The following is a 57,181-nucleotide window of genomic DNA, read 5'->3' as shown; positions in this document are numbered from 1 at the left end:
ACGTCCTGCACCTGTCCTCCAGCGACGCGCTGCCGCTGATCCGCGCGGCCCGCGCCGAAGGCGTCCGGATCACCGTGGAGACCTGCCCGCACTACCTCACCCTCACCGCCGAGGAGGTCCCGGACGGCGCCAGCGAGTTCAAGTGCTGCCCGCCCATCCGCGAGGCCGCCAACCAGGACCTGCTCTGGGAGGCGCTGGCCGACGGCACCATCGACTGCGTCGTCACCGACCACTCGCCCTCCACCACCGACCTCAAGACCGCCGACTTCGCCACCGCCTGGGGCGGCATCTCCGGTCTCCAGCTCAGCCTGTCCGCCGTATGGACCGAGGCACGCGCGCGTGGTCACGGCCTGGAGGACGTCGTGCGCTGGATGTCCACGCGGACCGCCGCCCTCGTCGGCCTGGACGCCTCCAAGGGCGCCATCGCCCCCGGCCGCGACGCCGACTTCGCCGTCCTCGCCCCCGACGAGACCTTCACCGTCGACCCGGCGGGCCTCCAGCACCGCAACCGGGTCACCGCGTATGCCGGCAAGACCCTGTACGGCGTCGTGAAGTCCACCTGGCTGCGCGGTGAACGCATCGCCTGCGACGGCGAGTTCACCGAGCCGAAGGGCACCCTGCTCGCCCGCCCCCAGTAAGCCACCCCCGCACCCGCAACCGGCCGACTCCAGAAAGGACCCCCTGATCACCGTGACGGCGATACCCAGCTTCACCGGCGACGCGAACCCCTACGGAGGCGGCGACCCGTACGCGGACTACCGCACCGCCGACTTCCCCTTCACCCAGTACGCCAACCTCGCCGACCGGCAGCTCGGCGCCGGGGTCATCGCCGCCAACGACGAGTTCTTCGCCCAGCGGGAGAACCTGCTGGTGCCCGAGCCGGCCGAGTTCGACCCCGAGCACTTCGGGCACAAGGGCAAAATCATGGACGGCTGGGAGACCCGCCGCCGGCGTGGTGCCTCCGCCGAGCACCCGTGGCCGACCGCCGAGGACCACGACTGGGCGCTGGTCCGCCTCGGCGCGCCCGGCGTGATCCGCGGCATCGTCGTCGACACCGCCCACTTCCGCGGCAACTACCCGCAGGCGGTCTCGGTCCAGGCCGCGTCCGTCCCCGGCTCGCCCTCCCCGCAGGAGCTGCTGGGCGAGGACGTGAAGTGGACGACCGTCGTCCCGCGCACCCCGGTCGGCGGCCACGCGGCGAACGGTTTCGCCGTATCGGCGGAACAGCGCTTCACGCACCTGCGCGTCAACCAGCACCCCGACGGAGGCATCGCGCGCCTGCGCGTGTACGGCGAGGTCGTCCCCGACCCCGAGTGGCTCGCGGTCCTCGGCACCTTCGACGTGGTCGCCCTGGAGAACGGCGGCCGGGTCGAGGACGCCTCCAACCTCTTCTACTCGCCGGCCACCAACACCATCCAGCCGGGCCGCTCCCGCAAGATGGACGACGGCTGGGAGACCCGCCGCCGCCGTGACCAGGGCAACGACTGGATCCGCTACCAGCTGGCCGCCCAGTCGCAGATCCGCGCGATCGAGATCGACACGGCCTACCTCAAGGGCAACAGCGCCGGCTGGGCGTCGGTCTTTGTCCGGGACGGCGAGAACGGCGACTGGACCGAGATCCTTCCGCGCACCCGCCTGCAGCCCGACACCAACCACCGCTTCGTCCTCGCGGCCCCGGCCGTCGGCACGCACGCGCGGATCGACATCTTCCCCGACGGCGGCATCTCCCGCCTGCGCCTGTACGGCTCCCTGACCGACCAGGGCGCGGCCGCCCTCGCCGCCCGCCACCAGGAACTGGGCGGCTGACCCACCCCGTACGCGCGCGGGGCGCCCCGGCCTGGACAGCACCGGGCGCCCCGCGTGTCACCCGTACGGACCCGCATCCCGCCGGCCGGAACTTACGGGTCGGTCTCCCTCGTTCTTCCCCACGTGACCCTTCAGCAAGAGATCGTCGGCAACGCCATGCAGATGGCGGTCGTCAACCTGCACCCCGGCCAGACCGTGTACTGCGAGGCCGGAAAGTTCCTCTTCAAGACGACGAACGTGACCATGGAGACCCGCCTGTCCGGCCCGTCGGGCAACGGCGGCCAGCAGCAGAGCGGCTCAGGCGGCGGCATGGGCGGCATGCTGCGCCAGGCCATGGGCACCGCCATGCAGGTCGGCCAGCGCATGCTGGCGGGCGAGTCGCTGGCGTTCCAGTACTTCACCTCTCAGGGCGGTGAGGGCACGGTCGGCTTCGCGGGCGTGCTCCCGGGCGAGATGCGGGCCCTGGAACTCGACGGCACACGCGCGTGGTTCGCCGAGAAGGACGCCTTCGTGGCCGCCGAGTCCACTGTCGACTTCGGCATCGCCTTCGCCGGCGGCCGCACCGGTATGAGCGGCGGCGAGGGCTTCATCCTGGAGAAGTTCACCGGGCACGGCACGGTGATCATCGCCGGCGCGGGCAACTTCATCGACCTCAACCCGGCGGACTTCGGCGGCCGCATCGAGGTGGACACCGGCTGCGTGGTCGCCTTCGAGGAGGGCATCCAGTACGGCGTCCAGCGCATCGGCGGCCTCAACCGCCAGGGGATCATGAACGCGGTGTTCGGCGGCGAGGGCCTGTCCCTGGCCACCCTGGAGGGCAACGGCCGGGTGATCCTGCAGTCCCTCACCATCGAGAGCCTCGCCAACGCCCTGAAGAAGGCCCAGGGCGGCGACAAGCAGGGCCCGACCGGCGGACTGTTCTCCACACACGCGGGCTGACCGATGAGTTCCGGGTGCGGGCGGGGTCTGAGCTGATGACCGAAGGACAGGATCCCGCACCCGGAAGAAGGAACCCGCCATGGGCAAGCTCGTCTCCACCGTCTTCGTCACCCTCGACGGCGTCCACCAGGCACCCGGCGGCCCCCAGGAGGACCCCAGCGGCGGCTTCGACCAGGGCGGCTGGAGCTTTCCGCTCGGTGACGAGGACTTCGGCCGCTTCGTCACCGAGGTCTTCGACCACGCCGGCGCCTTCCTGCTCGGCCGCCGTACGTACGACATCTTCGCCTCCTACTGGCCCAAGGTGACCGACCCGGCCAACCTCATCGCCGCCAAGCTCAACGCACTCCCGAAGTACGTCGTCTCTTCCACCCTCGGGACGCCCGAGTGGTCCGGCACCACCGTGATCGGCGGCGACCTCGCCAAGGAGGTGCAGGCTCTGAAGGAGAGCACGGACGGCGAACTCCAGGTCCACGGCAGCGGCGCCCTGGTCCGCTCCCTGATCGACCTCCGGCTCCTCGACACCCTGCACCTGCTCACCTTCCCGGTCGTGCTCGGCGCCGGTCGCCGCCTGTTCCCGGACGGCACGGTCCCCACCCGCTTCCGGCACACCGGCGGCCGCGTCACCGGCGCGGGCGTCTCCATCCAGACCTACGACCTCGCGGGCGACCCCGAGTACGGGTCGTACGAACTCCCCGAAGACGCCTGAGACGTCTGAACTCCTTATCCGCTGGCCGAAGACCGTCCCCGCCGGTACGGTGATCGCGCCCCGTGCGAGCCACCGACGTCTCCGCACCCCTCGGAGACCGGGAGAGCCGCCCGCATGTCCTCGATCGCCGTACCGGGCGCCGCCGTAGCGCCCCGCCGCGCCTGGCGCACCGACCTGCCCGTCCTGCTCGTCGCGGTCTGCTGGGGCGCCAGCTACCTCGCGGCCAAGGACATCACCACGGCCCGTACCGTCCTGGCCGTCCTGGTGCTGCGGTTCGCGCTGGCCGTGCCCGCCCTCGCCGTCGCCGGACACCGTGGCCTGCGCTCCCTCACCGGAGCCCAGTGGCGCGGCGCGGCCCTGCTCGGGCTGATCCTCAGCGGGATCTTCCTGCTGGAGACCTACGGGGTGGTGCACACCTCGGCCACCAACGCCGGCCTGATCATCAGCCTCACCATGATCTTCACCCCGCTCGCCGAGGCCGCCGTCACCCGGACCCGGCCCACCCCGGCCTTCCTCGGTGCCGCACTGCTGTCGGTGCTCGGCGTGGTCCTGCTCACTCAGGGCGGCGGCTTCACCCGGCCCTCGTCCGGCGACCTGCTGATGCTGCTCGCCGCGCTCGCCCGCACCGTGCACGTCCTCGCCATGTCCCGGATCAGGGCCGTCCAGGACGCGGACACGCTGCCGCTCACCACCGTCCAACTCGGCGCGTCCGTCGCCGTCTTCGCCCTGCTGTCGGCAGCCTCGGGCGGCCCGGCGCCCTGGGCCGTCGCGGCGGACCTCGGCGCGCGGGCCTGGGCCGGGCTGCTCTTCCTCGCCGTGCTGTGCACGGTGTTCGCCTTCTTCGTGCAGATGTGGGCCGTCCGCCGTACGTCCCCCTCCCGGGTCGGACTGCTGCTCGGCACCGAACCGCTGTGGGCCGCCGCGGCCGGGATCGCGCTGGGCGGGGAACGGCTCGGCGCACTCGGCCTCGCGGGTGGTGTGCTGGTGCTTGTGGGGACCGCGTGGGGACGCAGGGCGGCAGGTTAATTTCCCGAAAACTCATCGGACTTGAAGGGAAAATCTTCAACTTTGTCGTTGACATGCCAACGTCTACGCGCGTCATCATGAGGGCATGAGATTCCCCCCACGCGCAACTCGCATCGGCGCCGCAGCCGCGCTCCTGTCCGCCCTCCTCGTGGGCGGCACCGTCACCGCCACCACGGCGGACGCCGCGGCCGACTCGGTCGGCAGCATCTGCTACAGCGCCCTGCCGTCGCAGGCCCACGACACCCTGGACCTGATCGCCCAGGGCGGCCCGTACCCGTACTCGCAGGACGGCACCGTCTTCACGAACAAGGAAGGCGTCCTGCCCAGCCAGTCGTCCGGCTACTACCACGAGTACACGGTGATCACCCCCGGCGCGCCCACGCGCGGCGCCCGCCGCATCGTCACCGGTGAGCAGTCCCAGGAGGACTACTACACCTCCGACCACTACGCCACGTTCAACCTGGTCGACTTCGGCTGCTGAACCGGTCGGCGGGATCAGAGGGAACAGCGCGACACATGTGACACACAAGCCCCACCCTGCGGCCGTCTCATCCCCACGAAAGGCGGTCGCAGGCAGGGCAGCAGCTCCGCGTCACGAGCGGGCCGCCGGGATCCGTCCCGGCGGCCCGCTGTCGTCCGTGGGCCGGCCGGAGGGGGCCGGGCGGCCCTGAGCCCCGCCGGCGTGTCGCCGAAAGTCCATGGGGCGGCGACTTTGGTAGCCGATGCCGCGCAGGATGCGCCCGGCGCCCCGCGCCCTGCGTAGATTGGTCGACCGTGACAGAGAACCGGCCGGGCCACACCATGGCGAGCGGGGCGGGCCCCCGCCGGTGGATGCTGCCCTCGGCCCTGCTGCACGGGCTCGACCCGGACTCCGGCCCCGACCGCCGCCGGCCCCGGCGCACCGCACGGGACTGGGTCGTCGACACCTGCTGCTTCCTGCTGGCCGTGCTCCTGTTCCTGGTGGCGACCGACGCCCTGACCCGGCAGTCGGACGTTCCCCAGGGCGTCGTCGTCGCGGACATCGTGCTCGGCGCCCTGTCCTGCGGCGCCGTCTGGCTGCGCCGCCGCTGGCCGGTCGGGCTCGCCGTCGCGATGGTCGTCGTCGGCTTCGTGTCCTCCACCGCGGGCGGCGCGAGCATGGTGGCCCTGTTCACCCTGGCCGTGCACCGGCCCTTCCGCTACGTCGCCTGGATCGGCGGGGCGAACCTCGCCCTCGTACCCCTCTACTACTGGCTGCGCCCGGACCACGACCTGCCCTACGCGGGATCCGTCGTGTTCGCCGTGCTGCTCTCCGTCTCCGTCATCGGCTGGGGCATGTTCGTGCGCTCCAAGCGGCTGCTGATGCTGAGCCTGCGCGACCGGGCCCGCCGCGCGGAGAGCGAGGCACGGCTGCGCGCCGAGCAGGCGCAGCGGCTCGCCCGCGAGGCCATCGCCCGCGAGATGCACGACGTCCTCGCCCACCGGCTCACGCTGCTCAGCGTGCACGCCGGCGCCCTGGAGTTCCGGCCGGACGCGCCGCGCGAGGAGGTCGCCCGGGCCGCCGGGGTGATCCGGGAGAGTGCCCACGAGGCGCTCCAGGATCTGCGGGAGATCATCGGCGTGCTGCGGGCCGGGGAGTCCGAGGACGCGGCCGGCGAGCGGCGCCAGCCGACCCTGGCCGCGCTGGACGCCCTTGTCGCCGAGTGCCGCGAGGCGGGCATGAAGGTCGCCCTGGACCACCGCGTCGCCGATCCGGCCGCCGTCCCCGCCTCCGTCGGCCGCACCGCCTACCGCATCGCCCAGGAGGCCCTGACCAACGCCCGCAAGCACGCCCCCGGCGCCGAGGTCACCCTGGCCCTCACCGGCACCCCCGGCGACGGCCTCACCCTCACGGTCACCAATCCGCCGCCCACCACCGAGCCCACGCCCGTGCCCGGCTCGGGCCAGGGCCTGATCGGCCTCACCGAACGCGCGACCCTCACCGGCGGCCGCCTGGAACACGGTTCCACGGCCGACGGCGGATTCGAGGTACGGGCATGGCTGCCGTGGGGACAGACCGGACCGACGCCCTGACCACGTCGCCGTACGCCGATACGCCCCCCACGTGCCACCCGCACCGTGATTACGTAAGGCCCATGAAGCCGATCAGACTCCTCCTCGTCGACGACGACCCGCTGGTCCGGGCCGGACTGGCCCTGATGATCGGCGGAGCCGAGGACATCGAGATCGTCGGGGAGGCCGCGGACGGCGCCCAGGCCCAGGAACTCGTCGCCCGCACCCGGCCGGACGTCGTCCTCATGGACATCCGGATGCCCTCGGTGGACGGCCTCACCGCGACCGAACGGCTGCGCGCCCGGCCCGACGCCCCGCAGGTCGTGGTGCTCACCACCTTCCACGCCGACGAGCAGGTGCTGCACGCCCTGCGCGCGGGCGCCGCCGGGTTCGTGCTGAAGGACACCCCGCCCGCCGAGATCGTCGACGCCGTACGGCGGGTCGCGGCCGGCGACCCCGTGCTGTCGCCCGCCGTCACAAGGCAGTTGATGCGGCATGCGGCCGGCAGCGCCGCCGACGCCCGCCAGGCACGCGCGCGTGAACGGCTCGCCGTCCTCAACGACCGCGAGCGCGAGGTCGCCGTCGCCGTCGGCCGCGGCCTCGCCAACGCCGCGATCGCCGCGGAGCTGTACATGAGCGTGGCCACCGTCAAGACACATGTCTCCCGCATCCTCGCCAAGCTCGCCCTCGACAACCGCGTACAGATCGCGCTGCTGGCGTACGACGCCGGACTCCTCGACGACGACGGGCACTGACCGCGCGCCGGACGTCGTCGGTGCATGGGGTGCTGCTGCCCTCCGGCCACGAGACCACGGTCAACCTCATCGGCAACGGCGGGCGTCCTGGCCCTGCTCGACCATCCCGACCATCCCGACCAACTCGCCGTGCTGCGCGCCGACGTGAGCCTTCTGGACGGCGGCCTCCTGATGAGAGGCGTACGCACCCTCCCGGTCCGCCGGCAGCCCCGACGCCGACACCGACAAGTCCGCGCACCCGGCCCGGGCCACCGACACCGGGCCATGCCCTCAGCCACCGGCTGTGTCAGCACCGAGAGTCGGCATCATGCCGACAATTGGGCACCGGCCCCACGCCGGACGCTGCCCGGCCTGTGCTGTGGTCGTGGTGCGGCTCCTCACTCAGTCACCGGCGGGGCGGCACCGGAAGGGGGCGTCCTTCCGCTGCCCGCTGCTGCCATCGCCGTCGGCCCCGCGCCGGAGCTTCCCGGCCCATGGCCCGCGGCTCTGCTCAGCCGCAGGACGCCCGCCGCCCGGCTCAGCGGCGGAACCCCCGGCGGACCCGCGCGGCCCCCGCACGCCCGCGGCCCCGCTCAGCCACCCGGCGTCCGTGCTCGGTCCGGGATTTCCGTGAGGGGTACGGGGCGGTGTTCGTGCCGGGAGAGTTCGCAGGCCTCGGCCACCCGCAGGGCTTGCAGGGCCTCATGGCCGTCGCACGGGTTGGGACGCTCACCGAGCACCACGTCCACGAAGGCGTTCAGTTCGGCCTCGTACGCGGGGCCGAACCGCTCCAGGAAGCCTGTCCACGGCTTGTCCGCGGGCGGCGGCCCGGTCGGCTCGGTGGACGCGAGCGGCGTACGGTCGTCCAGGCCCACCACGACCGTGTCCCGCTCCCCGGCCAGCTCCATGCGCACGTCGTACCCGGCGCCGTTCAGCCGCGTCGCCGTGGCCGTGGCCAGCGTGCCGTCGTCCAGGGCGAGCAGCACCGCGCCCGTGTCGACGTCGCCGGCCGCACGGAACATCGCGGGCCCGCCGTCCGACCCGGCGGCGTACACGGCGGCCACCTCACGGCCCGTCACCCACCGCAGCACGTCGAAGTCGTGGATCAGCGTGTCCCGGAACAGCCCGCCGGACAGCGGCAGCCAGTCGGCCGGGGGAGGGGACTGGTCGCAGGTCATCGCGCGCACCGTGTGCAGCCGGCCGAGCCGCCCCGCGCGGACCGCCTCGCGGGCGCCCGCGTACCCCGCGTCGAAGCGCCGCTGGAACCCCATCTGCAGCACCGTCCCGGCCGTCTCCACCTCGGCGAGCGCCTGCAGGGTGCCCGGCACATCGAGGGCGATCGGCTTCTCGCAGAAGACCGGCAGACCCGAGCGCGCCGCCCGGCCGATCAGTTCCGCATGGGCGGGCGTCGCCGTGGCGATCACCACCGCGTCCACGCCCCACTTGAAGATCTCGTCCACTCCGGGCGCCGCCGTCTCGCCCAGCCGGTGCGCCAGCCCCTGCGCCCGCGCCGGATCCGCGTCCGTCAGGATCAGCGATCCGACCTCACGGTGGCGGCTGAGCGTTCTCGCGTGAAGGGTGCCGATGCGGCCCGTACCGATGACCCCGATGCGCATGGAAACAAAGTGAGGGCGCAGCCCGTGCCCTGTCAATGCGTATGTCCGGACAATCGGACTACACGACTTCCCGTCAACCGATCACGGGGCTACGCTCAAGCCCGTGCCGAAACCAGATGTGGACCCGACCGTGTCGCTCGACCTCCGTGTGGACCGTAGCTCTCCGGTGCCGCTGTACTTCCAGCTCTCCCAGCAGCTGGAGGCCGCCATCGAGCACGGCACCCTCACCCCGGGCAGCCTGCTGGGCAACGAGATCGAGCTGGCCGCGCGGCTCGGCCTGTCCCGGCCGACCGTCCGCCAGGCCATCCAGTCCCTCGTCGACAAGGGGCTCCTCGTGCGCCGCCGCGGCGTCGGTACGCAGGTGGTGCACAGCCAGGTCAAGCGCCCGCTGGAGCTGAGCAGCCTCTACGACGACCTGGAGGCGGCCGGCCAGCGCCCCGCGACCAAGGTGCTGGTCAACACCGTGCTGCCGGCCTCCGCCACCGTCGCCGCCGCGCTCGGCGTGCCCGAGGGCGCCGATGTGCACCGCATCGAGCGGCTGCGTCTCGCGCACGGCGAGCCGATGGCGTACCTGGTCAACCACCTTCCGACCGGCCTGCTCGACCTGGGCACCGAGCAGCTGGAGGCCACCGGCCTGTACCGGCTGATGCGCTCCGCCGGTATCACCCTGCACAGCGCCCGCCAGTCCATCGGCGCCCGCGCGGCCACGGCCGCCGAGGCCGAGCGGCTCGCCGAGGCCGAGGGTGCCCCGCTGCTCACCATGCAGCGCACCACCTTCGACGACACCGGCCGCGCGGTCGAGTTCGGCGACCACATCTACCGTCCGACGCGCTACTCCTTCGAGTTCCAGCTGCTCGTCCGTCCCTGACCGCCGACCCCCGGGTTCGTCGCAATGTCCGGACAATCGAACGGGCGGGGGCTCCCCGGCTGTGTCATGAGTGTTCCCTGTGATCGATACTGGATCGTTTGGGGCCGCCGAGCTGATCGGCGGTCCCTCTCGTCCGTTGGAACGCAGCAAGACACGGCAAGAAGGGGCACCGCCTCGTGGCACGGTTTCGGACCTGGGCAGTCATCGCGCTGACAGGGGCACTCTCGGTGTCCCTCGCGGCGTGCAGCAGCACCGGAGGCAAGCGGGCCGAGGACGCCCGCAAGGCCGCCGCGGCCCAGGGGAGGGCGGCGGTGAACACTCCGCGCTGGACCTTCGCGATGATCACCCACTCCGGGGACGGCGACACCTTCTGGGACATCGTGCAGAGCGGCGCCAAGCAGGCCGCCGTCAAGGACAACATCAACTTCCTGTACTCGCACGACGACCAGGCCCAGCAGCAGGCGCAGCTGGTGGACGCGGCGGTCGACAAGAAGGTCGACGGCATCATCGTCACCCTCGCCAAGCCGGACGCCATGAAGGCCGCCGTGACCCGCGCCGAGAAGGCGGGCATCCCGGTCATCACGGTGAACTCCGGCTCCGAGGAGTCCAAGGCCTTCGGCGCGCTCACCCACATCGGCCAGGACGAGACCATCGCCGGCGAGGCCGTCGGCGACGAGCTGAACAAGCGCGGCAAGAAGAAGGCCCTGTGCGTGCTGCACGAGCAGGGCAACGTCGGCCACGAGCAGCGCTGCGACGGCGTCGCCAAGACCTTCCACGGCACCCTGCAGAAGCTCTACGTCAACGGCACCAACATGCCCGACGTCCAGTCCGCCGTCGAGGCCAAGCTCCAGGCCGACACCTCCCTCGACGCCGTCGTCACCCTCGGCGCGCCCTACGCGGACACCGCGGTGAAGGCGAAGAACGACGCGGGCAGCAAGGCCGAGATCGACACCTTCGACCTCAACGCCCAGGTCGCCGCCGAGCTGAAGAACGGCACCCTCGGCTTCGCCGTGGACCAGCAGCCGTACCTTCAGGGCTACGAGGCGGTCGACCTGCTGTGGGCCTACAAGTACAACAGCGACGTCCTCGGCGGCGGCAAGCCGGTGCTGACCGGCCCGCAGATCATCACCAAGGACCAGGCCTCCGCGCTGGCCGCGTACACCGAGCGGGGCACCCGATGAGCGCGACCGTGGAGAAGACGGCCGATGAAAGGATTCTTCAGACCTCGCCGCTGAAGAAGCTGCTCTCCCGTCCCGAGCTGGGCTCGGTGGTCGGCGCGCTCGCCGTCTTCGTCTTCTTCGCCGTCACCGCGGACGGCTTCCTCAACGCCTCCAGCCTCAGCACGGTCCTGTACGCCTCCTCGACCATCGGCATCATGGCCGTACCGGTGGCGCTGCTGATGATCGGCGGCGAGTTCGACCTGTCGGCCGGCGTCCTCGTGACGTCCTCGGCGCTGATCTCCTCGATGTTCAGCTACCAGATGACGGCGAACACCTGGGTCGGCGTAGGGGTGTCCCTCCTCGTGACCCTGGCCATCGGTGCCTTCAACGGCTTCATGCTCACCCGCACCAAGCTGCCCAGCTTCATCGTCACGCTGGGCACCTTCCTGATGCTGACCGGCCTGAACCTCGGCTTCACGAAGCTGATCGACGACACGGTCTCCACCAAGACCATCGCCGACATGGAGGGCTTCCCCAGCGCCCACGACGTCTTCGCCTCGACCTTCACGATCGGCGGCGTCGACTTCAAGGTCACCATCCTGTGGTGGCTGGGCCTGGTCGCCCTCGCCTCCTGGATCCTGCTGCGCACCCGCGCCGGCAACTGGATCTTCGCGGTCGGCGGCAACGAGGACGCGGCCCGCGCGGTCGGCGTGCCCGTGGCGAAGACCAAGATCGGCCTCTACATGGGCGTGGCCTTCGGCGCCTGGATCTCGGGCCAGCACCTGCTCTTCTCCTTCGACGCCGTCCAGTCCGGCGAGGGCGTCGGCAACGAGCTGATCTACATCATCGCGGCCGTCATCGGTGGCTGCCTGATCACCGGCGGCTACGGCAGCGCGATCGGCTCCGCCGTGGGCGCCCTCCTGTTCGGCATGACCAGCAAGGGCATCGTCTTCGCCGAGTGGAATCCCGACTGGTTCAAGTTCTTCCTCGGAGCGATGCTGCTCCTCGCGACCCTGCTCAACGCCTGGGTCAAGAAGCGCGCGGAGGCGACGACGTGACCGACGACACGAGCGATGACACGAACGACGGCATGAACGACGGCATGAACGACGACATGAACGACGACATGAACGACGGCATGAACGACGGCATGACGGACGACGCGACCGTGACCGCCGCGTGCACGCCGCTGGTCGAGCTGAACGGCGTCGGCAAGCACTACGGCAACGTCCGCGCCCTGGAGGGCGTCTCCCTGGAGGTCCACGCGGGCGGGGTCACCTGCGTCCTGGGCGACAACGGCGCCGGCAAGTCGACCCTGATCAAGACCATCGCGGGCCTGCACCGGCACGACGCCGGCACCCTGCGCATCGAGGGCGAGGACACCCGTCTCGCCTCCCCGCGCGAGGCCCTGGACCGCGGCATCGCCACGGTCTACCAGGACCTGGCCGTCGTCCCGCTGATGCCGGTGTGGCGCAACTTCTTCCTGGGCTCCGAGCCCCGCAAGGGCGTCGGCCCCTTCAAGCGGCTGGACATCGACTTCATGCGCCGCACCACCCGCGAGGCACTGCTGCGCATGGGCATCGACCTCCGCGACGTCGACCAGCCCATCGGCACCCTCTCCGGCGGCGAACGCCAGTGCGTGGCGATCGCCCGCGCGGTCCACTTCGGCGCGAAGGTCCTCGTCCTCGACGAGCCGACCGCCGCGCTGGGCGTCAAGCAGTCCGGTGTGGTCCTCAAATATGTGGCCGCCGCACGCGACGAGGGCCTGGGCGTCGTCTTGATCACCCACAACCCGCACCATGCGTACCTCGTAGGGGACAGGTTCGTACTGCTGCGGAGGGGCACGATGGTGGGCAATTACACACGGGACGAGATCACGCTGGACGAGCTGACCGAGCAGATGGCCGGCGGTTCCGACCTGGACGCCCTACGCCACGAACTGCAGCGGGCCTAGGGGGCGCGGGGCTGCGTCGATGTGCGGCTCCGCCGCGGGGCGCGATCAACCACGGCGCACCCGCGGACGGCGATGCTCGCGCACCCTCCCCTGCCCCGCGCGGCACTCAGCGTGAGCGTGCGGCAGAATCGACGAACGATGAGCACCTACCGCGACCTCACCGCCCCCATCGGCTCCCGCAGGGCCCCCGTGCTCCGTACGGTCGGCACCAGGGAACGCCGCTCCCACCTGACCGCACCCCGTGTGCCGACGGTCGGTATCGACATCGGCGGCACCAAGGTCATGGCGGGCGTCGTGGACGCCGACGGCAACATCCTGGAGAAGCTCCGCGCCGAGACCCCGGACAAGTCCAAGAGCCCCAAGGTCGTCGAGGACACCATCGTCGAACTGGTCCTGGACCTCTCCGACCGGCACGACGTGCACGCGGTCGGCATCGGCGCCGCCGGCTGGGTCGACGCCGACCGCAACCGCGTCCTGTTCGCGCCCCACCTGTCCTGGCGCAACGAACCGCTGCGCGACCGCCTGAGCGGCCGGCTCTCCGTGCCGGTCCTCGTGGACAACGACGCCAACACCGCCGCCTGGGCGGAGTGGCGCTTCGGCGCCGGCCGCGGCGAGGACCACCTCGTCATGATCACCCTCGGCACCGGCATCGGCGGCGCCATCCTGGAGGACGGCCAGGTCAAGCGCGGCAAGTTCGGTGTCGCCGGCGAGTTCGGCCATATGCAGGTCGTCCCCGGCGGGCACCGCTGCCCGTGCGGCAACCGCGGCTGCTGGGAGCAGTACAGCTCCGGCAACGCCCTCGTCCGCGAGGCCAAGGAACTGGCTGCCGCCGACTCGCCCGTCGCCTACGGCATCATCGAGCACGTCAAGGGCAACATCGGCGACATCACCGGCCCGATGATCACCGAGCTGGCCCGCGAGGGCGACGCCATGTGCATCGAGCTGCTCCAGGACATCGGGCAGTGGCTCGGCGTCGGCATCGCCAACCTCGCCGCCGCCCTCGACCCGTCCTGCTTCGTCATCGGCGGCGGGGTCTCGGCCGCCGACGACCTGCTCATCGGCCCGGCCCGGGACGCCTTCAAGCGCCACCTCACCGGCCGCGGCTACCGCCCCGAGGCCCGTATCACCCGCGCCCAGCTCGGCCCCGAGGCCGGCATGGTGGGCGCCGCCGACCTGGCCCGGCTGGTGGCCCGCCGGTTCCGCCGTGCCAAGCGCCGCCGGGTGGAGCGCTTCGAGCGCTACGAGCGCTACGCCCAGGCTCGCCGCGACCGGGACTCCGCATGACCGCCTCGCTGCCCCGCCAGGCCGCCCCGCCGGACGAGCCGCGCCGCCCCGCCGAGGACTCCCGGCACAGGGCCAGACGCCGCGCGCTCACCCTGCTGATCATCGGCCTGCTGATCGGCGTCCCGGCCGGCTACCTGGTGATCTCCGCCAACCAGAGCCGCAACAGCGGCAAGGACAAGGAGGCGAAGTACTCGGCGACCGGCCTCGTCGCGGGCTATCCGTCGAAGGTGCAGCGCCGCCTCTACCAGGTGACCGTCCCGCACCCCGCCGACCATGTCGCCTCCTACGAGACGAACAACTGGAAGACCAGCCGGCTCTACGTCCAGTTCCGCACCAACGACGCCGGTCTGGAAGGCTTCCTGCAGACCATGGGCGTACACCGGGACCAGCTGGAGAAGGGCGACATCGCCATCGGCGCCCGCGACCGGAAGGTCAGCGGCTGGCACTTCACCGGTCCCGGCCCCTGGTGGGGACTCACCCACGAGCAGAAGAACCCGGCACCCACCCAGGATGTCGTAGTGAACCTGTCCGACCCGGACAACCCGATGGTCTACGTCGTCTCCCGCACGGTGCCCTGAACACCGGCCGCGGCCGGTCGCCGGGGCCGATTGTCAGACCCCGCCCGTAGAGTCGAAGACGTCTGATCCGGCACATGGGCGGAAGGTGGCAGGACGTATGAGCGGGGGCACGGCCGCGGTGGCCGAGCGCACGGCAGACGCCGGGCGGACGGGGAGCGGGATCCCGGTGCGCCTCGCGTCCGTCTATCTTCCCGCGCCCCTCCCGCGCGAGGGCCGTATCGCCTTCTGGGACCCCGACGGAGGTGCCCTGCCCGCCGAAGCCGACGGCGCCACCGACGAGCTGACGGTCGTACGACGCCACGGTGCCACCGTCCGCCGCCGCCAGGTGCCCGCGCTGACCCTGCCGCTCGCCGAGGCCCTGCCGCTGCTGGTCGGGGCCCGCCGCGATCCGGCCGCCCATCCGGCCACGGCCTGCTGGGGCGCCGCCGCGCTGCACGCGCTGCGGCTGGTCGCGCGCGGCCGGCTGCTGCCGGGCCTGACCCCGGGCGGCCAGGACGCCTGGCGGGCGGGCCCACTGGAGCCCGGCGACATCGCGCACCTGCGCGCGGTGGCCGCGGCCCTGCCCCCGGAGGGCCACGCCGTGCCGCTCCCGGACCCCGGCCCGCTCCGGCTGCCCGAGCCGGAGGCCCTGATCCGCTCCTTCCTGGACGCGGTCGCCGACACCCTGCCCCGCACCCCGGCCGCCCCGTACACCTCCGGCCGGCCCTTCGCCGCCCGCGAGCCCGTGGCCCTGCCGCAGGCCCACGAGTGGGCGGCCGAGGTCGCCGCCGGCATGGACGCGGGCGTACGGATCTCGCTGCGCCTGGACCTGTCCGCCTACGACGTCTTCGACACCGGCGAGCACGACGGCGCCCGCGCCGCGGGAGCCGCCATCGTGCAGGTGCACAGCCTCGCCGACCCCACCTTGATGGCGGACGCCGCGGCCCTGTGGGCGGGGGAGGCCGACACGGCGTTCGGGCCCCGCGCGCGCGTGGACGCCGCCCTCGCCGTACGGCGCGCGGCTCGCGCCTGGCCGCCCCTGGACCGCCTCGCCGAGCAGGACGTGCCGGACGTCCTCGCCCTGTCCGAGGAGGAGCTGGGCGAACTGCTCGGCGTCGGCGCCACCCGGCTGGCCGCCGCCGGGGTCGCCGTGCACTGGCCCCGGGACCTCGCCCGCGATCTGACGGCCGCCGCCGAGGTCCGCCCCGCACCCGGCTCGGCGACCGACGGCACCGGCTTCTTCGAGAGCGAGGACCTGCTGCAGTTCCGCTGGCAGCTGGCGCTCGGCGGGGATCCGCTCAGCGAGGCCGAGATGGACACCCTCGCCGAGGCCCACCGTCCGGTCGTGCGACTCCGGGACAGCTGGGTGCTGGTCGACCCGGCCCTCGTCCGCAAGGCCCGCAAGCGCGAACTGGGCCTGCTCGACCCGGTCGACGCGCTGTCCGTCGCACTCACCGGCACCGCCGACGTCGACGGCGAGAGCGTCGAGGCCGTCCCCGTCGGCGCACTGGCCGTCCTGCGCGACCGCCTCACCGCCGGGCTGCGCCCCGCCGAGCCGCCCGCGGGCCTCGCCGCCACCCTCCGCGACTACCAGCTGCGCGGCCTGGCCTGGCTGGACCTCATGACCTCACTCGGCCTCGGCGGCTGCCTCGCCGACGACATGGGCCTCGGCAAGACCGTCACCCTCATCGCCCTGCACCTCAAGCGCGCCCGGACCGAGCCGACCCTCGTGGTCTGCCCCGCCTCCCTGCTCGGCAACTGGCAGCGGGAGATCACCCGCTTCGCCCCCGGCGTGCCCGTCTGCCGCTTCCACGGCCCCGACCGCACCCTGGACGGCCTCGACGGCGGCTTCGTCCTCACCACGTACGGCACCATGCGCTCCACCGCGACCCGCCTGGCCGAGGAACCCTGGGGCATGGTCGTCGCCGACGAGGCCCAGCACGTGAAGAACCCGTACTCCGCCACGGCCAAGGCGCTGCGCGCGATCCCGGCACCGGCACGCGTGGCGCTGACCGGCACACCGGTGGAGAACAACCTCTCCGAACTGTGGGCCCTGCTCGACTGGACCACCCCCGGACTCCTCGGCCCCCTCAAGTCCTTCCGGGCCCGCCACGCCCGTGCGGTGGAGAACGGCGAGGACCAGGAAGCCATCGACCGCCTCGCCCGCCTCGTCCGACCCTTCCTCCTGCGCCGCAAGAAGTCCGACCCCGGCATCGTCCCCGAACTGCCCCCCAAGACCGAGACGGACCACCCGGTGCCCCTCACCCGTGAACAGGCCTCGCTGTACGAGGCGGTCGTGCGCGAGTCGATGCTCGCCATCGAGACCGCCGAGGGCATCGCCCGCCGAGGCCTGGTCCTGAAGCTGCTGGGCGCCCTGAAGCAGATCTGCGACCACCCGGCGCTGTACCTGAAGGAGGAGGCACACATCGGCCGGCTCGCCCACCGCTCCGGCAAACTCGCCCTGCTGGACGAGCTGTTGGACACCCTGCTGGCCGAGGACGGCTCGGCGCTCGTCTTCACCCAGTACGTCGGCATGGCCCGCCTCATCACCGCCCACCTCTCCGCCCGCGCGATCCCGGTCGACCTGCTGCACGGCGGCACCCCCGTGCCGGAGCGCGAGCGCATGGTGGACCGCTTCCAGAACGGTGAGACCCCGGTCCTGGTGCTCTCCCTGAAGGCCGCCGGCACCGGCCTGAACCTCACCCGCGCGGGCCATGTCGTCCACTTCGACCGCTGGTGGAACCCAGCCGTCGAGGAACAGGCCACCGACCGCGCGTACCGCATCGGCCAGACCCAGCCCGTCCAGGTCCACCGCCTGGTCACCGAGGGCACGGTCGAGGACCGTATCGCCGAGATGCTCACCGCCAAGCGCGCCCTGGCCGACGCGGTCCTCGGCTCCGGCGAGGCGGCCCTCACCGAACTGACGGACCGTGAACTGTCCGACCTGGTCTCGCTGCGGAGGACGACGTGACGAGCGGGGAACAGCGCCCCGGCGACGCCGCCCGACGGGCGCTGCGGGAGGCGCGGCAGCGCGCGGAGGCCGAGCGGGCCGGGTCCGAACCGGCGGGACCCGAACAGTCGGCGTCCGAGAGGACGGAGACCGTACGGCCGGAGACCAGGCGGACCAAGTCCGCGAAGGAGCAGGCGGTGTCCGAGCCCGCTGTCGAGCGGGCCGGCGGCACCATGGAGCCGAGGCCCGCGGACGCCGTGCGGGCCGCTCTCCGGTCGGCCGTGCCGGCACTGCCCGCCCGGCCGGGCGCGGCCGGCGCGACCGGCGCGACCGACGAGAGCGGAGACCGTGCCGCATCTGGTGACAGCGGTACGACCGGTGCCACGGCGCAGTCCGTTGACACCTCTGGGCCCGGTGCCCCGGCGCAGTCCGTTGACGACGCGCCCGATGCCACGGCACGGTCCGAGGACGCGGGCGACCGGGACATGCCCGGGGCCGCGCACGCGGGACGGCCCGCGGGGCGCCCTGCCGACGTGGCCAGGGAAGCACTCCGGTCCGCCCGACGGGAGGCGCTGCGGGCCGAGGCCGAGGCGGCCGAGGCCGCCGCGCGCGGCAAGCGGACGGCCGAGCCCGGTACCCGGCGCGGCCCTCGCGCGAGCGGGAGGTCCGCCGCCCCCGCGCCGCACACGGCATCCGCCCCCGGACCGGACTCCCGGGCCGCCCGCGTCCAGGCCGCGCAGGACATGCGGCATTACCTGGCGAACGCCTTCCGGATGCCGAAGTGGTCCGACACCCCGGAGGAGGAGCCACAGACCCCGGAAACCACCGCTGACCCCACCGACAGCGCCCACAGCGCCGAGCCGCTTCCCGCGACCCCGGACCCGTACACCCCGCCCGCGACACCCGGCGACGGGCCGGTGTCCGCCTACGCACCCCCTGCCGCGACCACCCTCACCGACCCGCACCCGACGCCCTCGCACCCCGCGGCCTCCCCCCACGTGCCGCCCACCATGGCCACCCCGCACCGCGACACCGAACTGCGCCGCACCTTCCCGGCGTTCCCGCCCCGCGAGGCCGGTGCCGGGGACGTGCCGTTCGCGGCGACCTGGTGGGGCAACGCATGGGTGGCCGCGCTGGAGCGGGGCGCGCTGGACGCCAAGCGGGTGGCACGGGGCCGCTCCTATGCCGACCAGGGGCATGTCGACGCGATCACCGTGACACCGGGGCTCGTGCTGGCGTACGTGCGCGGGAGCCGGCCGCGTCCGTACCGCGTGCAGATGCGGGTCCGCACGCTGGAGGACGAGGGCTGGGCGCGGTTCCTGGACACGGCCGCCGACCGGCCGGGGCACATCGCCGCGCTGCTCGACAAGGAGCTGCCCCCGTCCCTCGCCGACTCGGGCGTCCCCCTGCTGCCCGGCCCCGGCGACCTGGCACCGCGCTGCAGCTGCCCCGACTCCGGCCACCCCTGCAAGCACGCGGCCGCGCTCTGCTACCAGACGGCACGGCTGCTCGACGCCGACCCGTTCGTGCTGCTTCTGCTGCGCGGCCGGGGCGAGAAGGACCTGCTCGACGCGCTGTCCCGGCGCAGTGCCGCCCGCGCGGCCCGCACCGCCCGGGAGCGCCAGCCGCAGTCCCTGCCCGGCGTACGCGCCGCCGACGTCCTCGCCCCCCGCCAACTCCCGCCGCTGCCACCGCCGTTGCCGGCACCCCCGCACCCCGAGCAACCACCGGTGTATCCGGCGGCGCCCGGCGGCCCGGACCCCTTCGCGCTCGACCAGCTGGCGACCGACGCCGCCGCCCGCGCCCACGCCCTGCTCGCCACCGGATGCGACCCGGTGGGCGAGCTGACCCTGTGGCAGGACGCGGTGCGGCTGGCCGCGGCCCGCCCCGGTTCCGGTCTCACGGCCACCACCCGCGCCCTCTACGCCACGCTCGCCACGGCCGCCGGCCGTACCCCGGCCGACCTCGCGCGTGCCGTAGCGGCCTGGCGGCAGGGCGGGCTCGCCGGACTGGCCGTCCTGGAGGAGGCCTGGGACCCGCCGGCCGGCCGCTTCGACCGGGCCCGCCCGCTGCTGCTCGCCGCCGACCTCCCGGCGTTCCGCCCCTGGCGCAACCACCTCACCCACCCCCGCGGCCATGTCCAGCTCAGACTCGGCCGCGACGGCCTGTGGTACGCCTACGAATCGGAGCCGGGCCAGGACGACTGGTGGCCCCGCGGCACGCCCGACCTGGACCCGGTGGGCGCGCTGACCGGGCTCGGCACACCGGACGACCTGTAGGGCTTGTCCGCCGGGGTCCCGCCGCCGGACCGGCCGGTCCGGTACGGGGAGCGGCCGGGCACGGCCGGTCGCGGCAGCGGTCGCGGAGTGCGCCGCATGATCCGTGTGGGTCCCGTGTGGTGGGACGGGGCGTGCGCCGGCGCCCGGTGGGCCGTTGGGCCGATGGCTTCATGACCGGCCGGATCGGCATCGGGCGGGCGGGGAGACGTGAGACCGGTGAGGGCGGGCAAGGGGCACACGGTGAGGGACCGGAGCGTACCGAGGACGGTGCCGGGCCGCATCGGCATGACGCTGGTCATGGTGTTCGTCGGGGTGTTGTTCAGCGGCCTCGGGATCGGCGGAGGCGTGGGTCTCGCCGGCGACCTGAAGTACTCCACGCGCCTCTCCGGCACCCGGGGCTGCTGAAGATGCACAGCTGCTCCACCTCGGGCACGGGCAGGCAGCGCCACACCGACTGCTTCGGCGTCTTCCGCTCCGACGACCACCGTGTGGTGAACCAGTTCGCCTCCATCGGCGAGTCCTACAAGGAAGGGACGGCGCTGCCCGTCCAGCAGGACGCGGGCGGCCACTGCTATCCGGTCGGGGTGGCCCCGACGGCCGGACGGCTGGCCGGGCTCTTCGCCTGCGTGGTGGCACTGGTGGCCGGCCTCTCCGCGTTGTGCGGTGCGTTCTCCACGGTGATGCCACGGCTGGGCGGCCGGATCGGCGCGGCGTTGTGGTCACCGGGGGCGGGGCGGATGCTGCGCCGGCTGCTCACGGTCTGCGGCATCGGGTTCGCCCTGTCCGGCCTGGTCGGTGTGATCGGCTGGCTGGCCATGCCCTGACGGTCCCGACGGTGCGGCGCCGGGCCTCGGCGAGCGGCACGGGCCGCGACCGAGCCTGTCCCCCGCCAGGATCTACACTCAGTTGGTAGCCGCAAGCAACGGAACGTAAGTGATGATCGGCACGGGCCGTCCAAGAGGCCGAGAGGGAGCCGTGCGCCGGTGGACCGTACGTACACGGGCCTCGGAGCCGGGCAGGGCCCGGACGGCGAGGTGAGGCAAGGAGATCCGCACGCATGACCACGTCCGCATCCCCGGCCCGCGGGGGAGCCACAGCGATATCCGGGTCGGCACCGCCGGCCGGCGGCAGGCTGACGCACCGTCAGATCATGACGATCCTCAGCGGCCTGATGCTGGGGATGTTCCTCGCGGCCCTCGACCAGACCATCGTCAGCACCTCGATCCGTACCATCGCCGACGATCTGCACGGCCTGAGCGCGCAGGCGTGGGTCACCACCGCGTACCTGATCACCTCCACCATCAGCACGCCGCTGTACGGCAAGCTGTCCGACCTCTACGGCCGCAAGCCCTACTTCCTGGCGGCCATCACGATCTTCATCGTCGGCTCGGCCGCCTGCTCGTTCGCCACCTCGATGACCGAACTGTCCGCGTTCCGGGCCTTCCAGGGCATCGGCGCGGGCGGCCTGATGTCGCTGGCGCTGGCGATCATCGGTGACATCGTCCCGCCCCGCGAGCGGGCCCGCTACCAGGGCTACATGCTCGCGATGTTCGGCTCCTCCAGTGTGATCGGCCCGCTGATCGGCGGTTTCCTGGCGGGCCGCAGCAGCATCCTGGCCATCGCCGGCTGGCGCTGGGTGTTCCTGGTCAACGTACCCGTCGGCATCGTCGCGCTGTTCGTCGTCGCCAAGGTGCTGAACCTCCCGCACACCCGGCGCGAGCACCGCATCGACTGGTGGGGCGCGCTCACCATCGCCCTCGGCGTGGTGCCGCTGCTGCTGGTGGCGGAACAGGGCCAGAGCTGGGGCTGGACCTCCACGAAGGCCTGCGTCTGCTACGCGGTCGGCGTGGTCGGCCTGATCGCCTGGGTCTTCGTCGAACGGGCCATGGGCGAGGAGGCCCTGATCCCGATGCGGCTGTTCCGCGGCGCGGTGTTCAGCAAGATGAGCCTGCTGTCCGTGCTCATCGGCATGGGCATGTTCGGCGGGATGATGATGATCCCGCTGTATCTGCAGATCGTGAAGGGCGTCAGCCCCACCAGGTCCGGCCTGCTGATGCTGCCGTTGATGGTCGGGATGATCGCCGGGACCATGGTGGTCGGCGGCATCATCCAGAAGACCGGCAAGTACAAGATCTTCCCGATCGTCGGCACCCTGCTGATGATCGCCGCCATGCTGCTGTTCCACTACCGGGTGGAGTGGAACACGGCACTGCCGGAGACCATGGCCTACATGGCGCTGTTCGGCATCGGCCTCAGCGGGTGCATGCAGATCCTGACCCTGGCCGTGCAGAACGCCGTCGAGCCCAAGGACATGGGCGTGGCGACCGCGTCGGCCACCTTCTTCCGCCAGATGGGCGGCACCGCCGGTACGGCGGTCTTCCTCTCCGTCCTCTTCAGCACCGTCGGCGACAAGATCAGCTCGGCCTTCCGGGCGGCCGCCGGAACGCCCGCGTTCCAGGCCGCGGTCCATGACCCGGCCGTGCGGGCCGACCCCGCGAACGCGCCGGTCCTGGAGATGCTCAAGCACCCCGGGGCGAGCGGCGGCAGCGGCTCGGGTGTGCTCGACGACTCCTCGTTCATCCAGCGGCTGGACCCGCGGCTGGCCCAGCCGTTCAAGGCCGGCTTCACCGACTCGATGCAGCTCGTGTTCCTCATCGCGGCGGCCGTGACGGTCCTGGCCTTCCTGGTCGCGGTGTGGACCAAGGAGGTGCCGCTGCGCCAGGTCTCCGGACTGGAGGCACGGGCCGCGGAGGAGAACGGCGACCCGGCTCCGGCCACGACGACCACCCCCGACCCGGCCGCACCCACCGCGGTCGCCGAGCGGCCCGCCCCCGCGGACCCGGTCGCACCTACCACCGCCGAGTCCGCCGCCGGCCGTGCCCCCGAGCAGCCCGCCGCCGCACCGGCATCCGGCGGGAGCCGGACCGCCGCCGGGCCGCCGGCCGACAGGTTCGAACCCGAGCCGGGCGCTTCGCGGTACGGCGTCCGCGGCCGGGTGCTGGACGGCGCGGGCGGGCCGGTGCCGCAGGCCGTGATCACCTTGATCGACATGGGCGGCCGGCAGCTCGGCCGTGCCGTCAGCGGCGCGGACGGGGCCTACGCCCTGGCCGTCACCGGTCCCGGCACCTATGTGCTGATCGGCGCCGCCGGTTCGCGGCAGCCGCAGGCCGTCACGGTGCCGGTCGGCGAGGAGCCGGTCGAGTGCGACTTCACGCTCGGCGGCACCGTCGCCCTCACCGGGTCCGTCCGCGACGCCGCCGACGGACACCCGCTGCCGGGCGCCCTGCTGGTCGCCACCGACGTACGCGGAGAGGTCGTGGCGCGCGGCAGCTCGGCCGCCGACGGCGCCTTCGTGCTCGCCGACCTGGTCCCCGGCGGCTACACGCTCGTGGTGAACGCGCCCGGACACCGTCCGGCCGCCCTCGCGGTCGACGTCGTCCCCGGAGCCGCGGACAGCTGCGAGATCCGGCTCGAACCGGGCGCCCGGCTGCACGGCGTCGTCAGCACCGCCACCGGCGACCCCCTCGACGAGGCCAAGGTCACCCTGCTGGACTCGGCCGGGAACGTGGTCGGCACCACGATCACCGGACGCGACGGCGCGTACGGGTTCACCGACCTGGACGGCGGCGAGTACACCGTCATCGCCAGCGGCTACGCCCCCGTCGCCGCCTCGGTCCGCCTGGACGGCAGCGGCATGAGCGGCTTCGACCTCGAACTGTCCCACCAGGAGGAGTCCCGGTAGCGGAAGCCGGCGCGGCCCTCAGTTCCCCCGCTCGGGGCTGCCGAGAGTGAGGCGGGCCGTCCGCGCCGCGTCGCACACAGGTTCGGCCAACTGTGTGGGGCCCACCGTCACGTTCAAGCCACTCCCGGCGAACAGCGGGACCCCGGGTCCGGCGGCGATACAGGCTACGGCTGCCCGATGGGGCATGGATCCGAGCTGTCCGCCTGACCCGGCATCCGACGGGATGACCGTCCACCGCGAGGGGAACGCCATGGAAAGCAGACCCGCCACCGTCAACCGCACGGCCGCCCGCGTCACCGAGCGGGCCCGCCGCACCCCGCCCGCGACGGCATGGCAGCGCAGGGCGGCGTTCACCGCATGCGTGTGGATGGTCGTGTTCGCGGCGTTCCACTGCTACTGGGCGCTGGGCGGCACCATCGGGCTGCCACCGGGCGAATCCCTGGTCGACAACAGGCCGTTGTTCGTCATCGACCTGATCGCCATACCGATGAACCTGGGCGGGGCCGCCCTCGCGCTCGCCCTGGTGCAGCGCTGGGGACTGTTCTTCCCGCGCCGCCTGATGCTCTTCGGGGTCTGGGGCTGCGCACTGCTCATGGTCGGCCATGCCGCGCCCTCGATGGTGGACCTGGCGGTGTTCCTCACCGGTCAGCGCGGAAAGCCGCTGACCGGCGAGGACCGGTTCAGCGTCCTCGTGTACGAGCCCTACTGGATGCTCGGCGGCCTGCTGTTCACCGCCATGGCCCTGGCCTTCCAGCGGCGCACCCGGCCATCGGCCGCGGCCGGCCGGAACCTCGCCGGCCCGTCGGCACGAGCGTGAGGACCACCCCGATGGGCCTCAGCCGGTGCGGCCTTGCCCGGCGACGTGCGCGAGCGGCTGCCCCAGCCGCAGGTTCCAGCGTCCTGACCGGCCGCTGAGTTCGGTCGCGGTCAGGGGAGGCACGTCGAGGCGCCAGAACGCCGGCCCCGGTGCGTCAAGTACCCGCACGGCCACGGCCCGTACGATCTCCGGTTCCACCACGGCCACGGTCCGGCCCGACCACCGGGCGGCCTCCGCGAGCCAGGCGGCGACTCGGTCGCCCAGGGCGCACACCGACTCCCCGCCGTGCGGGGCGGACGCGGGATCGGCCAGCCACCGGGCGACCGCGTCCGGCTCGGCGGCGGCGACCTCGTCGAGTGTCCGCCCCCGCCAGCGGCCCATGTCGAGTGCCGCCAACTCCGGTGCGCAGACGGGTTCGAGGCCGAGGGCGGCCGCGGTCTCACGGCACCGGACGGTGGGAGAGGCCATCACTCGGTCACTGCCCGGAAGCAGGCCGGCGGCCGAGCGGGCGCGGTCCGCCGCGGTCGCGTCGAGCGGACACCCGTCGTCGAAGCGGGCCTCGCGCAGCGACCGGCTCATCGCCGCTGAGATCAATGTCACTCGACTGGTCATGTTCATGTTCCCGTGTCCAACTGGTGCCTCAACAAAGGGCTCTGGGGGTAGTGCGGCGCATCGGATGCGCTTGAGCGCCGCTGTATGCGCCCTTGGCCGGATCCCTCCCTCGCGGTACCTTTCTGGTCGTTGTTGACGACGGCACGGCGGAAGTCGGTGGGAATCCGGCACGGTCGCGCCACTGTAAGCCCAGCGCGAGCCGTCCCCGAGCGGGACGGCGAAGGCCGGGCAAGTCAGACCCGCATCCGTCGTCGTGTGCACCACCGAGACGGGACGCGAGTTCCCCAGGAGGGTCCTGCCATGGCGCAGTCCGCTGTTCAGCCCACGACCACGCCCGCCGCCGTACCGGCGAAGCTGCCGATCTCGGCGATCGCCCCGTGGGCGGTCTTCTTCGGCATCCTGATGATGGTTCTGCTCTACTTCGTCGGCGCCGAGCAGGGCGCCACCTCGCTCGTGTCCGGCGAGAGCGTCCACGAGTGGGTGCACGACGCCCGCCACCTGCTCGGCTTCCCCTGCCACTGACGGCGACGGGGCAGCGTACGCGTCCATGAACTCGGCAACCGTAAGAAACCTCCTGGTGCGTGGCATGCTCGCGGGGCTCGCCGCGGGCCTGCTCGCCCTCGTCGTCGCCTACTTCCTCGGCGAGCCGCGTGTCGACTCGGCCATCGCCTACGAGGATGCGCACTCCCACGAGCACGGCATGGAGATCGTCAGCCGCTCGATGCAGTCCACCGGGGGCCTGGCCACCGGCGTCCTCGTCTACGGCGTGGCGTTCGGCGGCATCGCCGCCCTCGCGTACTGTTTCGCGCTCGGCCGCATCGGGCGGTTCGGCCCGCGCGCGAGCGCGCTGCTGCTGTCCGCGGCGGGCCTGATCGCCGTCTACGTCGTGCCGTTCCTCAAGTACCCCGCCGGCCCGCCGTCCGTGGGCAACCCCGACACCATCGGCCGGCGCACGACGCTGTACTTCCTGATGATCCTGCTCAGCGTGCTGCTGGCGATCGCCACGGTGATTCTGGGCAAGCGCCTCGCACCACGCCTGGGCAACTGGAACGCCACGGTCGCGGCAGGGGCGTTCTTCGTCCTGGCCGTCGGTCTGGCGTACGCGTTCCTGCCGGCCGTCAACGAGGTCCCCAAGGACTTCTCGGCCACCCTGCTCTGGCAGTTCCGGCTGGCGGCCCTCGCCATCCAGCTGACCCTGTGGACCGCCTTCGGGCTGATCTTCGGGCTGCTGGCCGAGCGGGTGCTCGCGCCCCGGCCGGCCGAGGCGAGGAAGAAGGACTCGGCTCAAGGGGCCACTGCCGTGACCCGCTGAGGCCGAAGAGCGCACGATCGCAGGCCCCGACCCGCACACCGGTCGGGGCCTGCTCGGCGTTTCACGGGCCGGCCTCCAGTAGCCCCACGATGTCGCGCAGGTTGTGCTCGAAGAGCGGTCCGGGATCGGTCAGGGCGAAGTCGAGATGTCCGAACACCTCCATGGACACCATGCCGTACAGGCGGGACCAGGCGAGGACGAAGACGTAGAGCGCCTCCAGGGGCGGCTCGGAGCCGATGTGCTCCCGCAGCTCCTCCAACTGGGGGAGCCAGTCCGGGTCGAGGGCGCCCGGCTCCGGCAGCGGGACGGTGCCCGCCCGCCAGAACTCCATCATCAGGCCGACGAAGACGCCGCCGAAGCGCCAGCTGGCGGTGTGGCAGGGGTCGCCCGGTGCGCAGTCGGCGTCGGGGATCGGCTTGCTGAAGACGAGGGTGAACTCCGGCCTGTGGCTCAGCGCCCAGGCCCGCAGCGCTCGTGCGGTGGCGGTGAAGCGGCCGCCGGGGGACTGCTCGGCCGCCCGGTCGCGGGCGTGCTCCAGGGCGGCGGCCAGCTCTTCGTAGAGGGACGCGGTGAGTGCCTGCACCAGCTCGCGGTGGTCGGCGTAGTAGCGGTAGAGCCCCGGAGCGGTCATCCCCATCTCGCGCGCGATGGCACGGAGCGAGACGGCGGCCGGGCCCTCGGCCACCAGCAACTGCCGGGCATGCCCCAGGATCTCGGACTTCGTCTCGGCGCGCTGGCGCTCCCGCGCCTCTTCGCGCTGCTGTGCCCTCCGTGTCGATGCCGGGGCGAACTCGCTGCTCACGGACGTGTCTCCTGCTCTCCTGTGGCGCCGCCGGTCAGCCCCCACTTGACAATGTTAACGCCGATCACCTCTAGTAAACGCCGTAAACCTGAGGCGAGATCGGGGAACCGCTGCCATGAAGACCACCATCGTCCTGACCCACACCTTCACTCCGGCTTGGCTGGCGCTGTCCCGCGAGGAGCGGAACGCGATGGCGGCAGCGCACATCCATCCCGTGTTCGCCAAGTACGCCGACCGCGTCTCGGCCCGCTTCTTCGACGCCGAGGCATTCACCACCGCCTTCTCCGACTTCGCCCTGCTGGAGACCGAAGACCTCAAGGCGTACTACTTCCTCGTCGAGGAGCTGCGCGACTCGCCGCTGATCGCGCAGGGCTACCTGGTCATGAACGACATCTTCATGGGCGTCGAGGCCGGGTTCCAGGCGTTCGAGGCGCAGGCCGGCGCGGGCGCCGGTGAGGTGACGCATGGCTGACACGTCCACCGGAGCCGCCGTTTCGCGGCCCCGTCCATGGCCCCTCACGCTGCTGCGCGCCGCTTCTCTGCTGTTCGTCTTCGACACCCTCCTCCAGGCCGCCCTGGCGGGCCTGTTCATCACAGGTGACGTGCGCTTCCTCGACCTGCACGCGGCCAACGCGCAGTTGCTCGCCTCCGTCTCCCTCGTGGAGGCCGTGGCCGCCCTGCTGGTGTGGCGCTCGACGCGGGGTCCGGCCTGGCCCTTCGCGCTCGCGGTCGCACTGGTCGTGCTGGTCGGCGCGCAGATGGGGCTGGGCGCGGCCCGGATGCTGGGCGGCCATGTCCCGCTCGCCCTCGGGGTGTTCGGTGTGGGTGTGGCGCTGTGCTGCTGGGCGTGGACGTACAGGTCCGGGAAGGGCGTGGACGGGTGACGTCACGTCGACGATTCCTGGGGCTCGCGGCGGGCGGCACCGCCGGACTCGCCATACCCGCCGCGGCGGCGGCGTACGAGAGGTGGGCGGGCGAACGCACCGGAACAGTGCTCTCCAGCAGGATCCGGCCGCCCCGGCGGTTCGCGGTGCCGCTGCCCGTGCCGCCGCGCGCCCGCCCGTCCCGCACCACCGGCGGTACCGACTCCTACGACATCACCCAGCGCGAAGGGTCCGTCGAGATCGTGCCGGGTCTGCGGACGACCGTCTGGGGCTACGACGGCATCTTCCCCGGCCCCACCTTCACCGCCCGCAGCGGCCGCAGGACACAGGTACGGGTCCTCAACAAGCTGCCCGTGCCGACCTCCCTGCACCTGCACGGTGGCGTCACCCCACCGCACTCGGACGGCTACCCGACCGATGTGCTCGTACCGGCACGGTGCGGCGCCGGCTCCGCGGCCAGGGGCATGACCCACGGCATGGGGAGCACGCACGCCCCGGCGTCCGACTGGACGGTCTCGGAGGGCTACAAGACCTACACCTACCCGATGAACCAGCGGGCCGCGACGCTCTGGTACCACGACCACCGCATGGACTTCAGCGCCCCGCAGGTCTGGCGCGGCCTGGCCGGGATGTTCCTCGTCCACGACCAGGAGGAGGACGCCCTGCCGCTGCCCGGCGGCGAGCGGGACATCCCCCTGATGATCTGCGACCGCTCCTTCGAGGAGGACGGCTCCTTCCGGTACCCCGGCCGCGCGCCGGCCCGCACCGGCACCCCGGGCGTCCAGGACGCCTATATGGACGGCGTCCTCGGCGACGTCCAGCTGGTGAACGGTGCCCCCTGGCCCGAGGCGGAGGTCTCCGCGACCCGGCACCGCCTGCGCCTGCTGAACGCCTCCAACGCCCGCCGCTACCACCTGGTTCTGCGCCGGGAGGACGGGGGCACGCTCCCCTTCGTACAGGTCGGAGGCGACGGTGGCCTGCTGGCCGCGCCCCAGCGTCTGGACGGCATCCCCATGGCGCCCGGGGAACGCTTCGACGTGGTCGTGGACTTCGCCGACTGCCCCCTGGGCAGCGCTGTCACCCTGGTCAACACCCTGGCGGACGGCCGCATGCGCCAGGTGATGCGGTTCCGGGTCGCCCGCAGGGAGAAGGACGCGAGCCATGTCCCGGCCCGCCTGTCCCGGTACGCCGCCTTGCGCCCGGCGTCGGCCGTGGCCACCCGGCACTTCGACTTCCGCCGCTCCGACGACGCGTGGACCGTCAACGGCCGCCCCTTCAGCACCTCGGAGATCCTGGCCCGCCCGCGCCTCGGCACCGTCGAACGCTGGCGGTTCACCAGCGACTTCCACCACCCCGTGCACATGCACCTGGCGCACTTCCAGGTCCTGTCCCGCGGCGGCCGGGCGCCCGAGCCCACCGACGCCGGCTGGAAGGACACGGTCGACGTCCGCCCGTACGAGGTCGTGGACGTGCTGGTCCGCTTCCGCGGCTACCGCGGCCGGTATCTGCTGCACTGCCACAACCTGGAGCACGAGGACATGGCGATGATGGCGAACTTCCAGGTGACCTGACCGGCCGCGCCTCGGCGGCTCCTCAGGAGCGGGCGCAGACCGCCTCCCGGTGCGTGCGGGTCACGGCGTGGCGCAGGCGGACCACGGCGTCGAGCCCGCCGCCGGCGGCGGGCTCCAGGGTGACCTCGCCACCGCTGGCGCGGGTGAGCTGCCGGACCATCGGCAGGCCGAGACCCGTGCCGTCATGGTCGGCATCAGGGGCCCGCCAGAACCGATCGAAGGCCCGGTGCCGTTCGGTCTCGGTCATACCGGGCCCCTGGTCGGTCACATGCAGCTCGGCCACGGCCGGTGTGCGGCAGCCCTCGCCGGAAGCGCTGACGACCGCCAGCGTGATGACGGTTCCCGGTGGGGACACGCGCAGCGCGTTGGAGAGCAGGTTGTCGATGATCTGCTCCAGCGCACCCGGCAGCGCCCACACCCGGACGGCCGTCGCTCCGGAGACGACGAGGCCGACCTGCTGTTCGTCGGCGAAGGCCGCCCAGATGGCGGCACGATCGGCGACGACGGCGTCGAGATCGACGGCCTCCGGCCCGATCGCGGAGTTCTCCACTCTGGCGAGCGCGAGCAGCCCCTGCACCATACGACTGAGCCGCTCCAGCTCCCCGAGCGCTTTGTCGAGGCTGTCCTGGGCGCAGGGAGCGAGGTGCGGCTCGAAGTTCTCCAGCCGCAGACGCAGTGCGGTCAGAGGGGTCTTCAGCTGGTGCGACACATCGGAGGCGAACGCCTGCTGCGCCTGCAGCACATGCTGGAGCCGGGTCGCGGTTCTCGTGAACGACGCGGCCAGGCGGCGCAGTTCCGGCGGTCCGTGATCGGTTGCCGGGGGATCGGTGATCCGGCCCTCGGCGAGTTGGGCGGTGGCGCGTTCCAGGGCCCGGACGGGGCGGGTGATCGAGCGGGCGAGCGCGAACCCGATCAGGGTGACGGCGGCCAGGACCCCCAGCCCGACGACGCCGAGAGCCAGCCAGGTGGCATGGACCTTCGTCCTGAGCGGACCCAGCCCGTACACGGTCCGCACCACACAGGGGACGGTGGCGCCGGAGCCGCCCGGCACGGTCACGAAGAGGACTTCGCCGCCGGTCGAGGAGTCGCTCCGGGTACCGACGGCCGGGTGATCGCGCAGTGCGGCGGCGATGTCCGGCTCGGCCGACAGATCCTTGCCGACCAGGGCGCGGGCAGCCGTGTCGGTGAGCACCACGCCCTGGTGGCCGGCGACCAGCACGCGGCTGCCGGTTCGCCGCCCGTAGGCGCGAGCCAGCCCGGGGAGATCGGCCGCCAGCCCGCGCTCCGTCTTCTCCTCGCAGACCTCGGCGAGCGTCATCGCCCCCTGCTGCGCGGCGTGCGAGAAGCGGGCCAGCTCACTGCGGGCGTAGAAGACGCCGAACGGCACCTCCAGCGCGAGCAGGACGAGCAGTATGAGGCTCAGATGGCTGAGCAGCAGGCGACGCGTCACCGGGGTCCTCCGCCGGGGGGCGGCACCGCGCCGGACGCGGTGTCGCACTGTGCCGGAAGGACCAGGCGGAAGCCGATTCCGCGGATGTTCTCGATCCAGGAGGAGTCGCCGAGTTTGCGGCGCAGCGCGGCGATGTGGACGTCCAGGGTCTTGGTGGGGCCGAAGTAGTTCGGCTCCCAGGCCGTGTCGAGGATCTGCTGACGGGAGCAGACCGCTCCGGGATCCTCCGCGAGGCACGTGAGCAGGTCGAACTCCTTGGGCGCAAGGGCGATGGGCGACCGGTGCAGATGGACCTGCCGGGTACGGCGGTCGATGGTCAGCGGGCCGATCCTCTGGACATGGGACGCCCCGGGCTGTGACAGGTCGTCCGAGGGTTCCGCCCCCTCGCGACGCGTGGCCGGCACGGGCGGGCGGGTGCGTCGGGTGACGGCACGGATCCGGGCGACAAGTTCCCGCACGCCGAACGGTTTTGAGACATAGTCGTCGGCGCCCAACTCCAGGCCGAGCACCCGGTCCACCTCGTCGTCCCTGGCAGTGATCATGATGATCGGGACCGACGAGCGGGCCCGGAGCGCACGGCAGACGTCGATCCCGTCCATGTCGGGCAGCCCCAGGTCCAGCAGGACCATCGCCGCCTCCGGCGCGGCTAGGCCTTCGGCCCCCGTTCTGGCGTTCTCCACGGTGAACCCGAAGCGGCGCAGTCCCTCCGCCAACGGCCCGGCCACCCGGTCGTCGTCCTCGATGAGCAAGACACGCATGCCGAAAGGCTCACAGACGCCGGCCGGAGCATGCGGCGCAAACGCCGGAACCTCCCCCGAGCCGGTGATCCTCCACGGACGGCGTAACCGCCGAGGCCCGGCGTGACGGCGGCGACATCCAGCACGCCGACAGCGCGGTGAAGCGTGGTGCAAGGAGAGAGTTAAGAGGCGTCCAGCCGGCCCGGTCGCCTCCGAAAGCCGATACCTCCGCTGTATTTGCGCTGGCCATCCACTTGATCGCCGTCCCGTAGCGTCGATCCCACGGCCGGTGCCACCGGAGCACCGGCCGCCTCACGCCCCCCACAAGCACCTGGGACACCCATGCCCCTCGATGAACTGCGCCGTACCCGCCCGGACCTGGTGGAGCCCTTCACGGCCGCGCTCCCCGGAGCACGGGCCACCGTGCTGGGGCGGCTGTGGGGCGCCTTCGCACGAGAGCCCCTGCCCGGTGTGGCCGGGCACCGCCGCGAGCCCGGCGCCCTGGTGGTCGAGCTGCGGCGGGGTGGCTCACTCTCGGCGGCCGAGTCCTGTGCACGGCCGTTCGCCGAGACGCCCGAAGACTTCACCGTGTCCGGGCCCGAGGGGCCGATCAGCCGGCCGGCGGAGCTGCTCGCACAGCTGGGCCTGCGGACCCCGGCGGCGCAGCGACTGGCGGCCGAGCTGGACAACAGCGTGGTCAACCTGGCCCTGGCCAGAGCCGCGAACGCGGGCCGGACGGCCCCGCCGAACGACTCGGCGGATGCCGAGCAGGCGGTGGTCGACGGCCACCCGCAGCACCCCTGCTGCCGCACCCGTACCGGCATGTCCGTCACCGACGTGCTCGCCTACGCCCCCGAGCACCACCCGGTCGTCCGGCTGGCGCTGCTCCGGGTCCCCGCCGATCGCTGGCAGGGGGCCGGCGGCTGGCCACGGGAACTGCGCGACGGCGACACGATCCTGGTCCCACTGCACCCCTGGCAACGGGACCATGTGCTCGCGCGCCACCCCGGCCTGGACGTCGCAGGGGAATCGATCCCGGCCCGGCCCCTGCTGTCGCTGCGCACCCTGGCACCGCTGGACGTGCTGCCGGGCTGCCACGTCAAGACGGCGCTCGACGTGCAGGTCACCAACTACCGGCGCACCATCTCGCCGGCCGAGGTCGCCGACGGGCCCCCGCTGTCCGACCTGGTCTCGGCCGTCCTCGACAAGGCCGGGTACGGCCGCAGCCTCGGCATCCTGCGTGAGCTGGGCGGCGGCGCGGTGTGCGTGGGCGGACAGCCCTCCGCGAGCCTGGCCGCGATGATCCGCGAGTCGACCGAGTGCCACCTCGACGCCGGGGAGATCGCGGTGCCGCTCACCGCCGTCCACGCGACAGGAGCCGCCGTCGTGTCGGGAGATCCGGTGCGCTGGCTGGCGGACCTCGCGGGGCTCGTGCTGCCGCCCGCGCTGACGCTGCTGTCCATGGGGGTGGCACTGGAGGCGCACGGCCAGAACACCCTGGTCGTGCTGCGCGACGGGCGACCGGTGCGGGTGCTGTACCGGGACCTGGACGGCGTCCGCGTCAGCCCCCGCCGCCTGGCCCGCTGCGGCTTCACGCTGCCGCCGCTGCTCGGCACCCGCGCCGGGGACGACACGCACGCACTGCACACCAAACTGTTCGGCGCACTGATCAGCGGAGTCTTCAGCGAGCTGGTCGACGTCCTGGCGCGGACCCGAGGGGCCGAGCCCCCGGCGCTGTGGGGCGCGGTGGCCGAGGCCGGCCGCCGGGTGTACGCCGACCTGCCGCACCAGGAGGACGCGGCGGCGTTCTTCGGCGACTCGATGCCGTTGAAGGCGACCATCGCCATGCGCCTGGCCGAGAACCCGGGCAAGGCCCGCTGGACCTCCGTTCCCAACCCGTTGGCCCTGTGCCGTTGAGATCCGGCACCGATCGTTGTCCACCTGGAGCGACCGCATGACCACCGGCACCGCCCCCGACACCGGGCTCGCCACCACGACCGGCACCGCGCCGGCCACCGAACCGACCCGGACCGCCGACGCCGTCACCGCCCACACGCTGCTCAACTGCCTGATCCGCGAGGTGTCCGGGCCCGAGCACCAGGTGACGGTCGACGACGGCCGTCTCCTGCTGCGCCTGCCCCGCCGGGGCCTCCTGCTGCGTTCCACGCTGCGCCGGGTCTCGCTGATCGGGGCGCACCGCTTCCAGGGCCCGGTACAGCGGCTGGACAACGGCGCCTGGGTGACGGTCGGCTGGCGGGAACTGGCCGGTTACATCCGGGACGAACTGGAACTGCGCACCGGTGTCACCAACGAGGAGTTCCTGCCGCAGGTCGCCGACAGCCGGCAGACGATCCGCACCACTCTTGAGGAGCGGGCCCACGCCCCGCTTCCCGCGGACCCGTACCTGGCGTCGGAGCAGTCCCTGGTGTTCGGCCACCGCTTCCACCCCACTCCCAAGGCCCGCACCGGCGACCCGGTGGACTGGCTGGCGTACGGCCCGGAGACCGGCGCGCGCTTCCGCCTGCGCCACCTGGCGGTGCGCCGTCATCTCGTCCGCCAGGAGGGCGAGTTGGGCGAGATGGACGCGCTGTGCCCGACGGTCGAGCCGGGGTGGACGATACTGCCGGTGCATCCATGGCAGTACCGGCTGCTGCGGGAGCACGACCGGCTGCGCGAGGCGATGGCGGCCGGCGATGTCGTCGACACCGGGGTGAGCGGGCCGGAGCTGGTGCCGACCGCGTCGGTGCGCACGCTGTACGACCCCGACGCCGACACCTTCCTGAAGTTCAGCCTGAACGTCCGCCTCACCAACTGCGTGCGCAGGCACGCCCGTTACGAACTGTCCGGCGCCGTCGCCCTCAACCGTCTGCTCCAGCCCGTCTTCGCCGGGCTGGCCGGCCGCTTCCCGGGATGCGCATTCCTGGCCGAGCCCGGCTACCGCACCCTCGACACCGCCGGCGACACCGCCCTGCTGGAGGGCCTCGGCGTCATCGTCCGCTCCGGCCTGCGCCACCACCTGCGTCCCGGGGTGACACCGCTGCTCGCCGCCGCGGTGGCGGACGAGTACCCGACCGGTACCGCCCATGTCTCGCACCTGCTCGCGCTCGGCGACGGGGACGTCCTGGCCTGGTGGGACGCATACCTGCGGCTGCTGCTGCCACCGGTGCTGGCCGCCTACTTCGAACACGGCGTCGTCCTGGAACCCCACCTGCAGAACGTCGTCGTCGGCGTGCACGCGGACGGCACCCCGGCGCAGATGCTCTTCCGCGACCTGGAGGGCACCAAGCTCCTGCCCGGGCCTCATCGGCGCACCCTCGGCGACCTGCCGGACGACGTCCGGGGCCCCCTCACCTACGATCCCGAACACGGCTGGAACCGGGTCGCCTACTGCCTCCTGGTCAACCACACCGCCGAACTGCTCAGTGCCCTGGCCGACCTCGACCCGACGCTGGAACCCGCCCTCTGGGGACTGGTCCGCGACCACCTCGACGCCTACGCCCGCGCCGCCGCACAACCGCCGCGCCTGCGGGCCCTGCTGTCCGGCGTACCGCTGCCCGCCAAGGCCAACCTCCTGCTGCGCTGGTCCCGCAAGGCCGACCGGCACGCCACCTACGTCCCCCTGCCCAGCCCGCTCGGCGCGGACTTTCCCCGCGAGGTGATCCGGTGAGGCCCGCACTGCTCGACCTGGTCGGCCGGATGACCGACGACGACCTGCCCGCCTACGTCTACGACCTGCCGGGCCTGCGCGAGCACGCGGACGCGATCCGGGCCGCCCTGCCGGACCGTGTCGAGCTGCTCTACGCCGCCAAGGCCAACTCCGACCCCCGGATCCTGAAGACCCTGGCCGGGCACGTCGACGGGTTCGAGGTGGCCTCCGGCGGCGAACTGAGCCATGTCCGCGGGCTCGTGCCCGACGCGCCGATCGCCTTCGGAGGCCCTGGCAAGACGCAGCAGGAGCTGACCTGTGCGCTGGCGGCCGCGGTGGAGCGCCTGCATGTCGAGAGCGAACACGAACTGCGCCTCGTCACCGCCCTGTTGGGCGACCGGAGCGTCGACGTCCTCCTGCGCGTCAACCTGCCCGTCGACCTCGGCCAGGTCGCCCTCGCCATGGGCGGGCACCCCAGCCCCTTCGGCATGGACCCCGCGCAGCTGGACCGCTGCCTGGAGCTGATCGCCGCCGATCCGCGCATCCGGCTGCGCGGCCTCCACCTCCACCTGGCCAGCGGACTCGACGCACGGGCCCAACTGGCCCTCGTCGACACCATCCTGGCCTGGGCCGGGGACTGGGCCCAGGAGCGCCGGGTCGCCCTGGCCGAGGTCAACGTCGGCGGGGGAATGGGTGTCGACTACGCCCGTCCCCACAAGCTGTTCGACTGGTCCGCCTTCGGCGCGGGACTGCGCCGGATCCTGGCCCGCCACCCGCACCTTGCGCTGAGGATCGAACCCGGCCGCTCGGTCAGCGCCTATTGCGGCTGGTACGTCACCCAGGTCCTGGACATCAAGTGCAGCCGCGGGCAGTCGTTCGCCGTGCTGCGCGGAGGCACCCACCATCTGCGCACCCCGGCCGCGAAACAGCACGACCAGCCCTTCGAGGTGATCCCCGACGACGTCTGGCTCCGGCCCTGGGCCCGCCCGGAGGCCCGTGCCGAGCCGGTGACGCTCGTCGGCCAGCTGTGCACGCCCAAGGACGTCCTGGCCCGCAACGTCCCGGTCGAACGGCTGCGCGTCGGCGACCGGGTCGCCTTCGCCATGGCCGGCGCCTACGCCTGGAACATCTCCCATCACGCGTTCCTCATGCACCCCCGCCCCACCTTCCACCATGTCGACGAAGCCGACGCGCCCACCACGGGCGCGTACGCCCGTCAGCCGTCATGAGCGGGGGCTCCCGTATGCCGGTGACGGCCGTACTCACCGCCCGGAACTTCCGTCGCTATCTGCTCGGGCAGCTCACCTCCAACATCGGCACCTGGATGCAGCGTGCCGCCCAGGACCTGCTCGTCCTCCACATCACCGGCAACAGCGGCAGCGCGGTCGGCGTCGTGACCGCACTGCAGTTCCTGCCCCAGACCCTGTTCGGCCTGATGGGAGGCGTCCTCGCCGACCGGTACCCCAAGCAGCGGCTGCTGCTGCTGACACAGACGGCCATGGGGGTGCAGTCACTTCTGCTCGGACTGCTCGACGTCACCGGCGCGGTGAACCTGGCGTCCGTCTACGCGCTGGCCCTCGCCCTCGGCACCGCCACCGCCGTGGACAGCCCCGCCCGCAACGCGTACATCTCCGAACTGGTCGCCCGCGAGTGCGTGGCCACCGCGGTCAGTCTGAACGCCGCCCAGTTCAACGTGGCCCGCATCCTCGGCCCCGCCCTCGCGGGCCTGGCCGTGGCCGCGTTCGGCACGGGCCCGGTGTTCCTCGTGAACGCCGCCTCGTACCTGGCCGTGCTCTACGGCCTGTTCACCATCCGTACGGACGAGCCGGTCGAACCCGTCGAGCCCGTCGAGCCGAACGACCGCGGCCGGTCCCGGCCCGGGCGCCCCCTGCTGCGTGACGCCTTCCACGTCATCGCCTCCACCCCGGAACTGCTCCTGCCGATCACTCTCATCGCCGTCGTCGGCACCTTCGGCCTCAACTTCCAGGTCACCCTCTCGCTCGTGGCCGTCACGGTCCTCCACTCGGGCGCCGCCGCCTTCGGCTGCCTGTCCGCGGCGTACGCCCTGGGCAGCCTCATCGGTGCGATCCGCGGGGCGAGCAGCGCAAGGCCCCCCACCGCGCGACGCCTGGTCACCGCCACGGTCGTCTTCGGGGCCCTGGAGGCCGCGCTGGGCGTCATGCCCGGCTACGGCACCTTCATGGCCCTGCTGGTGCCCACCGGCTTCACCGCGGTGATCGTGACCACCACGGCCAACGCGCTCACCCAGCTCCACGCCGAGCCACGGCTGCGGGGCCGCGTCATGTCCGTGTACTTCCTCGTCCTCCTCGGCGGCACACCCGTCGGCGCCCCGCTGGTCGGCCTGGTGTCGGACACCCTCGGCGCCCGGACCAGCCTCGTCCTCGCCGGCATCGTCTCGGCGTCCTCGGCGCTCGCGCTCTCCGCCGTGCCCGCACACCGGCTCCGACCGACCCCTGAGGACGGTTCCCGGTGCACGCGGCCCGCGCAGGGCGTTACCGTGGGCGGCGGCTGCGGCCGGGCGGAGGAGACAGGGAACGGTTGACGTTCGCGGAGGCGCGGTGGGCGTGGATCCGAAGGCGTCACAAGGGCGGAAGGCGGACAGGCCGCCGGCGCGCATGGGGCCTTGGCGCTTCGTGCTCTGGTTCGGCACGGTCAGCCTGCTCGCGGACGTCGTCTACGAGGGCGCCCGCTCGATCACCGGACCCCTGCTGGCCTCGCTGGGCGCCTCCGCCCTGGTCGTCGGCGTGGTCACCGGCGCCGGGGAGGCGGCCGCGCTGGTGCTGCGGCTGGTCTCGGGCCCGCTGGCGGACCGGACCCGCCGCTTCTGGGGTCTGTCGATCGCCGGCTACGCGCTCACCGTCGTCTCGGTGCCGCTGCTGGGCGTGGCCGGTGCGCTGTGGGCGGCGTGCGTACTGGTGGTCGCCGAGCGCGTGGGCAAGGCGGTGCGGTCGCCGGCCAAGGACACCCTGCTCTCGTACGCCACCGCCGCGACGGGGCGGGGCCGAGGCTTCGCCGTCCATGAGGCGATGGACCAGATCGGCGCCCTGGCCGGCCCGCTGCTGGTGGCGGGTGTGCTCGCGCTGACCGGCACCGACTACGGCCCCGCGCTCGGGGTGCTCGCCGTCCCCGGCATCGCCGTACTGCTGCTGCTCCTTCGGCTGCGGGCCCGGGTGCCGGACCCGGAAGCGTACGAGCGCGCGGCGACCGCTGCCGCGTCCGCGCCGGTGGATGACCGCAACGGGCGTCTGCCGAGGGCGTTCTGGACCTACGCCGGGTTCACGGCGGCCACCACGACCGGGTTCGCCACCTTCGGCGTGCTCTCCTACCACCTGGTCGAACGGCACCTGCTGACCGCCGCATGGGTGCCGGTGCTGTACGCGGCGGCGATGGCGGTGGACGCGGTCGCCGCACTGGTCACGGGCTGGCTCTACGACCGGATCGGCCCGCGTGTGCTGGTGGCTCTGCCGGTGCTGACCGCAGCCGTCGTGGCGATGGCGTTCACCGGCTCGGTGGCGATCGCGGTGGCCGGGTCTCTGGTGTGGGGCGCGGCCATGGGCATCCAGGAGTCCACTCTGCGGGCCACGGTCGCGGACCTGGTGCCCCGTGGGCGGCGGGCGACCGCGTACGGCCTGTTCGCGGGGGTGGTCGGCGCGGCGAGTCTGGCCGGCGGTGCCCTGACGGGCGGCCTGTACGGCTACTCGATCCCGGTGCTGATCACCGTGGTCGTCGCCGTCCAGGTCCTCGCCCTGGCGCTGCTCGCCGTCACCGGAGCCCGGCGACGCTGAGACGGACCGACAGCGGGGCCGCTCCGCTGCCACCCGCAGTGACCGAAATCCGTTGTGCCCCACAGGCGCACGCCCCCGGCGCGGAGCCGGGCGTGAGATGTGGCAACGTGAACGCGTGAGCACGACGACGATCCACCCCCTGGAACACAGCTTCGACGGGCCGGAAGGCGCCCCGGTCCTGGTCCTGGGACCGTCCCTCGGGACAACACGCCACATGTGGGACCGCCAGGTGCCGGAACTGGCCAAGCAGTGGCGCGTCTTCCGGTTCGACCTGCCCGGTCACGGCGGCGCCCCCGCCCACCCGGCCGGTTCCGTCGCCGAGCTGACCGGCCGGCTGCTGGCCACGCTGGACTCGCTCGGTGTGCAGCGGTTCGGCTACGCGGGCTGTGCGCTGGGCGGTGCCGTCGGCATCGAGCTGGCCCTGCGCACCCCCGAGCGGCTCGCCTCGCTGGCGCTGGTCGCGGCCTCGCCCCGGTTCGGGACCGCCGACGAGTTCCGGCAGCGCGGGGTGATCGTCCGCACGAACGGGCTCGACCCGATCGCCCGGTCCGCACCGGACCGCTGGTTCACCGGCGGCTTCGCGGCGGCCCAGCCGGCGATCACCGAGTGGGCGGTGCAGATGGTCCGCACCACCGACCCGGGCTGCTACATCGCCGCCTGCGAGGCGCTCGCCGCGTTCGACGTACGGTCCGAGCTGGGCCGGGTCGGTGTGCCGACGCTCGTGCTCGTCGGCTCCGACGACCAGGTCACCGGGCCCGCCGAGGCCCGTACGCTGGTCGCCGGCATCCCGGACGCCCGGCTCGCCGTCGTCCCCGGCGCCTCCCACCTGGTCCCGGTCGAGCAGCCGGCGGCCGTCACCGACCTGCTGGTGCACCACTTCTCCACCGCCTGGCAGCAGCCCTACGACACCGGCCAGACGGTCCTGCCGACGGCGTCGGTCGTGCCGGTCCCGGCCGCTGCCGCGCAGCCCGTTCCGGTCGCCGAGATAGCCCCGGCCGCCGTACCGGCACAGCCGGCCGCGCGGCCCGACCGCTATGAGACCGGGCTCAGGATCCGCCGGGAGGTGCTGGGCGACGCGCACGTGGACGGCGAGCTGGCGCGGTCCGACGGGTTCTCCGGGGAGTTCCAGGAGTTCGTCACCCGCTACACCTGGGGCGAGATCTGGGACCGGCCGGGCCTGGACCGCCGTACCCGCAGCTGTGTCGCGCTGACCGCGCTGGCCGTGGGCGGACATCTGGAGGAGCTGGCCCTGCACACCCGGGCCGCCCTGCGCAACGGGCTCACCCCGGACGAGATCAAGGAGGTGCTGCTGCAGGCGGCCGTGTACTGCGGCGCGCCGGCCGCGAACAGCGCGTTCCGGGTGGCCCGGCAGGTCATCCAGGAGGAGACCACCCCCGCCGAGTGAGCCGCCGGCCACCGCACGGGGCAGGATGGGGAGCCATGAAGCTCACGAAGAAGTCCCACGCCTGTGTGCGTCTCGAAAAGGACGGGCGGACGCTCGTCCTCGACCCCGGCGGGTTCAGCGAGCAGGACGCGGCGGTCGGCGCCGACGCGATCCTGGTCACCCACGAGCACCCGGACCACTTCGACGAGGGCCGGCTGCGGGCCGCCATGGAGGCGAACCCGGCCGCCGAGATCTGGACGCTGAAGTCCGTCGCCGACCGGATCACGGCGGCCTTCCCGGGCCGCGTGCACACCGTCGGCCACGGCGACACCTTCACCGCGGCCGGCTTCGACGTGCAGGTCCACGGCGAACTGCACGCGGTGATCCACCCGGACATCCCGCGCATCACGAACGTGGGCTATCTCATCGACGGCGGCAGGGTCTTCCACCCCGGCGACGCCCTCACCGTCCCGGGCCGGCCGGTGGAGACGCTGATGCTCCCGGTCATGGCCCCGTGGAACAAGATCTCCGAGGTCATCGACTACGTCCGCGAGGTGAAGCCGCAGCGCGCCTACGACGTGCACGACGCCCTGCTCACCGACCTCGCCCGCCCGATCTACGACCGCCAGATCGGCACCCTGGGCGGCACGGACCACCAGCGGCTGGCTCCGGGAGCCTCGGCGGACGTCTGAGGCACGTTGTCACAGGGGCCCGGTAGGTTGTGAGACATGCGCATCGCCACCTGGAACGTGAACTCGATCACCGCCCGCCTTCCGCGGCTGCTGGCCTGGCTGGAGAGCAGCGGCACCGACGTGCTCTGCCTGCAGGAGGCGAAGGTCGCCGAGGAGCAGTTCCCGTCCGACCAGCTGCGCGAGCTGGGGTACGAGTCGGCGGTCCACGCGACCGGCCGGTGGAACGGCGTGGCGGTGCTCTCCCGCGTCGGCCTCGAGGACGTCGTCAAGGGCCTGCCCGGCGACCCCGGCTTCGACGGCGTGACCGAGCCGCGCGCCCTCTCGGCGACCTGCGGCCCGGTCCGCGTCTGGTCGGTGTACGTCCCCAACGGCCGCGAGGTGGAGCACCCGCACTACGCGTACAAGCTCCAGTGGTTCGAGGCCCTGAAGGCGGCCGTCGCCGGTGACGCCTCCGGCAGCCGCCCGTTCGCCGTCATGGGCGACTACAACGTGGCGCCGACCGACGACGACGTCTACGACACGGCGGCCTTCGAGGGTTCCACCCACGTCACCCCCGCCGAGCGCGCCGCCCTGGCCTCCCTGCGCGAGGCGGGCCTCGACGACGTGGTGCCCCGCCCCCTGAAGTACGACCACCCGTTCACGTACTGGGACTACCGCCAGCTCTGCTTCCCGAAGAACCGCGGCATGCGCATCGACCTGGTGTACGGCAACGAACCGTTCGCGAAGGCCGTCAAGGACGCCTATGTCGACCGCGAGGAGCGCAAGGGCAAGGGTGCCTCCGATCACGCTCCGGTGGTGGTCGACCTCGACGTCTGATGCCACGCTGGGTCCATGAACCTTCCGTTCCTGGGCCACGGGCACAAGAAGAGCGGTGACGCGGCGCGGCCTTCTGATCCCGAGTCGGTCGCGGCGCTGCTGTCCGAGTGCGAACTGCTCCGCTCGCACGCGGCCCGGGCGGGCGTCCGCCTCGATGACACCCCGGCCTCCCTGGAGGCCCTGGACCAGCTCGTCCCGCGCTGGCGCGACGACGCCGAGACCCTGCCCGGGCTGGGCAACGACGCGGGGCTGTATCTGGGCACCGTCGTGGTGCGCACGGTGCCCGGCGCGGCCTGGCGGATCCGCCCCGACGGCGAGCCCGTCGTACGGCTGTCCTCGGGTCGCGAGGTGGAGGTCACGGGCGCCGGGCAGGACTGGGCCGCGAGCGGTGTCCCCGAGCTGTCCCAGCTGTACGCGGAGATCGCCGAGACCTGAGCCCGCCCCTTACTTGGCTTAAATACGGCTTATGTCCGAAAAGAGCGTGTCGTCCCTCAACCCCGCTGACGGCTGGATAGTTTGCGGCGACCACGACCCTCCTCATCTCCTCTTCGAATCCGAGCAGTTCACCTCATCACCTACGAGGAGTTCCTCCATGCCGGGAAACTCATCGTGCCGGACCTCGACTACGATTTGCCGTTCATCCCTGTGGTGATGGCGATCTCGCCGATCCGCATCGGGATGTGCGGCCCCGGGACCGAGGCCGTGGCCCTCGCCACGGCCCGGCCCGGGGCGCTGCTGCCGGGTGGGGAGCCGCCCATGGCCCCCTAGAGGGGCGGCAGTTTTCGGGCCAGGCTCGTCCGGCGGCAGCCGGAGATCACTGCTCGCGCACGGGGACGGACACGTACGACGGGTCGTCCGAGGGCGAGGAGAAGGTCAGCTGCGCGCCGGACGGGTTGTGCTCGATGTACAGCGGGTCGACCGTGTCGACCACCAGTGCCAGGCGGTGCCCGGCGGGCACGTCGTAGGCCGTGGAGAACAGGTCCAGGTCGACGTCGAACGGCTCGCCGGGCGTCCGCCCGTGCCACGTGTACGGCGCGTGTGTGACCAGCTTGCCGATGCCGAGCGGCCCCACGTCGTAGAGGTAGGCGATGAGGGTGCCGCTCTCCGCGGTCGGGGTGAGGGTGGTGTGCAGGGCGCTCGTGCCGCGCACCTGCTGGGCGGTGTCGTACCGTTCGGACTGCCATACGGCCGCCCAACGGCGCGGCAGCAGCGGGATGGCGGCCATCGGCGGCAACTGGGCGACCTGGTCGAGGATGCTGGAGAGGAAGACGATCCCGCCGTCGGCGCCGGAGTCGACGTTCGCGTGGATGGTGGTGGAGCCGGCGAGCGCGACCTTCCGGCGGGTGGCACCGACCGACTTCCAGTCCGGGTAGCCCTCGTATCCCCCCGCGCTACGGGACTTCAGCTGGACCGGCTGCTCGTGGTCGATGCCGTTGTCGGCGCCCTTCAGATAGTGGTCGAACCAGCGCTCGGTGTCCGTCCAGACATCGTTGGGCAGTCCGAACAGTCCGGTCAGCTCGGCCGTCGCGTGGTCGCCGGGGCGCAGTTCGAGCCGCTTGGGCACCGTGAGCTTCTGGTAGAAGTCGGCGTACTGGTTGGCCGGGAAGACCGTGTCGCCCCAGGCGTTGGCGAGCATGACGGCCGCGCCGTTCTTGTTCAACTGGTCGACATAGGTTATGGCGGAACGTTTCTTCCCCCAGTCGATCATCTCCTGTTCCTTGGAGAGGTTCGAGGAGTACAGGTTGTCGAAGATCTCGCGCAGTTCGGGGCTCTCGCGGCCGGTGAGGGTGGCCGCGCCGTCCAGGACGGCCGCCGCCTGCAGATGCTGGGTGCGGCCCGAGTAGATGGAGTTGATGAGGTCCGCCCAGCCGCTCAGCGCCGCCACCGCCTTGATGCGCTTGTCGTGCGCGGCGGCGAGCAGGCTGATCCCGGCGCCGTACGACACACCGGCCATGCCGACATGGGCCGGATCGGCCGGAGTGTTGGCGAGGGCCCAGTCGATGACCTTGGAGGCGTCCGCTACGTCCGGCGGACCGGCCACTTCTATCTGGCCGCCGGACTGCCAGAAGCCGCGCACGTTGTAGGTGAGCACCACATAGCCGGCGTCCGCGAGCTTCTGCGCCTGGGCGATGTACTCCACTTGGGGCAGGCCCCAGCTCGTGGGCAGCACGATGAGCGGGTAGTGGTGCGAGCCGTCGGCGCCGGCGGGCGTGACGACGTTCGCCTTCAGTGCGGTGCCGCCGTCGCCGGTGATGTCGACGAAGCGGACGGACGGCGTGGCGGCCTGGGCGGCGGGCGCCAGCCCGACGACGGTACCGGCGACCAGTGCCGCCGAGACGGCTCCCGCGGCGGCGGAGCGCAGCGCGCTGCGACCTTGTCCCATGGGTCACTCCTTCAACTGTCGCAATGCAAAGTGACCCGACGGTAACCGGACGCCGTTACCGCAAGTAACCCGTCGGTAAGTTACGTACCAGTAAAGATTGTTGAACGGCTAAGCGGCCGTGTCGGCGGCCGTGTCCGGAAGGGGCGTCCGCGCCGCCCGCGTCACGTCCGCCACCAGCTCCACCACATCCGGGCCGTACGCCTGCGAGTTGACGACCTTCAGGAGCAGGACGAAGGAGCCGGTGCCGTACTTGCGGTGCAACCGCTCGTGGTGGCGGGCGAGATACCGGGTGGCGGCCTGGTTGGTGATGGCGCGCTGGCCGCAGAAGAGGAACACCGGGCGGGAGTCCGCCCGCCCCTCGGCGGTGAGCCGGGCGAGCAGCACGTACTCGCTCCGGCCGCGCTCCATGCGGTGGTCCTCGCCGCCGATGCGGAAGGCGCCGAGATCCGCCCCGGCATCGGTCTCGGTGTTCATCCACACACCCGGCAGCAGCGAGGAGAGGTGGGCCGCCATCCGGCGGTTCGAGTAGGGCCCGCCGACGCAGAACTCCGTCCGCTCGCCGAAGCCCTGCTGGGTGGCGTCGTGCGCCACGATCTGGGCGCGCGCATGGCACTCCTTGATCAGGGCGGAGAGTTCCAGCAGGGCGAACGCGTCGTGGCGCATCACCGACAGCTCCGGGCCGCCGGCCTTCTGGTTGACCACGAGCAGCGACTCGGAGTGGTCCGGCAGCCCGAAGAAGGCCTGCTTGCGCCGCAGCTTGCGGCGCCACAGATACGTCCGGGCGATCCAGCCCAGCGAGGCGGAGATGCCGGTCGCCACCAGGCCCAGGACGATGTTGCGCACGTCGTCGTTCATGGCCGCGCATGGTAGCGGGCCCGGGCGACGGCTACGTACCCGTGTTCGACACGTGACAGTCGTGTGGCAGAGCGCCGAGGCGTACTGTCGGTGTTACGACGATCTGGTTACGCTGCGCGGACTGTCCCGACGGGAGGTTCGGATGGGTCGTCCTGGCACGCGGAGACTGGCGGTTGTGGCGGTGTCTGCCGCCCTGGTGTCGATGGGGGCGGCGGCGCCGCCCGCCGCGACAACGAGCGAGACCCCTGCGAAGGTTCCGGTGGCCGTCGGCTACGGCGGCGCGGTCGCCAGCGTCGATGCCGACGCCTCCGCGGCCGGCATCGAGGTGCTCAGGCACGGCGGCAACGCGGTCGACGCGGCCGTCGCCACGGCGGCAGCGCTCGGCGTCACCGAGCCCTACTCCTCCGGCATCGGCGGAGGCGGCTACTTCGTCTACTACGACGCCAAGTCGCGCACGGTGCACACCATCGACGGGCGCGAGACGGCGCCGCTCAGCGCCGACTCCGACCTGTTCGTGGAGAACGGCAAGCCGCTCCCCTTCGCCGACGCCGTCAGCAGCGGACTGAGCGTCGGCACCCCGGGCACGCCCGCCACCTGGCAGACCGCGCTGGACGAGTGGGGCAGCGAACGGCTCGGCACGGTCCTTCGGCCCGCCGAGCGGATCGCCCGCGACGGCTTCACGGTGGACGACACCTTCCGCTCGCAGACCGCGTCCAACGAGACCCGGTTCCGCTACTTCCCGGACACCGCGAAGCTGTTCCTGCCGAACGGGCAGCTGCCTGTCGTCGGCTCCACGCTCAAGAACCCCGAACTGGCCCGCACCTACGAGGAACTGGGCCGCGAGGGCGTCGACGCCGTCTATCGCGGAGACATCGGCGACGACATCGTCAGGACCGTCGAGGACCCGCCGGTGGACCCCGCCTCCGGCTGGCACGCCCGCCCCGGCAAGCTGGCCGAGAAGGACCTCGCCGTCTACCGGGCCAAGCTCCAGGCGCCCACCAGGACGTCGTACCGCGGCCTGAACGTGTACTCCATCGCGCCCTCCTCCTCCGGCGGCACCACGGTCGGCGAGGCCCTCAACATCCTGGAGAACACCGACCTCTCGAAGGCGAGCGAGGTGCAGTACCTGCACCACTTCATCGAGGCCAGCCGGATCGCCTTCGCCGACCGCGGGCGCTGGGTCGGCGACCCGGCCTTCGAGGACGTACCGACCAGGCAACTGCTGTCCCAGCGGTACGCCGACTCGCGGGCCTGCCTGATCAAGGACGACGCGGTCCTCACCAGCCCGCTCGCCCCCGGCGACCCGCGCCACCCCGCCGCCTGCGACGAGGGCGGTACGGCGGCCCCGACGACCTACGAGGGCCAGAACACCACCCACCTGACCGTGGCCGACAAATGGGGCGACGTCGTCTCCTACACGCTCACCATCGAGCAGACCGGCGGCAGCGCCATCACCGTGCCCGGCCGGGGTTTCCTGCTCAACAACGAGCTGACCGACTTCTCCTTCACGCCGGCCAACCCGGCCGTGCCCGACCCGAACCTGCCCGGTCCGGGAAAGCGGCCGCGCTCGTCGATCTCCCCGACGATCGTCCTGGACCGGCAGAACAGGCCGGTGGTGGCGCTCGGTTCGCCCGGCGGCGCGACCATCGTCACCACCGTGCTGCAGACCCTCACCGAGTTCCTCGACCGGCATCTGCCGCTGGTCGACGCCATCGCCGCCCCCCGCGCCAGCCAGCGCAACGCGGCCCAGACCGAACTGGAACCAGCCCTGTACAACGGCGACTTGAGGAAGCAGCTGGAGGCCATCGGGCACAGCTTCAAGCTGAACCCGGAGATCGGCGCGGCGACCGGCGTGCAACGGCTGCCGGGCGGCGAGTGGCTGGCCGCCGCCGAGAAGGTACGCCGCGGCGGCGGCTCGGCGATGGTGGTGGACCCGGCTGACCCGGCGCCGTAGGCCTCACAACTGCCGTAGGCCTCACAACTCCGGTGCGGGCGGCTGGACTTCCCCGCTGCGGAAGTCCAGCCGCCCGTCCCGGACGTCCACCGTCACCCGGCCGCCCTCGGAGACCGTGCCGTTCAGCAGCAGCCTCGACAGCTGGTTGTCGACCTCCCGCTGAATGGTGCGGCGCAGCGGCCGGGCGCCGTACTCCGGCTGATAGCCGCGCTCGGCCAGCCAGTCGACGGCCGCGCCGGTGAACTCCACCGAGACGCCCTGCCCGTCCAGCAGCCGCCGGGTGCCCTCCAGCAACAGGTCGGTGATCTGCCGCAGTTGCTCGCTCGTCAGCTGCCGGAAGACCACGATCTCGTCGATCCGGTTGAGGAACTCCGGCCGGAAGTGCTCGCGCAGCGGCCGCAGGATCCGCTCGCGCCGCGCCTCCTCGTCCGCGTCCGCGCCGCCCGGACCGAACCCGATCCCGGCACCGCGCCGGGTGATCGCCTCCGAGCCGAGATTGCTGGTCATCACGATGACCGTGTTGGTGAAGTCCACCGTCCGGCCCTGGGAGTCGGTCAGCCGGCCGTCGTCCAGGACCTGCAGCAGGATGTTGAAGACATCCGGGTGCGCCTTCTCCACCTCGTCGAGCAGCAGCAGCGAGTACGGGTGCCGGCGCACCACCTCGGTGAGCTGACCGGCCTCCTCGTGGCCGACGTATCCCGGCGGGGCGCCGACCAGCCGGGAGACGGTGTGCCGCTCCTGGTACTCGCTCATGTCGAGGCGGACCATGCGGTCCTCGCTGCCGAACAGCGCCTCGGCGAGCGCCCGGGCCAGCTCGGTCTTGCCGACGCCGGTCGGACCGAGGAACAGGAAACTGCCGATCGGCCGGTTCGGGCTCGCGAGCCCCGCGCGCGAACGCAGCACGGCCTCGGAGACCACGGCGACTGCCTCCTCCTGCCCGACGACCCGCTGGTGCAGATGCTCCTCCAGGCCGAGCAGCCGTTCCTTCTCCTCCTGGGTGAGCCGGCTGACCGGGATGCCGGTCTGCCGCGACACCACCTCGGCGACGGCCTCCCCGGTCACCTCCAGGTCCAGCCCCTCGTCGGCCCTGTCGTCCCCGCTCGCCTCGGCGATCCGCTGCTTCAGCCCGCCGATCCGGTCGCGCAGCTCCTTGGCCTTGTCGTAGTCCTCGCCCGCGACCGCCTGGTCCTTGTCGCAGACCAGCTGCTCCACCTCGCGCTCCAGCGCGCGCACGTCCGCACCCTTGGTCCGGGCGCCGAGCCGCACCCGGGCGCCCGCCTGGTCGATCAGGTCGATCGCCTTGTCCGGCAGCCGCCGGTCGGTGAGATACCGGTCGGACAGCTCCACGGCCGCGGCCAGCGCCTCGTCGGTGTAGCGGACCTGGTGGTGGGCCTCGTACCGGTCGCGCAGCCCGCGCAGGATCTCGATGGTGTCCTCCGCCGTCGGCTCGGGCACCAGGATCGGCTGGAACCGCCGGGCCAGCGCCGCGTCCTTCTCGATCCGGCGGAACTCCTCCAGCGTGGTCGCGCCCACGATGTGCAGCTCGCCCCGGGCCAGGGCGGGCTTGAGGATATTGGCGGCGTCCATCGCGCCGCCCTCGCCGCCGGACCCCGCGCCCACGACGGTGTGCAACTCGTCGATGAACACGATCAGCCGGTCGGAGTGGGCGCGGATCTCCTCCACGATGGAGTTCAGGCGCTCCTCGAAGTCGCCCCGGTAGCGGGTGCCGGCGACGACGCCGGTCAGGTCCAGGGCGACGACACGGCGGTCCGCCAGCCCGTCCGGGACCTCCCCGTCGGCGATCCGCTCCGCGAGCCCCTCCACGATGGCCGTCTTGCCGACCCCCGCGTCCCCGATGAGGACCGGGTTGTTCTTGCCGCGCCGCGAGAGCACCTCGATGGTCTGCTCGATCTCGGTGTCCCGTCCGATGACCGGGTCGATCCGGCCCTGCCGGGCCAGGTCGGTCAGATCGCGGCCGTACTTGTCCAGCGTGGGCGTGCCGGTGGCGCGCTGCCGCTCCGGGCGGGCCTGGGTGGTCTCCGGGGCCTCGGGCGGCAGGGAGCCGGCCGAGAACCGGGCCGCGTGCAGGATGTGGCCGGCCGCCGAGTCCGGGTTGGCGGCCAGGGCGCTCAGCACATGCTCCGGGCCGATGTATCCGGCGCCGCTCGCCCGCGCCAGGTCGTGCGCGTCCAGCAGGGCGCGCTTGACGGCCGGGGTGAGCGACAGCGAGGTCGGCGGCGGCAGCTCACCCGGCGGGTGCTGGACCGGGCCGGCCCGGTCGTCGATCTCCGTGGCGAGCGAGTCCGGGTCCGCGCCCGCGCGGGTCAGCAGGGACCGGGTGGGCTCGGCCGCCACGGCCGCGCGCAGCAGGTGCTGGGTGTCCAGGTCCCGGCTGCCGTGCTCGGCGGCGTACTGGGCGGCCCCTCTGACCAGCTCCCGGGCCGGCTGGCTGAGCAGACGGCCGATGTCGATGTGGCGTGGCCCTGGCGCCTTGCTCGGGGGCCCGCCGAAGAAGCGGGCCATGAATTCGCCGAAAGGGTCAGGAGGGTAGCCGTTGGTCATGGCGATGCGCTTCCTTCGCTGACGACTGGCTCCGCCGGGTAACCGGAAGGGGTGCGTTCATGCCCACGATGTCACGATCTGTGGGGGTGGGCATGTTCGCCTGGTGCCCCTCGGCAAGAACCCTTGGACCGGTCTCGTCGATCGCCACCGTGTGCTCGGCGTGGGCCGCGCGGGAGCACCGTGGCCGGGCGCGACGGCAGCCCCGCCCCCGGCGACCCTCGTTCGGGACCTCGGGGTCCTCGTGCATACGGCGGCCGGGGTCGACCTGGGGGCCGGTATTAGAATGGGTGGCATGGTGCGCACCCCACTCACCCCCGAAGAGCGCGAGCGCGGCGAGCGGCTCGGGCGGTTGCTGCGCGAGGCGCGCGGCGGCCGGAGCATGACCGAGATCGCCGCGCAGGCGGGCATCTCCGCCGAGACGCTCCGCAAGATCGAGACGGGCCGGGCGCCGACGCCCGCGTTCTTCACCGTGGCCGCGCTGGCCGGGGTCCTCGGGCTGTCGATGGACGAGCTGGTCACTCGGTGTGCGCTCGTGCCCGTGTGAGGCACCGGTTCCGCGCAGTGGCCGGGATCCCGCGCTGAGCTGTCCGCGCCCCGCCGGAAAACTCTGCGTAGCAGAGCCGTAACACGACTGGTGTTGCGTGGCCGGTGAAAGAGCCGGCGGCCGGGCGGGAGCTGAGCGATGGCGGTGGAACAACTCCCTCGCGGGGTGCGTGAGTTCGCGGGCTATCTGGATGGTCTGCTGGCGCGCCTGGACCCGGGCGGAGGCTGGAGCGGGGTCTTCTGGCGGCGTGACCCCGACGGTATGCGGGCCAGCCTGGACGGGCGCGAGGTGCCGCCGTGGGACGTGGTGGAGGCGCTGCTGGAGGATCTTGCGGGGGCGTACGGCCCCGCCGCCGCGGCGGCCGAGCGGGAACGGGCCCGCACCCTGCACGGCGCCGCGCTCACCGCGTACGACGCCCGGCCCGGCGCGCGGGACACCCTGGCCGACCGCCTCGACGTGATGCTCCGCGAACAGCGCTATGCCGCCGAACGCCGCGCCGAACTGACCCGCCTCCTCTCCACCCCGCCCTCCGCCGCCGAGGCCGCCGCCCTCCGCCTGGACCTCGCCTGGGCCCACGACGACCACGAACGCGCCACCGCGAGGTGCGAGGAACTCCGGTTCCGCCTGGCCGAGTTGAACCGACGGGGAGCGGTGAGCGCGGAGGCGGTGCGCACGGAGACGGCGGGCGGGGGAGGGGCGCGTCAAGGGGCGGTGCGTGCGGGAGGGGTGAGTGCGGAGGCGGCGGGTGCGGGAGGGGGCCGTGCGGGGGCTGTCGGTTCAGCAGGGGTGGGTGAGGAGGCGTTGCGGGCCGGAGGGGTGCCTTCGGGGGTGGTGGGGGCGGAGGCCTCGCGTGCCGGAGGGGCAAGTGCGGGAGCGGGGCCGCACGGGGGTGGGCGCGGGGCGGCGTGGTTCGGAAGTGAGGCTCCGGAGGCGTCGGGGCAGGGGGCACCGGCGGAAGCGTCGGGGCGCTCGCAGGGCACCGGCATCGATCGCGCCGCCCGCCCGCCCGAGCCCGCATCCGGCTACGCCTTCCCGCACGGCGAGCCCGCTGACAACTCGGCAAGTCCGGAGTCCTGGCCGACCGGAGGGGTCACTGGCGAGTCGCGTCGCGCCGCCGAGGACTTCCTTCCGCCCCGTGCGACCGCAGGCCACCCCGTCCCGGCCCAGGCCCCTATGGCGTCCGACGTCATCGCCGCATCCGCCGAGATCCCGCACCCGATGGCCCCTGCCCCGGCCCAGCGCGCCGACGCCCCCGCCCCGCGTACCGCCGCACCGCTCCCAGCCCCGCACTCGTTTACGCCCGCCCCCACGCCCCACGCCCCCACTCCCGTCCCCGACGCCGCCCGAGTCCGCTCGGCCTCTTCCGGGGCCGCTGCATCCGCCCCAACCCGGCACCCAATCGCCCCTGCCCCGGCCCAGCGCGCCGATGCGCCCGCCCCGCGTACCGCCGCACCAGCTTCAACCCCGCACCCGTTTACGCCCGCCCACACGCCTCACGCCCCCACCCCCGTCCCCGACGCCGCCCGCGTCCCCTCGGCCTCTTCCGGGGCCTCCGCGCCCGCCCGACCCGGGCACCCAATCGCCCCTTCCCCGACCCGGCGCGCCGACACCCCCGCCCCCGCCCCGCGTACCGCTCCACCCTCCCCAGCCCCGAACACGGTCGCGCCCGCGCCCGCTCACACCCCCCATGCCCCCTCCCCGGTCCTCCCGGTGTCCGTCACCGAGGACGTTCCTTCGGCCGTCCCAGGCAAGCCCCGTAAACGTCGGCGTGGCAGTGCGCGGTTTGCCGGGATGGCGGAGGAAGGGGGCGGCCCTGTCGTCGTGCCGCAGGATGCGCCGTCGGGCGGGCCGGCGGGGCGGCCTGCGCGTCGTACGCCGCGCGGTGCCCGGTTTGCCGGTGCCGCTGCGGCGGCGGAACCCGCGGCGGCGCCCGTCGAGGCCGTGGACGCCGAGGCGGAGACCGCGGTGGCCGGGGTCGTGGAGCGGCTCGCGTGGTTGCGGGGCGAGGGGCGCGGCGGGGAGGCGCATGTGCTGCTGGTCGAGGTCGCGCAGTGGGCGCCCGGCCGGTTCCCGTCGCTCGCGGACGCGCTGTACCGCGCCGGGCTCGGGGCCGACTGGGCGACGCTGCTGTGGGAGGCCGCCTCGCTGCCCGCCGAGCGGCTGGTCGGTGTCGCCGACGCGCTCACCGCGGCGGGGCGGGTGGCCGACGGAACGCAGCTGCTGCGGCAGGGCGTGGCCCGGCCGGCCGAGGAGATCGGCGCCGCCGTGCTGCGGCTGGCGGAGGAGGGCCGCCGGCGGGAGGCGGAGGCGCTGGTGGATGCCTGTGTGCGGGGTCGTGCGGCGGAAGAGGCCGCCCGTTGTGCCGTACCCGATCCGCGGCGGCTCGTGCCGCTGCTGCTGCGGGCCGCGCAGGCCGTGTCCGACGAGCGGCACTGGGACCTCGTGCACGCGCTGCGGGTGGCCGGGCACATGATGTGACCGACGGGAAGTGGCGTCGTCCCGGTATGCTCCGGTTCATCCCTTCGGGCGGTCCCTTCGCTCACCCACGGGGGTGTGACACGTGATCGACTCCGCGCGATGACGACGATGGTCTTGGCAAGGGCCTCCCGGAGGCTTACGTTCGTCCCTCTACCGCCTGCTCTACGGGCGTAGAGGCTTTGGCGGTCCCGTCGGAGGAGCAGCTCATGGCCAACGTCGTACGAGCCGCACTGGTCCAGGCCACCTGGACCGGCGACACCGAATCCATGGTGGCCAAGCACGAGGAGCACGCCCGGGAGGCGGCCCGGCAGGGTGCCCGGGTCATCGGGTTCCAGGAGGTCTTCAACGCCCCCTACTTCTGCCAGGTCCAGGAACCGGAGCACTACCGCTGGGCCGAGCCGGTACCCGACGGGCCGACGGTGCGCCGTATGCAGGACCTCGCCCGTGACACCGGCATGGTGATCGTCGTCCCGGTCTTCGAGATCGAGCAGTCCGGCTTCTACTACAACACCGCCGCCGTGATCGACGCCGACGGGACCTACCTCGGCAAGTACCGCAAGCACCACATCCCGCAGGTCAAGGGCTTCTGGGAGAAGTACTACTTCAAACCCGGCAACGTGGGCTGGCCCGTCTTCGACACGGCCGTCGGCAAGGTCGGCGTCTATATCTGCTACGACCGGCACTTCCCGGAGGGCTGGCGGCAACTCGGCCTCAACGGCGCCCAGTTGGTCTACAACCCCTCGGCCACGCACCGCGGGCTGTCCGCCCACCTATGGCAGCTGGAGCAGCCGGCCGCCGCCGTCGCCAACGAGTACTTCATCGCCGCCATCAACCGGGTGGGCCAGGAGGAGTACGGCGACAACGACTTCTACGGGACCAGTTACTTCGTCGATCCACGTGGGCAGTTCGTCGGCGAGGTCGCGAGCGACACGTCCGAGGAACTCCTTGTCCGTGACCTCGATTTCGATCTGATCGAGCAGGTGCGGCAGCAGTGGGCCTTCTACCGCGACCGCCGCCCCGACGCCTACGAAGGGCTGGTGCAGCCGTGAACGACCTCTACTCCCGCCACCGCCAGGTCCTGCCGGACTGGCTCGCCCTCTACTACGACGAGCCGATCGAGATCACCCACGGCGAGGGCCGCCACGTCTGGGACTCCGCCGGCAACAAGTACCTGGACTTCTTCGGCGGCATCCTGACGACGATGACCGCGCACGCGCTGCCCGAGGTGACCAAGGCGATCAGCGAGCAGGCCGCGCGGATCATCCACTCCTCCACGCTCTACCTCAACCGGCCGATGGTCGAACTCGCCGAGCGCGTCGCACAGGTGAGCGGCATCCCCGACGCCCGGGTGTTCTTCACCACCTCCGGCACCGAGGCCAATGACACCGCCCTGCTGCTCGCCACCGCCCACCGGCGCAGCAACACCGTCCTGGCCATGCGCAACAGCTACCACGGCCGTTCCTTCAGCGCGGTCGGCATCACCGGCAACCGCAGCTGGTCGCCGACCTCGCTGTCCCCGCTGCAGACCCTGTACGTGCACGGCGGCGTGCGCACCCGGGGACCGTTCGCCGAGCTGGACGACCGCGCGTTCGTCGACGCCTGCGTCGCCGACCTCAGGGACATCCTCGGACACACCCGGCCGCCCGCCGCGCTGATCGCCGAACCCATCCAGGGCGTCGGCGGTTTCACCTCCCCGCCCGACGGGCTCTACGCCGCCTTCCGCGAGGTCCTGCAGGAGCACGGCGTCCTGTGGATCGCCGACGAGGTGCAGACCGGCTGGGGCCGCACCGGCGATCACCTCTGGGGCTGGCAGGCGCACGCGCAGAGCGGTCCGCCGGACCTCGTCACCTTCGCCAAGGGCATCGGCAACGGCAGCTCGATCGGCGGGGTGATCGCCCGCGCCGAGATCATGAACTGCCTGGACGCCAACAGCATTTCGACCTTCGGCGGCACCCAGCTCACCATGGCCGCCGGCCTCGCCAACCTCAACTACCTGCTGGAGCACGACCTCCAGGGCAACGCCCGCCGCGTCGGCGGCCTGCTCATCGAGCGGCTGCGGGCCGTCGCCGCCCAGCTGCCCGGGGTGCGCGAGGTCCGCGGGCGGGGCCTGATGATCGGCATCGAGCTGGTCAGGCCGGGCACGGACGAGGCCGATCCCCAGGCGGCCTCCGCCGTCCTGGAGGCGGCCCGCGAGGGCGGCCTGCTCCTCGGCAAGGGCGGCGGCCACAACACCAGCGTCCTGCGCATCGCCCCGCCGCTGTCGCTCACCGTCGCGGAGGCCGAGGAGGGCGCGGCGATCCTGGAGCGGGCGCTGAGGAGCACGTACTAGAGAGCAGGTGTACCACCATGACGACCACCTCGGTGACCCCGCACCCGGGCCTCGAACCCGCCCTGTCCGTCCGTCAGGTGCTCACCCTGGAGCGGGTGCTCGCCGGGGAGCCCGAGGTGGTCGCCGGCAGCGCGCAGCTCGACCGGCCGGTGCGCTGGGTGCATGTCGCCGAGGCCGTCGATGTCGGGGTGATGCTCAGCGGCGGCGAGATGGTGCTCACCACCGGTGTGCTCCTCGCCGGTGACGAGGCCAAGCAGGCCGAGTACATCCAGTCGCTGCACCGGGCGGAGGCCGCCGCCGTCGTGCTCGGCCTCGGGCGGGCCTTTCCGACGCCACCCGAGGTGATGCGCCGGGCCGCCGAGCGGTGCGGACTGCCGATGGTCGTCCTGCACCGGCCCTTCCCGTTCGCCGAACTGACCGAAGAGGTCCAGTGCCGCCTGGTACGGCGGAAGTTCGCCGCGGTCAGCCTCTCGGAGACCGTACGGACCGACCTGACCGCCCTGATCACGGCCGGTGCCCCCCTGCAGCGCCTGCTCGACGAGGTCGCCCGGCACAGCGGCTGCCCGGTCGTGCTCACCAACCTCGCCCACCGCGTCCTCGCCACGGCGGGGGAGCGGTCCGCGGTGGACGACGTGCTGCGCGACTGGGAGCGGGTCGCCCGGCAGGCCTCTGCCTGCGCGGGCGGCGGCTGGATCAGCGCCGAACTCGGCGGACGCGGGGAGCGCTGGGGCCGGCTGCTGCTGTGCGGCTACCGGGGCGAGACGGCCACCGGGCGGCTGCTCGCCGACCGCGCCGCCGAGGCGCTCGTCCTGCACCGCATGCTCGGCTGCGGCTCGGGGCACTCCTGGGAGGAGGAGTCCGCGCAGAGCCTGCTGACCGACCTGGTCTCCGGCGTCGTACCGGCCCGTCAGCTGCTGCCCCGGGCGCGCGCGGCCGGGCTGCCGGTCAACCGGCGCACCTTCGTCCCGCTCGTCGTCCCGGGCCGCACCGCCGGGGAACTCGACCGGGTGCTGCGCCTGTTGGGGATGTCCGGGCTGGTCGCCGAACTCGCCGACGGCGCGGCCGCCGTGCTGCTCAGCCTCGCCCGAGACCAGGACGCCGAGGTCCTCACCGCCCACTTCGCGGCCCGGCTGCGCGCCGGGTCACCGGCCGTGGTCGCCGCCAGCGACCCCCGTACCAGCTGGGACGAGGTGCCCGCCGGACTGCGCGAGGCCCGGCATGTCGCCGAGGCCGTCGCCGACTCCTCGGCCGCCCTCGACCTGCCGGCCGTCGTCCGGCTGAAGGACGTCCATCTGCGCGGGCTGATCCGGCTGCTGCGCGACGACCCGCAGGTGCAGTCCTTCGCCGAGCGGGAGCTGGACGGGCTGCTGCGCGCGGCCGAACCGGAGCTGCTGAACGTCCTGCGCACCTATCTCGCCACCGGCCGCAACAAGTCCCGCACCGCCCAGCTCCACCATGTCTCCCGGCCCGCCCTCTACCGCCGCCTGGAGGCCATACAGGCCCGCCTCGGCGTAGACCTGGACGACTTCGAACAGGCGGCCTCGGTCCACATCGCGCTCCTCGCGCACGACGCGCAACAGGGCTGAAACATGCGACGACTTGGCAAGACGGCGGTGAAACATGGGCTCGCGAACAGATGACACGGTGACACGCCCCCGGCCCCCAGACGTGACACGCTGCCCGTCGAACGGCCCTCGCAGGCTTTCTACGCTCCTGGGGCGGGCGTCGGAGGTCCCGCCTGCCGCGCGGCGTCCGCCCTTCGGGCGGACGACGCGACCTCCGACGCCCGCCCCAGAACACAGAGCTACCGGAGGTCCCGATGAGCCGAGTGATCCGTGCCGCCCTGTTCCAGACCGCGTGGACCGGCGACAAGGAATCCATGATCCAGGTCCACG

49 protein-coding genes, 1 pseudogene and 1 riboswitch (2 of these 51 cut by a window edge) are annotated in these 57,181 nt (G+C 72.7%); of the genes and pseudogenes, 42 read left to right on the top strand and 8 right to left on the bottom strand.

The window, feature by feature from the left end:
- The 8 genes from allB to AB0L75_RS01720 form a co-directional block, all read left to right on the top strand.
- On the top strand, window positions 1-638 hold the end of the coding sequence (gene allB / locus AB0L75_RS01755; protein WP_365173902.1) for an allantoinase AllB. The gene continues 703 nt to the left of window position 1, outside the view; 638 of the gene's 1,341 nt are visible here — the last part of the coding sequence; the start codon falls outside the window, past its left edge; its stop codon occupies window positions 636-638.
- Between the two features lie 52 nt (window positions 639-690).
- A complete protein-coding gene (gene alc / locus AB0L75_RS01750) occupies window positions 691-1,806 on the top strand; it encodes an allantoicase (protein WP_365173899.1) in 1,116 nt (371 codons plus the stop codon).
- A gap of 123 nt (window positions 1,807-1,929) precedes the next feature.
- Complete coding sequence (locus AB0L75_RS01745; protein ID WP_365173897.1) at window positions 1,930-2,745, top strand: AIM24 family protein; 816 nt, start codon at window positions 1,930-1,932, stop codon at window positions 2,743-2,745.
- A 79-nt stretch (window positions 2,746-2,824) separates the two neighbouring features.
- Window positions 2,825-3,451: a dihydrofolate reductase family protein gene (locus AB0L75_RS01740; RefSeq protein ID WP_365173895.1), complete on the top strand. Its 627-nt coding sequence runs from the start codon at window positions 2,825-2,827 to the stop codon at window positions 3,449-3,451.
- 114 nt (window positions 3,452-3,565) lie between these two features.
- The gene (locus AB0L75_RS01735) at window positions 3,566-4,477 is read left to right on the top strand and encodes a DMT family transporter (RefSeq protein WP_365173893.1); all 912 of its coding nucleotides are present in this window, start codon (window positions 3,566-3,568) and stop codon (window positions 4,475-4,477) included.
- Between the two features lie 85 nt (window positions 4,478-4,562).
- Entirely contained in the window at window positions 4,563-4,958 is a 396-nt protein-coding gene (locus tag AB0L75_RS01730) for a ribonuclease domain-containing protein (RefSeq protein WP_365173890.1), read from the top strand.
- A gap of 320 nt (window positions 4,959-5,278) precedes the next feature.
- Entirely contained in the window at window positions 5,279-6,529 is a 1,251-nt protein-coding gene (locus AB0L75_RS01725) for a histidine kinase (protein ID WP_365174849.1), read from the top strand.
- A gap of 62 nt (window positions 6,530-6,591) precedes the next feature.
- Window positions 6,592-7,263 (top strand): response regulator transcription factor, encoded by a 672-nt coding sequence (locus AB0L75_RS01720; RefSeq protein ID WP_365173888.1) that lies wholly within the window; start codon window positions 6,592-6,594, stop codon window positions 7,261-7,263.
- 572 nt (window positions 7,264-7,835) lie between these two features.
- Here the strand turns inward: AB0L75_RS01720 and AB0L75_RS01715 are convergent.
- Complete coding sequence (locus AB0L75_RS01715) at window positions 7,836-8,858, bottom strand: Gfo/Idh/MocA family oxidoreductase (RefSeq protein WP_365173886.1); 1,023 nt, start codon at window positions 8,856-8,858, stop codon at window positions 7,836-7,838.
- A 130-nt stretch (window positions 8,859-8,988) separates the two neighbouring features.
- On the opposite strand from AB0L75_RS01715, the gene AB0L75_RS01710 reads away from it, so the two are divergent.
- From AB0L75_RS01710 to AB0L75_RS01655, 12 genes are all read left to right on the top strand, one after another.
- The gene (locus AB0L75_RS01710; RefSeq protein ID WP_365174847.1) at window positions 8,989-9,726 is read left to right on the top strand and encodes a GntR family transcriptional regulator; all 738 of its coding nucleotides are present in this window, start codon (window positions 8,989-8,991) and stop codon (window positions 9,724-9,726) included.
- A gap of 176 nt (window positions 9,727-9,902) precedes the next feature.
- Window positions 9,903-10,907, top strand: coding sequence for a sugar ABC transporter substrate-binding protein (locus AB0L75_RS01705; protein ID WP_365173883.1), 1,005 nt, complete (start codon window positions 9,903-9,905; stop codon window positions 10,905-10,907).
- On the top strand, window positions 10,904-11,944 hold the full coding sequence (locus tag AB0L75_RS01700) for an ABC transporter permease (protein WP_365173881.1): 1,041 nt from the start codon (window positions 10,904-10,906) through the stop codon (window positions 11,942-11,944). Before AB0L75_RS01705 ends, AB0L75_RS01700 begins: the two co-directional genes overlap by 4 nt.
- Before the next feature lie 92 nt (window positions 11,945-12,036).
- On the top strand, window positions 12,037-12,840 hold the full coding sequence (locus AB0L75_RS01695) for an ATP-binding cassette domain-containing protein (protein ID WP_365174846.1): 804 nt from the start codon (window positions 12,037-12,039) through the stop codon (window positions 12,838-12,840).
- Between the two features lie 138 nt (window positions 12,841-12,978).
- Window positions 12,979-14,124, top strand: a complete 1,146-nt coding sequence (locus AB0L75_RS01690; protein WP_365173878.1) for an ROK family glucokinase — start codon at window positions 12,979-12,981, stop codon at window positions 14,122-14,124.
- Window positions 14,121-14,702, top strand: coding sequence for a sugar kinase (locus AB0L75_RS01685; RefSeq protein ID WP_365173875.1), 582 nt, complete (start codon window positions 14,121-14,123; stop codon window positions 14,700-14,702). Before AB0L75_RS01690 ends, AB0L75_RS01685 begins: the two co-directional genes overlap by 4 nt.
- A 97-nt stretch (window positions 14,703-14,799) precedes the next feature.
- Window positions 14,800-17,652 carry a DEAD/DEAH box helicase gene (locus AB0L75_RS01680; protein WP_365173872.1) on the top strand — a complete coding sequence of 951 codons (2,853 nt, stop codon included), beginning with the start codon at window positions 14,800-14,802 and terminating at the stop codon, window positions 17,650-17,652.
- Window positions 17,653-17,864: 212 nt separating this feature from the next.
- On the top strand, window positions 17,865-19,910 hold the full coding sequence (locus AB0L75_RS01675; RefSeq protein ID WP_365174844.1) for an SWIM zinc finger family protein: 2,046 nt from the start codon (window positions 17,865-17,867) through the stop codon (window positions 19,908-19,910).
- A 240-nt stretch (window positions 19,911-20,150) separates the two neighbouring features.
- Window positions 20,151-20,315, top strand: coding sequence for a hypothetical protein (locus AB0L75_RS01670; RefSeq protein WP_365173870.1), 165 nt, complete (start codon window positions 20,151-20,153; stop codon window positions 20,313-20,315).
- A gap of 2 nt (window positions 20,316-20,317) precedes the next feature.
- Window positions 20,318-20,734 carry a hypothetical protein gene (locus AB0L75_RS01665; RefSeq protein WP_365173868.1) on the top strand — a complete coding sequence of 139 codons (417 nt, stop codon included), beginning with the start codon at window positions 20,318-20,320 and terminating at the stop codon, window positions 20,732-20,734.
- A 326-nt stretch (window positions 20,735-21,060) separates the two neighbouring features.
- Window positions 21,061-23,652 carry a DHA2 family efflux MFS transporter permease subunit gene (locus AB0L75_RS01660; RefSeq protein WP_365173865.1) on the top strand — a complete coding sequence of 864 codons (2,592 nt, stop codon included), beginning with the start codon at window positions 21,061-21,063 and terminating at the stop codon, window positions 23,650-23,652.
- 250 nt (window positions 23,653-23,902) lie between these two features.
- Window positions 23,903-24,469: a DUF3995 domain-containing protein gene (locus tag AB0L75_RS01655; protein WP_365173863.1), complete on the top strand. Its 567-nt coding sequence runs from the start codon at window positions 23,903-23,905 to the stop codon at window positions 24,467-24,469.
- 18 nt (window positions 24,470-24,487) lie between these two features.
- Here the strand turns inward: AB0L75_RS01655 and AB0L75_RS01650 are convergent, their stop codons facing one another.
- Window positions 24,488-25,081 (bottom strand): histidine phosphatase family protein, encoded by a 594-nt coding sequence (locus tag AB0L75_RS01650; RefSeq protein WP_365173861.1) that lies wholly within the window; start codon window positions 25,079-25,081, stop codon window positions 24,488-24,490.
- A gap of 109 nt (window positions 25,082-25,190) precedes the next feature.
- Window positions 25,191-25,343: riboswitch (cobalamin riboswitch) on the top strand.
- Between the two features lie 38 nt (window positions 25,344-25,381).
- Between AB0L75_RS01650 and AB0L75_RS01645 the strand changes: the two genes are divergently transcribed.
- Both AB0L75_RS01645 and AB0L75_RS01640 read left to right on the top strand, forming a co-directional pair.
- Entirely contained in the window at window positions 25,382-25,603 is a 222-nt protein-coding gene (locus AB0L75_RS01645) for a CbtB-domain containing protein (RefSeq protein ID WP_365173859.1), read from the top strand.
- Window positions 25,604-25,628: 25 nt separating this feature from the next.
- The gene (locus AB0L75_RS01640; RefSeq protein WP_365173856.1) at window positions 25,629-26,393 is read left to right on the top strand and encodes a CbtA family protein; all 765 of its coding nucleotides are present in this window, start codon (window positions 25,629-25,631) and stop codon (window positions 26,391-26,393) included.
- A gap of 61 nt (window positions 26,394-26,454) precedes the next feature.
- Here the strand turns inward: AB0L75_RS01640 and AB0L75_RS01635 are convergent, their stop codons facing one another.
- A complete protein-coding gene (locus tag AB0L75_RS01635; RefSeq protein ID WP_365173853.1) occupies window positions 26,455-27,195 on the bottom strand; it encodes a TetR/AcrR family transcriptional regulator in 741 nt (246 codons plus the stop codon).
- Window positions 27,196-27,310: 115 nt separating this feature from the next.
- Here AB0L75_RS01635 and AB0L75_RS01630 point away from each other — a divergent pair, with 115 nt between their 5' ends.
- From AB0L75_RS01630 to AB0L75_RS01620, 3 genes are read left to right on the top strand one after another with little or no spacing between them, the layout of a single operon-like run.
- Window positions 27,311-27,667, top strand: coding sequence for a darcynin family protein (locus AB0L75_RS01630; protein ID WP_365173851.1), 357 nt, complete (start codon window positions 27,311-27,313; stop codon window positions 27,665-27,667).
- Window positions 27,660-28,079: a hypothetical protein gene (locus AB0L75_RS01625; protein WP_365173849.1), complete on the top strand. Its 420-nt coding sequence runs from the start codon at window positions 27,660-27,662 to the stop codon at window positions 28,077-28,079. Before AB0L75_RS01630 ends, AB0L75_RS01625 begins: the two co-directional genes overlap by 8 nt.
- On the top strand, window positions 28,076-29,650 hold the full coding sequence (locus AB0L75_RS01620) for a multicopper oxidase domain-containing protein (RefSeq protein WP_365173846.1): 1,575 nt from the start codon (window positions 28,076-28,078) through the stop codon (window positions 29,648-29,650). The genes AB0L75_RS01625 and AB0L75_RS01620 overlap by 4 nt, the downstream gene beginning before the upstream one ends.
- A 22-nt stretch (window positions 29,651-29,672) precedes the next feature.
- On the opposite strand, the gene AB0L75_RS01615 is transcribed toward AB0L75_RS01620, so the two are convergent.
- Window positions 29,673-31,100: a HAMP domain-containing sensor histidine kinase gene (locus AB0L75_RS01615; RefSeq protein ID WP_365173844.1), complete on the bottom strand. Its 1,428-nt coding sequence runs from the start codon at window positions 31,098-31,100 to the stop codon at window positions 29,673-29,675.
- On the bottom strand, window positions 31,097-31,858 hold the full coding sequence (locus AB0L75_RS01610; protein WP_365173842.1) for a response regulator transcription factor: 762 nt from the start codon (window positions 31,856-31,858) through the stop codon (window positions 31,097-31,099). Before AB0L75_RS01610 ends, AB0L75_RS01615 begins: the two co-directional genes overlap by 4 nt.
- A 321-nt stretch (window positions 31,859-32,179) precedes the next feature.
- Between AB0L75_RS01610 and AB0L75_RS01605 the strand changes: the two genes are divergently transcribed.
- From AB0L75_RS01605 to AB0L75_RS01560, 10 genes and pseudogenes are all read left to right on the top strand, one after another.
- Window positions 32,180-33,754, top strand: coding sequence for an IucA/IucC family protein (locus AB0L75_RS01605; protein WP_365173839.1), 1,575 nt, complete (start codon window positions 32,180-32,182; stop codon window positions 33,752-33,754).
- 37 nt (window positions 33,755-33,791) lie between these two features.
- Window positions 33,792-35,504, top strand: a complete 1,713-nt coding sequence (locus tag AB0L75_RS01600; RefSeq protein WP_365173837.1) for an IucA/IucC family protein — start codon at window positions 33,792-33,794, stop codon at window positions 35,502-35,504.
- Window positions 35,501-36,712, top strand: coding sequence for a type III PLP-dependent enzyme (locus tag AB0L75_RS01595; protein ID WP_365173835.1), 1,212 nt, complete (start codon window positions 35,501-35,503; stop codon window positions 36,710-36,712). The genes AB0L75_RS01600 and AB0L75_RS01595 overlap by 4 nt, the downstream gene beginning before the upstream one ends.
- Window positions 36,709-38,046: an MFS transporter gene (locus tag AB0L75_RS01590; RefSeq protein WP_365173832.1), complete on the top strand. Its 1,338-nt coding sequence runs from the start codon at window positions 36,709-36,711 to the stop codon at window positions 38,044-38,046. Before AB0L75_RS01595 ends, AB0L75_RS01590 begins: the two co-directional genes overlap by 4 nt.
- A gap of 73 nt (window positions 38,047-38,119) precedes the next feature.
- Window positions 38,120-39,289, top strand: coding sequence for an MFS transporter (locus AB0L75_RS01585; protein ID WP_365173830.1), 1,170 nt, complete (start codon window positions 38,120-38,122; stop codon window positions 39,287-39,289).
- 115 nt (window positions 39,290-39,404) lie between these two features.
- Window positions 39,405-40,694 carry an alpha/beta fold hydrolase gene (locus AB0L75_RS01580; protein WP_365173828.1) on the top strand — a complete coding sequence of 430 codons (1,290 nt, stop codon included), beginning with the start codon at window positions 39,405-39,407 and terminating at the stop codon, window positions 40,692-40,694.
- Window positions 40,695-40,729: 35 nt separating this feature from the next.
- A complete protein-coding gene (locus tag AB0L75_RS01575; RefSeq protein WP_365173825.1) occupies window positions 40,730-41,365 on the top strand; it encodes an MBL fold metallo-hydrolase in 636 nt (211 codons plus the stop codon).
- 36 nt (window positions 41,366-41,401) lie between these two features.
- Window positions 41,402-42,181, top strand: coding sequence for an exodeoxyribonuclease III (locus AB0L75_RS01570; protein WP_365173823.1), 780 nt, complete (start codon window positions 41,402-41,404; stop codon window positions 42,179-42,181).
- A gap of 15 nt (window positions 42,182-42,196) precedes the next feature.
- Window positions 42,197-42,616, top strand: a complete 420-nt coding sequence (locus AB0L75_RS01565) for a DUF6278 family protein (RefSeq protein ID WP_365173821.1) — start codon at window positions 42,197-42,199, stop codon at window positions 42,614-42,616.
- A 129-nt stretch (window positions 42,617-42,745) separates the two neighbouring features.
- A pseudogene (locus AB0L75_RS01560) lies at window positions 42,746-42,949 on the top strand (amino acid ABC transporter permease); the annotation flags it as partial.
- A gap of 46 nt (window positions 42,950-42,995) precedes the next feature.
- Here AB0L75_RS01560 and AB0L75_RS01555 read toward each other — a convergent pair.
- On the bottom strand, window positions 42,996-44,564 hold the full coding sequence (locus AB0L75_RS01555; RefSeq protein WP_365173818.1) for a CocE/NonD family hydrolase: 1,569 nt from the start codon (window positions 44,562-44,564) through the stop codon (window positions 42,996-42,998).
- A gap of 108 nt (window positions 44,565-44,672) precedes the next feature.
- Window positions 44,673-45,419: a hypothetical protein gene (locus tag AB0L75_RS01550; protein WP_365173816.1), complete on the bottom strand. Its 747-nt coding sequence runs from the start codon at window positions 45,417-45,419 to the stop codon at window positions 44,673-44,675.
- 142 nt (window positions 45,420-45,561) lie between these two features.
- Here AB0L75_RS01550 and ggt point away from each other — a divergent pair, with 142 nt between their 5' ends.
- Window positions 45,562-47,373: a gamma-glutamyltransferase gene (gene ggt, locus AB0L75_RS01545; protein WP_365173813.1), complete on the top strand. Its 1,812-nt coding sequence runs from the start codon at window positions 45,562-45,564 to the stop codon at window positions 47,371-47,373.
- Between the two features lie 21 nt (window positions 47,374-47,394).
- Here ggt and AB0L75_RS01540 read toward each other — a convergent pair whose 3' ends face one another.
- The gene (locus tag AB0L75_RS01540) at window positions 47,395-49,935 is read right to left on the bottom strand and encodes an ATP-dependent Clp protease ATP-binding subunit (RefSeq protein WP_365173810.1); all 2,541 of its coding nucleotides are present in this window, start codon (window positions 49,933-49,935) and stop codon (window positions 47,395-47,397) included.
- Window positions 49,936-50,227: 292 nt separating this feature from the next.
- Here AB0L75_RS01540 and AB0L75_RS01535 point away from each other — a divergent pair, with 292 nt between their 5' ends.
- From AB0L75_RS01535 to AB0L75_RS01510, 6 genes are all read left to right on the top strand, one after another.
- On the top strand, window positions 50,228-50,479 hold the full coding sequence (locus AB0L75_RS01535) for a helix-turn-helix transcriptional regulator (protein WP_365173808.1): 252 nt from the start codon (window positions 50,228-50,230) through the stop codon (window positions 50,477-50,479).
- A 138-nt stretch (window positions 50,480-50,617) separates the two neighbouring features.
- Window positions 50,618-52,957 (top strand): hypothetical protein, encoded by a 2,340-nt coding sequence (locus AB0L75_RS01530; RefSeq protein ID WP_365173805.1) that lies wholly within the window; start codon window positions 50,618-50,620, stop codon window positions 52,955-52,957.
- A 206-nt stretch (window positions 52,958-53,163) separates the two neighbouring features.
- The gene (locus tag AB0L75_RS01525; protein WP_365173802.1) at window positions 53,164-54,006 is read left to right on the top strand and encodes a nitrilase-related carbon-nitrogen hydrolase; all 843 of its coding nucleotides are present in this window, start codon (window positions 53,164-53,166) and stop codon (window positions 54,004-54,006) included.
- Entirely contained in the window at window positions 54,003-55,286 is a 1,284-nt protein-coding gene (locus AB0L75_RS01520) for an aspartate aminotransferase family protein (RefSeq protein WP_365173799.1), read from the top strand. Before AB0L75_RS01525 ends, AB0L75_RS01520 begins: the two co-directional genes overlap by 4 nt.
- 17 nt (window positions 55,287-55,303) lie before the next feature.
- On the top strand, window positions 55,304-56,872 hold the full coding sequence (locus AB0L75_RS01515; protein ID WP_365173797.1) for a PucR family transcriptional regulator ligand-binding domain-containing protein: 1,569 nt from the start codon (window positions 55,304-55,306) through the stop codon (window positions 56,870-56,872).
- A 233-nt stretch (window positions 56,873-57,105) separates the two neighbouring features.
- Window positions 57,106-57,181: the beginning of a nitrilase-related carbon-nitrogen hydrolase gene (locus tag AB0L75_RS01510; protein ID WP_365173795.1), read on the top strand. The gene runs 767 nt beyond the window's last position; only the first 76 of its 843 coding nucleotides appear in the window; it begins with the start codon at window positions 57,106-57,108; the stop codon falls past the right edge of the window.

This window comes from Streptomyces sp. NPDC052101 (assembly GCF_040680235.1).
GTDB lineage: Bacteria > Actinomycetota > Actinomycetes > Streptomycetales > Streptomycetaceae > Streptomyces.
This window is presented reverse-complemented; position numbering and strand designations above follow the sequence as displayed.

Excerpts from the sequence above, each read along its gene's own strand:
- AB0L75_RS01740 (WP_365173895.1), top strand. The coding sequence starts at position 2,825 with ATGGGCAAGCTCGTCTCCACCGTCTTCGTCACCCTCGACGGCGTCCAC.
- AB0L75_RS01735 (WP_365173893.1), top strand. The coding sequence starts at position 3,566 with ATGTCCTCGATCGCCGTACCGGGCGCCGCCGTAGCGCCCCGCCGCGCC.
- AB0L75_RS01730 (WP_365173890.1), top strand. The coding sequence starts at position 4,563 with ATGAGATTCCCCCCACGCGCAACTCGCATCGGCGCCGCAGCCGCGCTC.
- AB0L75_RS01725 (WP_365174849.1), top strand. The coding sequence starts at position 5,279 with ATGGCGAGCGGGGCGGGCCCCCGCCGGTGGATGCTGCCCTCGGCCCTG.
- AB0L75_RS01720 (WP_365173888.1), top strand. The coding sequence starts at position 6,592 with ATGAAGCCGATCAGACTCCTCCTCGTCGACGACGACCCGCTGGTCCGG.
- AB0L75_RS01715 (WP_365173886.1), bottom strand. The coding sequence starts at position 8,858 with ATGCGCATCGGGGTCATCGGTACGGGCCGCATCGGCACCCTTCACGCG.
- AB0L75_RS01700 (WP_365173881.1), top strand. The coding sequence starts at position 10,904 with ATGAGCGCGACCGTGGAGAAGACGGCCGATGAAAGGATTCTTCAGACC.
- AB0L75_RS01695 (WP_365174846.1), top strand. The coding sequence starts at position 12,037 with ATGACGGACGACGCGACCGTGACCGCCGCGTGCACGCCGCTGGTCGAG.
- AB0L75_RS01690 (WP_365173878.1), top strand. The coding sequence starts at position 12,979 with ATGAGCACCTACCGCGACCTCACCGCCCCCATCGGCTCCCGCAGGGCC.
- AB0L75_RS01685 (WP_365173875.1), top strand. The coding sequence starts at position 14,121 with ATGACCGCCTCGCTGCCCCGCCAGGCCGCCCCGCCGGACGAGCCGCGC.
- AB0L75_RS01680 (WP_365173872.1), top strand. The coding sequence starts at position 14,800 with ATGAGCGGGGGCACGGCCGCGGTGGCCGAGCGCACGGCAGACGCCGGG.
- AB0L75_RS01675 (WP_365174844.1), top strand. The coding sequence starts at position 17,865 with ATGGAGCCGAGGCCCGCGGACGCCGTGCGGGCCGCTCTCCGGTCGGCC.
- AB0L75_RS01665 (WP_365173868.1), top strand. The coding sequence starts at position 20,318 with ATGCACAGCTGCTCCACCTCGGGCACGGGCAGGCAGCGCCACACCGAC.
- AB0L75_RS01660 (WP_365173865.1), top strand. The coding sequence starts at position 21,061 with ATGACGATCCTCAGCGGCCTGATGCTGGGGATGTTCCTCGCGGCCCTC.
- AB0L75_RS01655 (WP_365173863.1), top strand. The coding sequence starts at position 23,903 with ATGGAAAGCAGACCCGCCACCGTCAACCGCACGGCCGCCCGCGTCACC.
- AB0L75_RS01650 (WP_365173861.1), bottom strand. The coding sequence starts at position 25,081 with ATGACCAGTCGAGTGACATTGATCTCAGCGGCGATGAGCCGGTCGCTG.
- AB0L75_RS01645 (WP_365173859.1), top strand. The coding sequence starts at position 25,382 with ATGGCGCAGTCCGCTGTTCAGCCCACGACCACGCCCGCCGCCGTACCG.
- AB0L75_RS01640 (WP_365173856.1), top strand. The coding sequence starts at position 25,629 with ATGAACTCGGCAACCGTAAGAAACCTCCTGGTGCGTGGCATGCTCGCG.
- AB0L75_RS01630 (WP_365173851.1), top strand. The coding sequence starts at position 27,311 with ATGAAGACCACCATCGTCCTGACCCACACCTTCACTCCGGCTTGGCTG.
- AB0L75_RS01625 (WP_365173849.1), top strand. The coding sequence starts at position 27,660 with ATGGCTGACACGTCCACCGGAGCCGCCGTTTCGCGGCCCCGTCCATGG.
- AB0L75_RS01610 (WP_365173842.1), bottom strand. The coding sequence starts at position 31,858 with ATGCGTGTCTTGCTCATCGAGGACGACGACCGGGTGGCCGGGCCGTTG.
- AB0L75_RS01605 (WP_365173839.1), top strand. The coding sequence starts at position 32,180 with ATGCCCCTCGATGAACTGCGCCGTACCCGCCCGGACCTGGTGGAGCCC.
- AB0L75_RS01600 (WP_365173837.1), top strand. The coding sequence starts at position 33,792 with ATGACCACCGGCACCGCCCCCGACACCGGGCTCGCCACCACGACCGGC.
- AB0L75_RS01590 (WP_365173832.1), top strand. The coding sequence starts at position 36,709 with ATGAGCGGGGGCTCCCGTATGCCGGTGACGGCCGTACTCACCGCCCGG.
- AB0L75_RS01585 (WP_365173830.1), top strand. The coding sequence starts at position 38,120 with ATGGGGCCTTGGCGCTTCGTGCTCTGGTTCGGCACGGTCAGCCTGCTC.
- AB0L75_RS01575 (WP_365173825.1), top strand. The coding sequence starts at position 40,730 with ATGAAGCTCACGAAGAAGTCCCACGCCTGTGTGCGTCTCGAAAAGGAC.
- AB0L75_RS01570 (WP_365173823.1), top strand. The coding sequence starts at position 41,402 with ATGCGCATCGCCACCTGGAACGTGAACTCGATCACCGCCCGCCTTCCG.
- AB0L75_RS01565 (WP_365173821.1), top strand. The coding sequence starts at position 42,197 with ATGAACCTTCCGTTCCTGGGCCACGGGCACAAGAAGAGCGGTGACGCG.
- AB0L75_RS01555 (WP_365173818.1), bottom strand. The coding sequence starts at position 44,564 with ATGGGACAAGGTCGCAGCGCGCTGCGCTCCGCCGCCGCGGGAGCCGTC.
- AB0L75_RS01550 (WP_365173816.1), bottom strand. The coding sequence starts at position 45,419 with ATGAACGACGACGTGCGCAACATCGTCCTGGGCCTGGTGGCGACCGGC.
- ggt (WP_365173813.1), top strand. The coding sequence starts at position 45,562 with ATGGGTCGTCCTGGCACGCGGAGACTGGCGGTTGTGGCGGTGTCTGCC.
- AB0L75_RS01540 (WP_365173810.1), bottom strand. The coding sequence starts at position 49,935 with ATGACCAACGGCTACCCTCCTGACCCTTTCGGCGAATTCATGGCCCGC.
- AB0L75_RS01535 (WP_365173808.1), top strand. The coding sequence starts at position 50,228 with ATGGTGCGCACCCCACTCACCCCCGAAGAGCGCGAGCGCGGCGAGCGG.
- AB0L75_RS01530 (WP_365173805.1), top strand. The coding sequence starts at position 50,618 with ATGGCGGTGGAACAACTCCCTCGCGGGGTGCGTGAGTTCGCGGGCTAT.
- AB0L75_RS01525 (WP_365173802.1), top strand. The coding sequence starts at position 53,164 with ATGGCCAACGTCGTACGAGCCGCACTGGTCCAGGCCACCTGGACCGGC.
- AB0L75_RS01515 (WP_365173797.1), top strand. The coding sequence starts at position 55,304 with ATGACGACCACCTCGGTGACCCCGCACCCGGGCCTCGAACCCGCCCTG.